The sequence below is a fragment of the Paraburkholderia sp. RL17-380-BIE-A genome (assembly GCF_046028085.1).
Lineage (GTDB): Bacteria > Pseudomonadota > Gammaproteobacteria > Burkholderiales > Burkholderiaceae > Paraburkholderia.
The window spans coordinates 227,539-284,123 of sequence record NZ_JARESQ010000006.1 but is presented as its reverse complement, the minus strand read 5'-3'; the positions used below and the strand labels follow the sequence as shown (position 1 = coordinate 284,123).

The window sequence follows — 56,585 nt, the reverse complement described above, 5'->3', positions numbered from 1 at the left end:
TGCCGAAGAAAAAACTCGTTTATATCTGGTCGTTACGAAACGCGGCCGCCGACAAGGCGGGCCAGGACATCGCGTACAAAAGCGGCGCGCGCTACATGAAGTCGGTACTGGAGTCGCTTGTCGAAGCGCTCAATGAAACCGCACTCGGCGATCAATACTCGTTAGAAAAAGTTATCTACGACGACGATGCCGGATCCGGCACGGACCGCGAAAAACTGAAGGAATATGGATTTGCTTACGAGCCGGGCAAGCGCTGGTTCTATCCGCCGAACTTGCGCGTGCAGGGCAAGCGGGTCAACGATCTGCTACTCGCGATTCCATCGACGTACCGGCGTGAGCCGCTCGATGCACCAGGCCGCGCGGCAGGCAAGAGCCGCTTTGAAAAGCATCTGCTCGATACGCTGGTGGCATTGAAAGCCGATATTGTCGTACTCGACGGTCTGCTGATCATTCTCGACGAACTGGTTCGGCCCGGCGCGCCGTTCTATCGCAAGATCGTGAATATTCACCCGGGCGTGACGCGTGCCGATTCGCCCTACGAGCGGCGCGGCGCCTACGCGACGCTCGACGCGCTCTACGGTGCGCGCGGCAAGAAAGTGGTCAACTGGAAGACGATGGAAACCGTGGCGGTCGAACCGTTGTATCTGACAGGCGCATCGTTTCACTATGTCGACAACGGGATCGACTCCGGCGAGGTGATTCACGACGTGCTGAATACCGAAATCGATAAGGACGATACGATCCTCGAACTACGCTGGAACAATTTCAACCGAAGCCTTTTCCCGGCTTTGAACGAAGGGCTCGCGATCATGGCCGGACAGCCGGTGCAAGTCGAGGCGTGATGCGGTGAGGAGCGGCGCGCACGCGCCGCTCGAAGTGGCTATTGGGCGAGAACGAGGGGGTAAGCCATTTGATGACGCGCTATTCAGCACGCGTCGCATCGGCTCGCCTGTCGGGGCGCAGGCGCGCGTTCCCGGTGGCCCAGCCTTCGCGACGCGCTGCCTGAAATCACGAAACTGAGCGCGGCGAGCACCCACACGCCAACGCCGCCGTAGAGCATTACCCACCCGAAACCTTGCATCAACGCAGCATGCACGATGCTGCCCGACGGATCGATACGCGCTAACGCGGGAATCCCCGCTCTCACCGCTTCGACATCTCCTGCGGCAATTTTCTCGGCCAGTGCGCCGAGGGGCGCGGTGTCGAGCGTCTGCGGCAGCCGCGTCTTCAGATTGAAGAGAACGCCGCCTACCAGGATCGCCCCCATCAACGCGATGTTGATCGCGAGCGTAATCATCCGCGCGCTCATATCGATGCCGGACGCCATGCCCGCGCGTTCGACGGGAACCGCGGCGGTCGTCGTATTGGTGACGGGCGTATTGGTGAGGCCGAGGCCCGCGCCCGCGATCACGCAACCGGGCAGCATGGTCCACGCGTTCGCATGCGCAACGCCGCTGCCGTATCGCATCAGCATGAAGCCGAGACCGATCGCGAACAGGCCCACAGGTATGGCGATTCCCGAGCCGTAACGCAGCGCGAGACGTTCGCCGAGCGGCGGGAAGAGCAGGGTCGGCAGCGTGTAGGCGAGCAAGGCGAGTCCGGCGCTCACGCTGTCGTAGCCGAGCCCGATCTGGAAATAGATCGGCAAATAGATCATGAATGGCCAGAAGCTGAAGTTCATGCCCGCCGAGCCCATCAGTGCGCCTGAAAACTGCGGAATCCTGAAGACCGAGAAATCGAACATGGGGCTGGCACTGAGTTTCTCGGCAACCACAAAGCCCACGAAGGCGAGCAGTGTCGCCGCGATGATGAAAAGCGCGCGAGGATTGCCGAAGCCGAGCGCCGGAACCTGCGTGATGAAATACACGAGGCCGAACACCGCGAGCGACAGCGTGACGATGCCCGCCACGTCGAGCGTATGCGCATGCGGGTCGCGCGATTCCTGCACGCCGCCGAACACGAGCGTCAAGGTTGCGACGGCGAGCAGCGCGTGCACCCAGAAGACCCACTGCCAGTTGGAGAGCGCGACGATCGTCCCGCCGATGATCGGCCCAAACCCGAGCCCGATGCCGAAGATGATGCCCCACGCGCTGAATGCGCGAGCGCGTTCCGGGCCCTCGTGGAACTGATGCGAGAGCACGGCCACCTGGCAGATCAGCATGGCGCCGCCGCTTGCGCCTTGCAGCAAACGCGCGGCGATCAGCGTTGGCACGCTTTGCGCGAGTCCGCAGACCAGCGAGGTGATGCCGAACAGCGCGATGCCGATCACGAAGACGCGTCGGCGGCCGAAGCGGTCCGCCAGCGTGCCGGTGGCCATCAGCACCGTGGTCACGGCGAGCGTGTAGGCGTTCATGATCCACTGCATGCCTTTGAAATCGCCGTGCAGCACGCGCTCGAGCGTCGGCAGGATCACCGGCACGCTGGAGATTTCGAGGCCGAACATCAGCGACGCAAGACACACCGCGCCCAACGCCAGGGTGTTTTTTCGGAGCGAGAGGAACGCGCGCGGTGTTTTGTCATCGGCGGTCTGCTCGGGACGCACCTCGCGCGAGCCCGGTCGACTGTCTGCCGCAGCCGTACGTGGCCGTTCTTCGCGCCGTGGCGGCGCGATCGGATCATTGTTCATGGATATTCCCCTCGATAGTCGATGAGCTCGGCCCACACATGGACTGTGTAATATAGGGGGAATCTGTGTCCCTATTGACGCGCAGAAATCCCAGAAATGTGTCCATTGAGGAATCAACCGGGTATAGATATGAGCGACATCCTCGACGGTGTGACGACATTCGTTCGCGTGGTCGAAACGGGCAGTTTCGCGCTGGCCGCGGGGCGCATGAACCTGACGCGCTCCGCGGTCGGCAAAGTGATCGTGCGGCTCGAAAAGCGGCTCGGCGTGCGCCTGCTCAATCGCACGACCCGCAGTCAGAGCCTCACTGAAGACGGGCAGGCCTACTACGACCGCTGCGTGCGCGCGCTGGCCGAACTCGAAGCGGCCGAGGCCGACCTCGATTCAGGAAGGCGCGAGCCGAAAGGGCGTTTGCGCGTGAGCGTGCCGCAGGCTTTCGGTCACTACTGCGTCGCGCCGGTGCTGCTTGAACTGGCGCGCAAGCATCCGCAATTGAAGATCGACATTTCGATTACGGATCGCTTCGTCGACGTGATCGAGGAGGGTTTCGATCTGGTGGTGCGCGTGGGTCCGCTGGCCGACAGCGTGAGTCTCGCCGCGCGCAAGCTCGGCGTGCAGCACGCGAGCATCGGCGCCGCACCTGCCTATCTGGAGCGGCATGGCACGCCGCGCAGTGTGGACGAATTACGCGGGCACGCCGTGATCGCCTATTTGCGGGGAGGCTCGCCGCAGCCGTGGGATGTGGTCGACGTCGACGGGCAGATTCGCCGCGCGCAGGTTCAGCCGCAGCTCGGTTTCGACGACATGACGGGGATTGTGGATGCCGCGCTCGCCGGGTTCGGCCTCGCGTGGCTGCCAGCTTGGCTACTGGCCCGCTATGCGCGAACCGGCGAGCTGGTGACGGTGATGGAGCATTGTTTCCGGCCGACTCAGGAGATCCATCTGGTGTGGCCGAAGAGCCGCTATCTGCCGCTGAAAACGCGCTGTGCGATCGACGCGCTGGTGGCGCAGATTCCGCCGATGATCGGGGCGCCCGCAGCGGGCGCCCCTGGTTCACAAGACGCCTAGAACTGCAGCGTGGCGCTGGCGACGGCGGTACGCGTCGGCGACGGCGCCACGTAGTAGCCCCACGCCGTCGTCCAGTAACGGCGATTGAAGAGGTTGTTGATCCCCGCGCGGAACGTCACGTCCTTGCCGGCGATCTTCGTCTCGTACCGGCCGCTTAGATCGAAGGTGGTGTAAGCCGGCACGAACTGCGTGTTCTGCGCGTCCACGGCCTGGTTGCCGACATACTTGCCGCCGAATGCGAGCGTCAGCGGGCGCAGATACGACGGGTTGTATTCGATCCGGCCCGTCACGGTGAAGCGCGGTGCGCCGTAAATGCGCTTGCCTTCCACGCTCGCATCGTCCACGTCCATGGCCTTCGTGTCGAGCCACATCACGCCGCCCAGCACGCGCCATTCGCTCGTCAGCGCAAGCCAGCCGCTGGCGTCGACGCCCTGATAGCGCTTCGTGCCGTCCTGCACGAAGACGTTGGCCGAGTTCGTGTAGTTGTAGCCCTGGTCTACACGGAACAGCGCGAGGTTGGCGCCCCACTTGCTGTGGTCGGATTTGAAGCCGATCTCATACTGCTTGCTCTTCAGCGGACCGAATGTCGCCGGGTAGTTGACGTTGGTGTTCGACGCCGCGCCGCCTTGTTCGAGTGACTCCACGTAGCTCGCATACACCGTGGAATAGGGATCGGTCTTGAACATCAGCGCGAAGGTCGGCGTGACCGGATCCGCTTCGTATTGCGACGCCACCGCGCCGCTCGGGTCGTACACGTGCTGGCGATATTGCGTATAGCGCAGACCGACCAGTGCCGACAGGCGTGAGGTGAGTTGCACGGTGTCGCTCGCGTACACGGCAGCCTGCGTGGTGCGCTGCTGGCGGTACAGGTCGGAGCCGATGCTGACTTCGTCGTTGGTCAGCAACGTGCTGTTGTACAGGTTGCCGTAGCCGAGGAAGTAGCCTTCGTTCCAACCCGTGCTGTTGCTGTACTCGCTGGTTTGCGTCTGGAAACCAGCGCCCACCACCACGTCATGCTTGATGCTGCCCGTGTTGAAATGCCCTTGCACCATCGCGTCGACGTTCTGGTAGAAGTAGCGCGTCATTGCCGCATACAGCGTGTTGCTGTAGTTGCCTGCTGCGTCCGTGACATACAGCAGACTGTCCGAATTGGTGCGATTCTCCTTGGCGAAGCGGTATTTCACGCTCGCGTGCCAGTTTTCGGAGATGCGGTAATCGAGGCCCGTGCCGAACGAGGCCATTTCGGTCTCGTAGTAGTTCTGCGGTTGCGTGAGCGCGTGGGTGACTTTGCTCGCGTCCGGAATGCCGCCGGCGTCGCCGCTGAACATCAGGCCGAACAGCGTGCCGTTGGTTCTGCGCTTCTGATAGAAGGCGTCGGCGCTCCACGTCAGGTCCGGCGTAATGCGAAAGTCGAACGCGAGCGACGCCACCTGGCGACGAATGTGGCCGTGGTCCTCGGCGGTGTTGCCGTTTTCGTTGACGAGGTTCAGACGGTAGCCGAAACGATCGTCATTGCCGAAGCGGCCGCCCAGATCGACCGCTTCGCTGAACACGCCGGCCGACTTGTAGCCGATCGAGACGCTGCGGTAGGGGGTGTCGGTTGGACGCTTCAACACGTAATTGACGATCCCGCCCGGCGAGCCGAAGCCGTACATGAAGCCGGACAGGCCCTTGAGCAGTTCCACCTGCTCGAACGGTTCGAGCGAGAGATCCGTATCCCACGAGGGGAAGGTCTGGCCGTCCACCTTGATGCTGTTCAACGTGTCGATCGGCATGCCGCGCACGGTGAACATCGAATTTTCGCTGATCGCGTTTTCGCTGGTGACCGACACGGCCGGGTCGTATTTATACAGATCGTTGGCGGTGGTCGCGAAAAGGTCCTGCGCTTCGTCGCTCGTCACCACGTGGGTCGAGAACGGTGTGTCCACCTGCTTGCGCGAACCCAGCGCGCCTGCGCTGACCGTGTCGGCTTGCGCCACGGTGCTGTCTTTCGACGCCGTGACGCTCACCGCCGGCAAGGTGGCCGCCGTGTCGCTTGCCGCGACCTGCGCCCATCCCGACGACGACAGGGTGGAAAGCGTCAAACCGACGCTGGCGAAAAGCCCCGCGCTGAGCAGCGATGGGGTCCGACGTTGGCCGCGCGCAAAAGTTGGGCGGCCGGCGACAAATAAATTCTGCATGTTGTTTGAATTAGGCAGGTGGCGGCGCGCACCAAGTCTGTGCAAAAACGACGCCGTGCTAGCGAGTGGTTGTTAGACGACTGGGTGAAACTGAAAGATACGATCGAATGGTAATGCATCTGATTCGCATTCACAAATTATTTTGTGTCTTAGGTCATCTATAAGACATCTGTTTCAACCCACGGGTCATGGGGCTGTAAGCCTTATGTGGCGGGGCTGGACCCCATTGAGCGCACGTTCTGGATATGTTTGTTTCGCAGCGAATAGAGGAAAACACGCATATACTCACGCTCTGGCCGTAAAAAGTAGTGCCGAGCCTGCGCGCTGCGTTTTGCTGCTTCGTCGCAACCTCGCCGGCTCAGCGCTACCAAACGCTCTGTCTATCACTTCACCTAGCAAAGCATCGAACATGTCCACACCGCCGAAGATCATCTACACCCTGACTGACGAAGCGCCTGCTCTGGCGACCTACTCGCTGCTGCCGATCGTCAAGGCGTTCACGCGCTCGTCCGACGTGATCGTTGAAACGCGCGACATTTCGCTGGCCGGCCGGATCATCGCTGCATTTCCCGACTACCTGAGCGCGGAACAGAAGGGTTCCGACGATCTGGCGGAGCTGGGTGCACTCACCACGCGTCCGGAAGCGAACATCATCAAGCTGCCGAACATCAGCGCGTCGGTGCCGCAACTGAAGGCCGCGATCACGGAACTGCGCGATCAGGGCTACAAGCTGCCGGCATACCCGGACGTCGCAACGACCGACGCAGAAAAAGACGTCAAGGCTCGCTACGACAAGATCAAGGGCAGCGCGGTCAACCCGGTGCTGCGCGAAGGCAATTCGGACCGTCGCGCGCCGCTGTCGGTCAAGAACTACGCACGCAAGCATCCGCACAAGATGGGCGCGTGGAGCGCGGACTCGAAGTCGCACGTCTCGCACATGAGCGGCGGTGATTTCTACGGCAGCGAAAAATCGGCGCTGATCGCAGCGGCCGGCGCTGTGAAGATCGAACTGACGGCCGCGGACGGCTCGAAGACGGTTCTGAAGGAAAAGACGCCGGTGCAAGCGGGCGAGATCATCGACGCTTCGGTGCTGTCGAAGAACGCGCTGCGCAGCTTCATCGAAGCGGAAATCGCCGACGCGAAGGCGAAGGGCGTGCTGTTCTCGGTGCACCTGAAGGCCACCATGATGAAGGTGTCGGATCCGATCATCTTCGGTCATGTGGTGTCGGTGTTCTACAAAGACGTGCTCGCCAAGCACGCGGACGTGCTGGCGAAGGCCGGCTTCAACCCGAACAACGGTATCGGCGATCTGTACGCGCGCCTGAAAGACCTGCCGGCTGAAACGGTTGCCGCGATCGAAGCCGACATCAAGGCGCAATACGCAGAGCGCCCGCCGCTGGCCATGGTCAATTCGGACAAGGGCATTACCAGCCTGCACGTGCCGAGCGACGTGATCGTCGACGCGTCCATGCCGGCCATGATTCGCGAGTCGGGCAAGATGTGGGGTGCGGATGGCGCGCTGCACGACGCCAAGGCCGTGATTCCGGACCGTTGCTACGCGGACGTTTATCAGGCGGTGATTGAAGACTGCAAGAAGCACGGCGCGTTCGACCCGGTCACGATGGGCACGGTGCCCAACGTCGGCCTGATGGCGCAAGCCGCCGAGGAATACGGTTCACACGACAAGACGTTCCAGATTCCGGCGAACGGCGTGGTTCGCGTGACGGACGCAGCCGGCACGGTATTGCTCGAGCAGCCGGTGGAAGCGGGCGACATCTGGCGCATGTGCCAGACCAAAGACGCGCCGGTGCAGGACTGGGTCAAGCTCGCGGTGAACCGCGCTCGCGCCTCCAACACGCCTGCCGTGTTCTGGCTGGATGCAGCGCGCGCGCACGACGCCCAGATCATCAAGAAGGTCGAGCACTACCTGAAGGACCACGACACCAGCGGTCTGGACATTCGCATCATGACGCCGGTCGAAGCGACGAAGTTCTCGGTCGAGCGCATCCGCGCCGGCAAGGATACGATTTCGGTCACCGGCAACGTGCTGCGCGACTACCTGACCGACCTGTTCCCGATCATGGAACTGGGCACCAGCGCGAAGATGCTGTCGATCGTTCCGCTGATGGCAGGTGGCGGCATGTTCGAAACCGGCGCGGGCGGTTCGGCGCCGAAGCACGTGCAGCAACTGGTCGAAGAAGGTTTCCTGCGTTGGGATTCGCTGGGTGAATTCCTGGCGTTGGCCGCCTCGCTCGAACATCTGAGCGGCGCCTATCACAACCCGAAGGCGCAGGTTCTGGCCAAGACGCTGGATCAGGCAACCGGCAAGTTCCTCGACAACGACAAGTCGCCGGCGCGCAAGGTTGGCGGTATCGACAACCGCGGCAGCCACTTCTACCTCGCGCTGTACTGGGCGGAAGCTCTGGCCGCGCAAACCGAAGATGCGGCGCTGCAGGCACAGTTCGCTGGCGTGGCGAAGGCACTGGCCGAGAACGAAGCGAAGATCGTCGAGGAGTTGGGTGCTGCGCAGGGCAAGCCGGTGGACATCGGCGGTTACTATCGCCCGAACGTCGAACTGACGAGCAAGGCTATGCGCCCGAGCGCCACGCTGAACAAGATCGTGGACGCGGTTGCTTGATGCACTGAAGAAACGTGCTGTACTGAAGTAGGCGGTAAGCATGACGATGGCGCTCTCGAGCGCCATCGTCATTTTTGTTTCCACGTGAGTCGCCGCCATAACTGCCATCACACGTGAACGATTTCCCAATCGCTGAGCTTCTCGGGAATTTCGAGCGTCGCCGTGTCGTCGCCTTCCGAGAGATGCGGGCAGATCAAGCCGCGTGCGAGGTCGTCTGCGGCCTGCTGCGGGCTGGCAAACTCGCCGAGCGTTTCATTGCCGTAGGTTGCTTCCCAACCGTCCTGTCCCGGCAAAATGTAGAACGCGCCTTGATTCGAACCAAAACGAAAGCCTTTCATTTTTAGTCTCCCAATTGCCAATTAAAAACCGCGGTGCCGTGGCGGCTTCGTGCGAGAGGTTGGGGACCGTCAGACAGTGTTTCCGTCTCGTCCAACTCACTCGGCTACTGAAGCGCCGGCTCTTGTAAAAGAGTCTACGTCAGCAGGCAGTGGCGCAAGGGGTTGTTAGATGCTTCGTTCGAGTAAAAAATTGTGTTTAAAAATAAAAGCTTATCGTCTTTGTTTCACGATGTGCAACGTGGGGCGACATTGCGAAATGCCGGATTTGTGCCACGCACCACGATTTTTTACGAAGCAATCGATCGTTCCACATCGTGAAATTTTCGAGAGTTTAAGTGCGGTCGTTCTATTCAAGGCAGGATCGCAAGCGGCCGACGCGTCGGCACGATCCGCTTAGCCGGCAATCCGGCGCAGGAAATCGAGCATCACACGATTGAATTGCGCCGGCCGTTGCAGCGGGGCGAAGTGACTCACGCCGGGCAATAGAATCAGCTCCGCGCCGGGAATGGTGCGGGCGAGGTATGCGGCGTGTTCCGGCTTGATGAACTCGTCGTGTTCGCTTTGCACGATGGCGACCGGCACACGGACTCGGGCCAGATCGTCGGCGCGGTAGTTGGGCTCGGTTTTCATCATCGTGCTGACGGCGGAGACGAATGCTTCGAAGTCGTCCGGTGTCGCCGATAGCTGCGCGTAGTCTTTTGCGTGGCGGCTGAAGCAGCGCTCGATCGTCGGCGTCGGCACAAATGGCATCGTGCCGCTCGGGTCCATGTTGCAGCCGAAGAAAAACACGCCCGCCACGCGCTCCGGGGCGGTGATGCCCAATACCATCGCGACGCAGGCGCCGTCGCTCCAGCCCACCAGCGCCGCGCGATCGAGCTGCAAGGCGTCCATGACGGCGAGCACGTCCGAGGCCATCAGTTCGTAGCGGTAGGGCCGTGCGTCGCGGGTGCTGCGACCGTGGCCGCGACTGTCGACGACCACCACGCGATGCCCTGCGCCGAGCAGCGCCGGAAGCTGGTAGCCCCAATTGCCGCTATGCCCGAGACCGCCGTGCAGCAGAATCACCGGTGCGCCGGTGCCATGCGACGCGTACCAGATGCGCGCGCCTTCGTGCTCGACGTAGGCTTCTTCGTTCGGGACCGGCAGCGGCGCGGCGCCAGCGGCTTCGAAGTGTTCGAGGTCGTCGTCGTGCGATTTGCTGGTGGGTTCCATCGCCGTCGTCTCCGGTGTCGACCAGAGTTGGCGCTTTAGCGCCTTACTCTGGTCCCATGCACCTGCTGCGGTCGACCAGAGTTGGCGCTTTAGCGCCTTACTCTGGTCCCATGCACCTGCTGCGGTCCCATGCACCCATTGCGGTACCACGCAACAAGGTTGCCTGGAGGATTCGCTAGGTTGCCAGCGTTCCGGACAGCGATCAACGCATCTACGAGTTTTTGTGTCCAGTGGGTTTGCGCAACGTCGGTGCACTAAAAAGCAAAACCCGGCGCAAAGGCCGGGTTCCGTTCTATCGCCGCACTGGCGTCAACACATCTATCACTGCATCCCGGACGACTCGTAATTCACATCCGACACCACGCCATTCGGATCGATCGTCACGATCAGATCGCGCTTGGAGAACTTGAGGTTGAACGCCGAGCCGCTCGTCGTGTGGTACGCATAAACGAGGGCTTGGCCCTTCTTGTCCTTGATGATCGGATATACCGCATAGCCGGCGGGTCTGCCCAGCAACGCGATAACCTCGTCGCGGGTGGTCTTGCCTTTGACGATGGCCGAGCGTTTCGACGCGTCGAAGGAACTGGCGTCGTCCTTGAACGTGGAGACGAATACGTTCGACACCATCACGTCCTTCCAGAAGCCCAATTCCAGCGAACGCGCCGGTATCACGCCGGTTTCCAGCGGCGTGCCGCCAGTCGACGCATACGCATAGGAAAGCAGCGTCACGTCTTCTTCGTTTTTGGTGACGGTGCTCTGGCGAAACGGGCTACCGTATTTTGCTCGCGCCTCGGCAACGGTCGTTTTGCCGTTTTGCAAAGCCGAGTCATCAGGACGGACGAAGTTCGTCCCGGCGCAGCCACTCAGCACGCCGACCAGAGCAGCACTCAGGCAAATCATTGAAATCTTGTTCATCAGGTCCCCGAAGACATCGTAATAAGGCGTGCACGTGGCACTGTTTTGATTGCTCCTCTATCGAGCGAAGTTCGCATGTCACACGAACAGTGGATATCGACGGCCTTCACGATACCCACCGCTCGTAGTCACCGACACTCAACTCGAAACGTACGCGACATACGGCCCCGTCCCGCCGCCGCTCGAGGCGCGGCCCGAGATGCCGTAGTAGACATGGCGGCCATAGAAGAACGGCAGGCCAAAGTCGAACTGCCGGGTCATGTAGATACCGAGGTTGTTGAACGCGTTATTCCCCGATGCGTTCAGCGTCGCGCCGTTTGCGATATTGACGCCGAGCGTCACGCTCGCCGGATTGGTCCCCACGAGGGTCGAGGTGCGGCCCACCGTCGCGGCCGGAATGTAGTAGCCGGACGACGTGTCGCGCGCAATCGTGGTGTCCGGAAAGAACAGCACGGTCGAGCCCGAATCGAAGAAGGTCTGCGTGAATACAGTGCCGTTAAAGCTGGACGTGAAGTCGCCGTTCAGGTTCGTCCGGAAGATCGGCGCACCTGTGCCGTTCAGCACGTTATTCGCCTGAGTGTCGATGCCGAACACGAGCGTGCCTTGAGCCGTCGCGCTGCCGCTATCCGACACTTGCGCCATCTCCAGAATCACGCCGTTGTTGTCTTGCGCGAAGAGCGACACCGGGTTGGTGATCTGGCCGCTGACCGGCACCGAGGTGACGTTGCCGGCGTTGGTGTAATAGAACTGCGGACGCGCCGTCAATTCACACGCCGAGCCGCAATCCGTCGGACTCACTCCAATGCCGAGAATGCCGTTTGCACCAATATCGGCAACGCTCGCCAACTGCCTTCCCACCTAGCATTCGCTCGGCGCGGCCACGGTCAGCGCCGGATCGCCGATCACGTGGATCGGCACCGACGGCGCAATCTCGTTCGATAAACCCACGTCCGCGAGATGCACCGAACCCCATGCATAGCCGCTGCCGAACAGCGCGCATTCGGCGAGCGGCAGGCCGCTCGTATGAGCCGTTTCGGCAGTGAGCGCGCTGAAAGTGGCGTCAGGAATCGCCGAGCGAATCAGACGCAGCCCGAACGACGCCGTGTCGACGATCACGTTGGGAATCGTCGCGCAACTTGTTGCCGCGTTGGAGCCGGGCGCGCAGATCTTGACGCTGACCATCGGCTGGTTATGAATGCCCGTTCCGCTTACCGTTACCAGCATCGTGTTGCCCGCGCCCACGGGTGTGGGCACGGCCGACGCGTCGACGGCGAGCACATTGGGTGTCGAGTCACTGGTAAGGGGCGTGTTCGCCGAGCCGCCCGATGCCGCGGGCGCGCTCGCTGCGGTGGGCGCGTTGGCCGTCGTGGTGCTGTTGCCGCCGCCACCACCGCCGCCGCAGCCGGCAAGACCGAATGCCAGTCCGAGCCCAAGCGCGAGCCCAAGCGCCGCGGCAATAATTCTTGCGATTTTGCGCACTGTTATTCTCTCTAATGATTTTAATGAGTTATTTGATATCGTCAGCGCTGACCCCTTGCGGCAGCGCTTGCGGTAAATAGGCGCGGCCCACGAAGGCGCCCATATGGCCGCCGGTCTCGACGACCAGCCCCGACTGATGCACGACGGCGGGTCCATAGCCGCCGCCTTGCGTGGCGTGGGCGTCGGTGAGTGCCTGGACATAGGAAGGGAAGTAAGTGGCGAGCAGCGTTTTGAGCGGCGGCATGGTCGGGCCTTGCCAGCTCAACGCGAAGACGCTGTTGCCCGGGCCGATGTATTCGCTCACCACCGTCCCCGATGAAAGCGTTGTCTGGCTCACGGTGTAGCTCGCCGCTGCCGCGCTGCCACTGGCGGCGAAGCGCGCCACCGCCGCGCTATTCTGGCTCGCCGCCCCCGCGCTCGTGCTGCTCGCCGTGACCGGATAGGTCGGTGCGCCGCCCAATGCCGCATACGCTGGTGAAATCAGAGCGAACGACGCCGCGGCCACCGCGAGCATTCGAAATTGGCTCATTATCATTTTTTCGTTTTCGAAGTTTTTGAGTTTTTGGAAACACGCGCGAGCGGTTTTCTTATCCCTCGAACTCGCGCGAAGCCGATACTAGCGCGAGCACGTGGAAGTAAATCAGACGATTAATGGCGATAATCGGGCGCTGTTTGAAAATGAAAGGTAAAGCGCATATTGCGCGCGGTTCAATCCTCGCCGAGTTTTACGATCAGCATTGAAACGAAGGTCTCCGTCACCGGCGGCAAAGTGCGGCCGCGCTTCTTGATGAGTGCGATAGGCCGGGTGAACGCGGGATCGTCGACCGCGCGCACGATCAGCTCGGGCTCCGCTCTGACTTCGCGGGCCGACGCCGGCAGGATCGTCACGCCGAGCCCGGCGCGCGCCATCGCGACAGCGGTCATCATGTAGGTGGGCTCGCACGCAATCTCCGGCGTGCAGCGGGCGTTCGCGAAAGCGCTGTCGACAACGGCCCGCACGCTTGTGCCCTGTGCGGTCAGCACGAGCGGCACGGCGGCGAGATCGGCGAGTGTGATGCGCCGCCGCCGGGCCAGTGCATGGCGCTTCGGAAACACGGCAACCAGCCGGTCGATGCCCGCATGCAGCACCTCGAACGCGGCATCGTCGAGCTGGCCGCCGGTCAGCCCGATATCGGCCTCTTCATTGCGAACGAGCGTATTGACCATGCTGGCGACCACGTCGCGCACATGAAAGCTCACGCGCGGCACGGCCTTCTTGAGGTCCTGTACGAGTTCAGGCAGCACGCTGGCCGCGAACGTTGGCAGGCACGCGATCCGCACCGTGCCGCTCGCGCCTTCGCCGAGCGAGCGTGCGTCGATCAGCACGTGCTCCATGTCATGCAGCGACTTCTGCAGGAGCGGCAGCAATTCGCGGCCGGTCGGCGTCAGCGCGACGTTGCGGCTGTTGCGGTCGAAGAGGCGCATGCCGACCGTTTCTTCAAGCCGGCGAATTTGCACCGTCAGCGCCGGTTGCGACAGATGCAGCCGCGTCGCCGCTCGCGTGAAGCTGCCCGTTTGCGCTACGGCGATAAACGCGCGAATGTCCCGAAGATTCAGATCCATGATGGTTTGTAATTGCTGCGATCAAATCATTTCAATTGATTTATAAGCGCTTCGAACTTACGCTGGATCGCAGTAAAAAACAATCTCGGAGACAAGCACATGCTGCCATTACTGGGGCTCGCCACCATCGTCGTATTGCTCGGCGCGATTCTGTCCAAACGCATGTCGCCGCTGGTCGCGCTCATCATCGTGCCGATTGCGGCGTCGCTCATTGGCGGCTTCGGCTTTCAGACCAGCAAGTTCGTGATCGAGGGGCTGAAGAATCTCGCGCCGGTCGTCGGCATGTTCGTATTCGCGATTCTTTACTTCGGCACGATCACCGACGCCGGCACGCTCGATCCGATCATCGACCGCATTCTGCGCGCGGTCGGCACGCGGCCCACGCGGATCGTAATGGGCACCACGCTGCTCGCGCTGCTGATCCATCTGGACGGCTCCGGCGCCGTCTGCTTTCTGGTCACGATTCCCGCCATGCTGCCGCTCTACGATCGCCTGAAGATGGATCGGCGCGTGCTGGCCGCGGCGGTTTCGATGGCGGCCGGCATCAACTTCCTGCCGTGGACGGGCCCGATGATTCGCGCGTCCGCGTCGCTGCATCTGCCGATCTCGGCGCTCTTCAATCCGCTGATTCCTGTGCAGGCGATCGGCCTCGTGTTCGTGTTCGGCATGGCGTTCTGGCTCGGTCGGCGCGAGGAAAAACGCCTCGGCCTCACGGCCGCGGACGGTTCAGTGCCCATGCCGAAACGCGAACTCACGCCCGACGAACAGGCGCTGCGCCGGCCAAAGAACTTCTGGTTCAACATCGTGCTGACGCTGGTGGTGCTCGGCACCATGGTCGTGATGGGCGAGAAGATCCCGCCGGCGATCATGTTCATGGTCGGCCTGTGCATCGCGCTGATGGTGAACTATCCGAACGTCGACATGCAGCGCAAACGGATCGACGCGCACGCGCGAGCCGCATTGATGATGGCCGGCATTCTGCTCGCAGCCGGCGTGTTCACCGGCGTGATGCAAGGCAGCGGCATGCTGAAGGCGATGGCGCAGGCGGCGGTCGGTTTCGTACCGCCGGCGATGGCCAGTCATATTCCCGTGGCGCTCGGCTTGCTCTCGATGCCGCTCAGCATGTTGTTCGATCCCGACTCGTTCTATTTCGGCGTGCTGCCGGTGATCGCCGAAGTAGCCGGCCAGCTCGGCGTGCCCGCGGTGCACGTCGGCCAGGCCGCGTTGCTCGGGCAGATGACCACGGGCTTTCCGGTGAGCCCGCTGACACCCGCCACCTTCCTCGTGGTCGGCCTGTGCGGCATCGAACTCGCCGACCATCAGAAATTCACGTTCCCCTTGCTGTTCGGCGCGTCGGTCGTCATGACGATTGCCTGCGTCGCGCTGGGGATATTCTCACTGTGAGCTTCACTGAACGAACGGATGTGACCAGCATGACAGCTACTCAATCTCAACGCAGCGTGCGCGTCGGCGCGGGCGCGGGTTATTCGGGCGACCGGATCGAACCCGCCGTCGAACTGGCGGAGCACGGCGCGCTCGATTACCTCGTGTTCGAGTGCCTCGCGGAACGCACGATTGCGATCGCGCAGCAGGCACGCAGCAAGAACCCGGAGCTCGGCTACGACCCGTTGCTCGAAACGCGCATGCGGGCCGTGCTGCCGGCCGCGCTGCGCAACGGCGTGCGCATCATTTCGAACATGGGGGCGGCGAATCCCCTCGCGGCGGCGCGCAAAACCGTTGAGATCGCGCGCGAGCTCGGTCTCGGCGAGGTGAAGATCGCGGCGGTCACCGGCGACGATGTGCTCGACGTCGTGCGCCACGGCGATTTCTGCTTCGTCGAATCCGGAGAACGTGTGTCGGACTATCAGGACCGGCTGGTGTCCGCGAACGCCTATCTCGGCGCGAGCGCGATCGTCGATGCGCTCGCGGCCGGTGCACAGATCGTGCTGACCGGACGCGTGGCCGATCCGTCGCTGTTCGTCGCACCGCTGATTCACGAATTCGGCTGGCGCATGGACGACTGGCAGACGCTTGGCCAGGCGACTGTGATCGGCCATCTTCTCGAATGCGCGGGGCAGATCACCGGTGGCTATTTCGCGGATCCGGGCTTCAAGGATGTGCCTGAACTGGCGAGGCTAGGCTTCCCGATTGCCGAAGTCGCCCGGGACGGCGCGGTGGTCATCACCAAGCTCGCGCAAGCCGGCGGGCGAGTCACGGAAGCGACCTGCAAGGAACAGTTGCTGTACGAGATTCACGACCCGCAGCGCTATCTGCAACCGGACGTGGTCGCGGATTTCTCACAGGTGCGCGTCGCGCAGGAAGCGCCGGATCGCGTTCGCGTGAGCGGCGGGCGAGGCACGGCGCGTACGGATACGTTGAAGGTGTCCGTAGCTTATTTCGATGGTTATATCGGCGAAGGGCAGATTTCGTACGGCGGTCCCGGTGCGTTGGCGCGCGCGCGGCTCGCACTCGATATCGTGCGGGAGCGGCTCGTGTTGACCGGCGTGGAGACGCGTGAATTGCGCTTCGATCTGATCGGCGTGAACTCGTTGCATGGCGAGACGGCGGCAGCCGGTTATGCCGAACCGTACGAGGTGCGTGCAAGAGTGGCGGGGCGCACGGCCTCGCTTGCGCAAGCCGTACGGATCGGCAACGAGGTGGAGACGCTTTACACCAATGGTCCCGCAGGCGGAGGCGGTGTCACGAAGTCGGCCCGCGAAGTCGTCGCGGTGCAATCGGTTTTGCTGCCGCGCGAGCATGTGACGCCGGCGTTTTCGATGGTGGAGGCGTGAGATGAAATTACGTGAGCTGGCTCATTCGCGTACTGGCGACAAAGGCAATACGCTGAACATCTCGGTGATCTGCTACGACGCGAAGAACTACGAACATCTGCGCGCGGCGCTGACGCCGGAACGGGTCAAAGCGCATCTGCGCGATGTCGTGCAAGGCGACGTGGTGCGCCATGAATTGCCCGGCCTCGGCGCGTTCAACTTCGTGCTCGGCCATGCGCTCGGCGGCGGCGTGACGCGTTCGCTCGCACTCGACGCGCACGGCAAGTCGCTGAGCTCGGCGTTGATGGATCTCGATGTCGAGGCGCCTGCTTCGTAGCGCGCTGATACGTTTGCGGCCGCCTTCAGGCGTGCGCGTCTTGCCGAGGCGGCACGCGCTGCCACGCTTCGATCATCTCCTCGATACCATGCCGCACTTTGGGCATCGGATGCCGGCGCGCTCCTGAAACACAGTTGCTGTGCCATAGCAACAATCGGTGAAGGCTGCGCCGTCCAGCAGACGCAGGGCTTTGGGCGCATTGCGGACTGCAGGCTCCCAAGTCTTCGGAGCCTTGCCCCGTTTTTCTCGACGACCCGCGCCTATAGATTGTCAATCAACGCCAGACAGCGCAAGCGACGCCCGGCGGCAATCATTCACTGGATCGCATCGAGAGAGAAACCATCATGAGCAAGCTCTTCACCTCAGTTAAAGTCGGACCTTATGTACTCGCCCACCGCATCGTGCTCGCGCCGCTCACCCGCATGCGCGCGGAAGACGGCGCGCGCCCCGGCCGCCTGATGGCCGACTATTACGCGCAGCGCACGACAGCTGGCGCATTGCTGATCGGCGAGGCGACCATTGCCGCGGTCGAAGGCAACGGCTACCTCGGCGCGCCCGGACTTTACGACGACGGCCAGATCGCCGGCTGGCGCGAAGTCACCGACGCGGTCCACGCGAAGGGCGGCAAGATCTTCCTGCAGCTCTATCACGCTGGCCGTCAGTCGAACGCTGAGCTGCAGCCGGAAGGACGCCGGCCGGTAGGCCCGTCGGAAGTGCTGCACGGCGGTGTCGCTTACACGAACGCCGGCTGGATTCCGAACACGCCGAACCGCGCATTGGAGATCGACGAGATTGCCGGGATTGTGGAGAGTTTCCGCACGGCGGCGGAACGTGGCGTGAAGGCGGGCTTTGACGGCGTCGAATTGCACGCGGCAAATGGCTATCTGTTCGACCAGTTCCTGCAGGACGGCAGCAACAGGCGCACGGACGCCTACGGCAGCTCGTTCGAAAATCGCGCGCGCCTGTTGATGGAAGCGACCCGCGCGGTGATTTCCGTGTGGGGCAGCGACAAGGTCGCCGTGCGTCTCGGACCGAGCGGTTCGTGGGGCGATATGTCGGATCGCGATCCGGTCGGCCTCTTTAGCTACGTCGCCGCCGAACTGGCCAAACTCGATCTTGCGTATCTGCATCTGATCGAGCCGCGCATTGCCGGCAATGTAGAAGATGGAAGCCGCGATCCGGATCCGGTCGCCGCGCAGACGATTCGCCAGCACTACGCAGGGACGATCATCGCCGCGGGCGGATTCAAGCGCGATTCGGCGGAGGCGATCCTCGTGGATGGCGACGCCGACCTCGTCGCATTCGGCCGCGACTTTATCGCCAATCCGGACCTGCCGGAACGGTTGCGCCGCGATCTGCCGCTCAATGCATACGACCGGCCGACGTTCTTCGGTGGCACGGAAGTGGGCTATACGGACTATCCGTTTTATGAGGACGAGGCGGTCAGCGCATAAGGCTCGCTAAAACCAGGAAGCGCAATGTCGTAGAAGCCGGCGTGTTCAGTGCATTGCTGAATACGCCGGCTTTTTCGCGCAGGGCGAGACGCGCTGAAAAGTCCCGACGCCGACAGGCGTCACACTCAATCGCGGCCGGCAGCCCGTGCCGCCGCCGCGGATACCGGAAACAGATGCTCGCTCAGATAATCGACGAAGACCCGCGCTTTAGGCGAGATCTGACGCCCCGACGGCCACAACGCGCGAAACACGGTCGGCGTCTCCGTGTAGGTCTGCAGCACGGCAACCAGCGCGCCTCGCGCGAGCTGCGCGCGTATCGTGAAGTCGGGCACGCAGGCGAGGCCCAGGTCCTGTTCGGCAAGCATGGTCAAAGGCTCGACGGCAGTGGCGATGGCGGTGGTCGGAAGATCGATGTTCAGCAGCTCGCCGTCGCGCATCAGCGGCCAGCGCCGCAGCTTGTTGGTGGTGGGAAAACGATGTTGCAGGCACGCGTGATCGCGCAGCTGCTCGGGCTCTGCGGGCACGCCGCGTTGCGCGAAATAGCCCGGCGATCCGACGATCACATGCCGGTACGTGCCCATGGTGCGCGTGACGAGCGTGGAGTCGATCGCATCGCCGGTGCGGGTCACGACATCGAAACCTTCCTCGATTACATCGACCATGCGGTCGGAGAAGTCGATATCGAGCACGATGTCGGGGTAGGTCTTCATGAAAGCGGCGATCACCGGCATCATCAGCGTGCTCACCATCGGCATGCTGACGCGCAGCAGTCCGCGTGGCGCGGCATTGGCGAGCGCCAGTTCGTTCTCGGCCGCCTCGATTTCGCCGATGATGCGCTGGCAGCGCGTCAGAAACGTCGCGCCCTCGGGCGTCAGCGCAATGCTGCGCGTGCTACGGTGAAAGAGCCGCACGCCGAGCCGTCCTTCGAGCCGCGAGATCGCCTTGCCCACCGCCGACGACGAAATGCCCAACTGCCGGCCCGCTTCCGTAAAGCTGCGGGTTTCGGCGGCGCGCACGAACACGTTGAGCGAGCCGAACCGGTCCATCGCACCCGGCGAGGCGCCGCTCTCGCCGTTGACGGTCTGCGCGGGAACGCGCGGCGTGGGCGCGGCGGGACGGTCTGCAGGGGGCGCCGCATGAGTCGGCTGCGTCATCGGAAGCTCCTTGTCGGGCCCGCTACAAAACGCTGGAAAACAGCACTTCCCGCAGATAAACGGTCGACTCATTCACCCGCTTTGCTCAGTTCGTGAGCGCGACGCAGCCGTTCGCGGCTATTGCTCAAATGCATGCGCATGGCGGCGCGCGCGTCGTCCGGGTCTTGCCGTTCGATTGCGCGATAGATCATCTGATGCTCGTTCAACACGTTGCGCAGATGCTCGATATGGTCGAGTTCCGCGATCTCCGCCGTGCCGAGCCGCGTACGCGGGCTCACCGCGCGGCCGAGTTGGCTCAGCACGTCGAAAAAATAGCGGTTGCCGCTCGCGCGGGCGATCTGCAAATGAAACTCGATGTCGTGCGCGACCGTATCGCTGCTGCCGCGCTCGAGTTCGGACTCGAAGCGGTCCAGTGCGCCGCGGATCTGCTTGAGGTTCTGGTCGGTGCGCCGCGCCGCGGCGAGCGCGGCGGAGGCAGCCTCGACATCGATGCGGAATTCGATGATCGCCATGACGTCCAGCATGCTGGAGAGGTCGGCGGTCGGCAGCTTCATGGCTTGTTCCGACGGCGGCGCCAGCACGAAGGTGCCGATGCCGTGACGCGTCTCGACCACCTGGGCCGCTTGCAGGCGCGAAATCGCCTCACGCACCACGGAGCGGCTGACCGAGAGCTGCTTCATCATCGCGACTTCGGTGGGAATGCGATCGCCCGGCCTCAGGGCGCCGCGGCGAATTTCATCGGAAAGGGTGGCCACCACCTTCTCAGTTAGGCTGCTCATTTCTGGGGCTGGTCGGTTGTTCGGCTGGAAATGCACACATGGCGCGTGCGAATGGTGTCGTGTGTCGCCTCGGTATAGCCATCATAGCGGTTGTCCGGCCGGGAACGATTTCAATCGCGTGCTTGGGATGGTCGGCGGAAAAGAGGTTTCAGGGTTGGTTTGATCGAAAGTATATGTCCGCCATTTTACAGTCATCAGACATCCTAGTTCGATTGTAGAAATGGTTGCCGGCGCGCGCCATGTGCAATGATATGCAGATGGGCCGCAGTTTTGCAGGGTAAACACGGCATTGGAATAGCGCATGAAACAACGGTAGACTGTCATCAGACGACGTATCACAGGGTTAGGTGCGAAAAATCGGCGTGCCTAAATGCGCTGCGTTGCATTTGATTTGCCTGCATGACAGCCGAAACTGGAGTCAACCTTGACATCTGCCCTCACTACCGCCGCCGACCCGCTCGGATCAGCGGTCTCCAAGGTCAAGCGGCACGTGCTGCCGCTGTTTCTGATCATGTTCATCGCGAACTACATCGACCGCGTGAACATCGGCTTCGTCAATTCCCACATGCAGACGGACCTCGGCATTGGCGCCGCGGCCTACGGTCTCGGGAGCGGTTTGTTCTTTATCGGCTACGCGCTGTTCGAGGTGCCCTCGAACGTGTTGATGCAGAAGTACGGTGCGCGCGCGTGGCTCACCCGCATCATGGGTACGTGGGGACTCGTCGCGGCAGCGATGGCGTTCGTCTGGAACGACACTTCGTTCTACGTGCTGCGGTTTCTGCTGGGCATCGCCGAGGCCGGCTTCTTTCCCGGCGTGGTCTTTTACTTCACGCAATGGCTGCCGCAGAAGGAACGCGGCAAGGCGGTGGCGGTTTTTCTCGGCGGCTCGGCGCTCGCGTCTGTGTTGTCCGGTCCGATCACCGGCAGCCTGCTGTCCATTCGTGGCTTCGGCTTGCACGGCTGGCAATGGATGTTTCTCGTCGAAGGCGGCTTTTCGATAGTGCTGTGCGCGGTGAGCTGGATGCTGCTGAAGTCGCGTATCAGCGATGCCTCGTGGCTCTCCGCCGAAGAACAGAGCGTGCTCGCCACGTCGATCGCGGCGGAGCAGGCCGAGCGCGAGGCGCACGGCGGCGCGCATCTGCCGGCCATGAAGCTGTTGAAGGACCCGCAGATTCTGCTGTTCTGCTTCCTGTACTTCGCGATTCAACTGACCATCTACGCGGCCACCTTCTGGCTGCCCACCATCATTCGCAAAATGGGCGGCCTGTCCGACTTCGAAGTCGGCATGCTCAACGCGATTCCCTGGCTCATTGCCATGGTCGCGATGTACTGCTTCGCGCTGTTGTCGGCGAAATGGCGCTTTCAGCAGGCGTGGCTGGCCGTGGCGCTCGTCATCGCGGCGTGCGGGCTGTTCGCTTCGACTTCTGGCAATCCGGTGCTGTCGTTCGTGGCGATCTGTTTCTCGGCGATCGGCTTCAAGGCAGCGGCTTCGCTGTTCTGGCCGATCCCGCAGGGTTATCTGGATGCACGCGTGGCCGCCGCGGTCATTGCGCTGATCAACTCGGTGGGCAACCTCGGCGGATTTTTCGCGCCGGCCGCGTTCGGTTATCTGCAGCAGCACACCGGTTCGATCACGGGTGGGCTGTACGGTCTGGCCGTGGCTTCGCTGATTGCGGCAGCGGCTGGCTTTCTGACCCGCAATCGCCGTGTGAATCACGACCCGTTGCCGGAATCGCTGCGGCATCGAGCCCACTGACTACACTGACTAACAGCGTCGCCGATCATGCGTCACGTACTTTCCAGTTTCCGTCCGGTGCCCGTGCCGAGTGCGATCGCACTGCGCCTCGCCTTGCGGCACCCGGCTCATTAACTCATCTGGTCCAACCTCATGTCCACGAAACCTTCCCAATCGAACGCCACGCCTGTCGTCACCGAACTGCGCGTCGTGCCCGTCGCCGGCCGTGACAGCATGTTGCTCAATCTGAGCGGCGCGCATGGCCCGTTCTTCACGCGCAACATCGTCATTCTGCGCGATAGCGCCGGGCATACCGGCGTGGGCGAAGTACCGGGCGGCGAAAGTATTCGCAAGACCATCGACGACGCGCGCGCGCTCGTCGTCGGTCAGTCGATCGGCAATTTGCAAGCAGTCTTGAACAAGGTGCGCACGCAATTCGCCGACCGCGACGCCGGCGGCCGCGGTTTGCAGACGTTCGATCTGCGTACCACGATTCATGCGGTGACCGCGCTCGAAGCCGCGTTGCTCGACCTGCTCGGCCAGCATCTGGGCGTACCCGTTGCCGCGTTGCTAGGCGAAGGCCAGCAACGCGACGAAGTCGAAATGCTCGGCTATCTGTTCTATATCGGCGACCGCAAGAAGACCGACCTGGAATACGCGAGCGGCGCGGAGGGCCGCGACGACTGGGAGCGCGTGCGCACCGAAGAGGCGATGACGCCCGAGGCCGTCGTGCGTCTGGCCGAAGCCGCGCAGGCGCGCTACGGCTTCAACGACTTCAAGCTGAAGGGCGGCGTGTTGTCCGGGGACGCCGAAATCGAAGCCGTCACCGCGCTCGCCGAACGGTTTCCCAAGGCCCGCGTGACGCTCGACCCGAACGGCGCTTGGTCCTTGGCGGAAGCGGTGCGCCTGTGCCGTGACCAGCACGACGTGCTCGCCTATGCGGAAGATCCGTGCGGCGCGGAAAACGGTTATTCGGGCCGCGAGGTGATGGCCGAGTTCCGCCGCGCGACCGGCTTGCCGACGGCGACCAACATGATCGCCACCGACTGGCGTCAGATGGGCCACGCGATCCAGTTGCAATCCGTGGACATTCCGCTGGCCGATCCGCACTTCTGGACCATGCAGGGCTCGGTGCGCGTCGCGCAGATGTGCAATGACTGGGGCCTCACGTGGGGCTCGCACTCGAACAACCACTTCGACATTTCGCTCGCCATGTTCACGCATGTGGCGGCGGCCGCGCCCGGCAAGATCACGGCGATCGACACGCACTGGATCTGGCAGGACGGTCAGCGTTTGACGCGTGAGCCGCTGCAGATCGTCGGCGGCAAGGTCAGGGTGCCGCAGGCCGCGGGGCTCGGTATCGAACTGGACATGGACGAGATCGAGAAGGCGCACGCGCTGTATCAGCAGCACGGCCTGGGCGCGCGCGACGATGGCGTGGCGATGCAATACCTGATCCCGAACTGGAAGTTCGATGACAAGCGCCCGTGTCTGGTGCGCTAACCAGCGGCAATATGGGCGTCGCCTTTAACTCTTGCGAAACACCACATGCGAGATGCGCTGCACCAGCAGCGCGGCCGCCAGCGCCGCCACCGCCGTCAGCCACACGCCGATATGAATCGACTGCACGAGCGCATCGCGTGCGGTGTCGATCAACGCGAGCGTATTGAGCCCTGACGGTTTCATATCCGCGATCAGCTTCAGACGCGAGGCTTCGTCGATCAGAATGCGCAGGTCGACAAAGCGAGGCCGCCATTGCGACGCGGCCGGTTCGCCGAGCACGCTCATCGTGCGCGTGACTACGTCGCGGTAATGATGTTGCACCACGGTTGCGACAATGCTGGTGCCGAGCATGCCGCCCACCATGCGGGTGGATTGCAGCAGCGCCGTCGTAATGCCGAAGCGCTCGCGCCCGGCAATCTCCTGGCCGAACACGTTCAGATTGTTGAGGATGAAGCCGAGGCCGATGCCGACCGCGGCCATCGGCAATTCGATCCACACATGCGGCGTGTCCGGATTCGCAAACGCCAGCGCAATCGAGGCGAACAACAGCAGCGCGAAGCCGATCGACAGGATCTGCGTGGGCTTCTTCATGTGAATGACGATGCGCGTATTCAGCAGACTGCCGAGCGCGATGCAGGCGGCGATCGGCGTGGCGAGCAGGCCGGCCTGCTGCGGCGACAATCCGAAGCCGCCTTGCAGCAGCAGCGGCGCGAAAAAGATCAGCGAGAACATCACGAAGCCCGACAGCATGCCGAGCGTGAATAGCGTGACGAGTTGCGGGTCCTTGAACAGGTCGAGCGGAATGATCGGATGCGTGGCGCGCTTTTCGCATATCAGCAAGGCAATCGCACCGACGATCACGCAGGCCGCCAGCGTGAGCGTGCCTGCGGTGAGGCCGTCTTTCGGCACGGCTTCGATGAAAGCCTGCAGACCGCCGAGCACGGCGGCGACCAGCCCCGCGCCGAGCCAGTCGATCTTCACTTCGCCTTCATGCGGACGCCGGAAGGCGGGCAGATGCGCCCAGATGAAATAGAGCGCCGCCGCGCCGACCGGCAAGTTGATCAGGAAGGTGGAGCGCCAGCCCCAGTGTTCGCTCATCCAGCCGCCGAGCGACGGTCCCGCCGCGGTGCCGATGCCGTAAGCGGCGGCCATCACCACTTGCCAGCGCACGCGCGCCCGAGGATCGGGAAAGAGATCGGGTATCGAAGCGAATGCCGTGCCGACCATCATCCCGCCACCCACGCCTTGCAGGCCGCGCGCGATCACGAGAAACAGCATGTCGTTCGCGACGCCGCAGAGCACCGACGCCACCGTAAACGTGATGACCGCGGCAATCACGAAACGCTTGCGGCCGAAGTAGTCGCCGAGCCGCCCGAACACCGGCACGGTCACGACCGAGGCCAGCAGGTAGGCGCTCGCGATCCACGCGTAGTACTCGAAGCCGTGCAACTCGGCGACGATGGAAGGCAGTGCGGTGCTGACGACGGTCTGGTCGAGTGCGACCAGCATGTTGACGAGGCCGATGCCGAGCATGGCGAACAGGGCGTTGCGGAACGGCAGGGCGGTGGCGGTCGGATTCACGGGCTTGAGGAAGAAAGCTTTGCAAGGTGGGCGCTGCGCGAATGGCGCAGGTCAGGGTCTTGACGAACCATGTCCTCTAGTTGTCTGACCTCTTGGTGGGGATTATACGGGTTTTCCCTGGGCGAAACTAATCGCTGGAATTTTGGGCAAAAAAAAGCCGCGCACAGTGGCGCGGCCTGATTGGTGAAATTCGGGGCGGAAAAGAAAGGCGCGCTTGCGTTTCGCGCGCCCATCCGCGCGGGCTGTCTTAGCCGAAACTGGGGTTCTTGCCGAGCGCCATCGCCATCGCTTGCAGCGCGACCAGATAGCCGTTCGCGCCGAGTCCGCAGATCACGCCGGTCGCCGCGCGCGAGATCAGCGAGTGGCGATAGGTTTCATCGCGTTTATGAATGTTGGTGATGTGCAGCTCGATCAACGGTCGCTCGGTCAGCTTGACCGCGTCGAAGACCGGCACCGACGCGAACGAAAAGCCCGCCGGATTGATGATCACCGCGGCGTCGCGCTCGAACGCTTCCTGCAACCAGTCGACCATGGTGGCTTCGCTGTTGGTCTGGCGGAACTCGCATTTGAGTTCCAGCCGCGCCGCGAGCGTCTCCACCTGCTGCTGGATTTGCGCCAGCGTGGTCGTCCCATACAGGTGCGGCTCGCGCTTGCCGAGCATGTTGAGGTTCGAGCCGTTCAATACATATACGAGGTCAGTCATTGTTCTGTCGCCTGTTTGCAAAAATTCGATATTCACCGTGACGCCTCGGCGCCGTGCGTATCACGAGCGATGGCTGTTGCCCACGGCCGCCGGCGCAAAGTCCGCCGCGCCCGTCACGGCCGCCGTCGAGTCGGCGCGGTTCATGTCGATGCCGAGCGTTTCGCGCGCGGTCAGGATCATCACGAGCGAAATCACGTTGAAGACCACACAGACGGCGACGACCCCCCACGGCGAGCCATTGCACACGGAGAAAAGCCACACGGCCAGCACCGGCATCGGTCCGCCCGCCACCAGATTCGCGCCGGTATAGGCGAGCGCGGAGCCGGAATAACGCACGTTGGTCGGAAACGCTTCGGCGAAAGCGACCGGCTGAATGCCGCTTTGAAACTGCGTGAAGCCGAGGAAGAAACCCATCGCCGCGAGCATCGGCACGAAGCTTTTGGTGTCCAGAATCTGGAAGTACACGAAGAGCATCAGCAGGGTCGCGGTGGAACCGATCGCGAGCGCCTTCTTGCGGCCGATTTTGTCGCTGAGCATGCCGCCGGCGAGCGCGCCGACGATCGCACAGACATTGGCGCCCATCAGCAGAAGAAAGCCGGTTTGCTTCGGGATCGCGAGTGTCTTCGTGATGTAGCTGAGCGAGAACACCACGATCAGATAGAAGATCGCCGCAGGCCCACAGAAGAACAGCATCCAGCGCAGAACGGTTCTCCAGTGCAAACGCAGCGCATCGCGCAACGGGCTGCCCACATGCACGACCTCCGTTTTACGCAGCGCGACGAAGGCGGGCGTCTCGCTGACGCGCAAGCGGATATACACGCCGACCACCACGAGGACAAAACTCAGCACGAACGGGATGCGCCAGCCATACGAATCGAATGCCTGCGCCGACATCGTGGACGACAGTAGCAGCAGCACGCCGTTGGCCATGATCTGACTGAGCGGCGAACACAGGCCCAGCAGCCCGGAGTACTTGCCGCGCCGGTCGGGGCTGGCGTGTTCGATCGCCATCAATTGCGCGCCGGTCGACTCGCCACCCAGCGCGAAGCCTTGCAGAATGCGCAGCAGCACCAGCAGAACCGGTGCCCATACGCCGATGCTCGCGTAGGTCGGCAGCAGACCCATCAGCATCGAGGCGAGACCCATCACCGTGACGGTGCCCAGCATGAGGTTGCGCCGCCCGAGCTTATCGCCCAAATGGCCGCAGATGATCGCACCGAGCGGCCGCGCGGCGAGCCCTACGCCAAAGGTCGCGAGCGACGCGAGCAGGGCGGACGTCGAATCCATCGACGGGAAAAACAGTTTGGGCAAAACCGTGGCGGCCAATGCGCCATAAAGCGTGAAGTCGAACCACTCGAGCGCGGTGCCGACGGCCGCCGCCGTGACTGCTCGCGTGCGCATCGCGGCATGCGTGCCTTGCTGCGTTTCCTGAATCATGTTGTCTCCTTAACCGTCGCCGCACGGGATGCAGGTCGCGAGCGATGAGCGCCGCCTACCGTTTCCCGCTCTCTTGTCTGATCGATGAACTCGGGGCGTTTTCGTCGCGCTGTGCACGTCGCGCCGCCTTGGAAACAAGATTAGCACCCCTAGGTGGGATGCCGTTCCAGGGTGGAATTTCATCTCATAATGTGCAAGACTGCTGCGCGAAGCAGTTGAAAGAACATGGAGACCGATATGCCCGGCGTCACGGAGCGTACCCTCGCGGTACTCGAATTTCTCGCCACGCAAATGGAGGGAACGCCACTCGCGATGATCGCGGATGAACTCGATATTCCGCGTAGCGCATGTCATCGACTGCTCGTCGATCTGAAGCAATGCGGTTATGTGCGGCAGTTGCGCGAGCATGGCGACTACGTGCTCACCACCAAGCTCGTCGGCCTCGGGCTCGGCTTTCTCGCGACCTCCGGCATTGTCGACATCGCGCAGACCATGCTCGACAGGCTCGCGGAAACATCCGGCGAACTGGTGCGGCTCGCGATCGTGGACGGCGACCGGCTGACGTGGGTCGCTAAGGCGCAGGGCGCGCTGAAGGGCTTGCGCTACGACCCGGACATGGGCATGGACACGATTCTCTCCTGCAGTGCCACCGGCCACGCGTGGATGATGACCATGACCGACGAGCGCGCGCTCGAACTCGTCTCGCGGCAGGGGTTCGGACAGCCGAAGCAATACGGTCCCAACGCGCCGACCACAATCAACGGACTGCTGAAGTTCGTGCACGCCGCGCGTGAACGAGGTTACGCGACGATCAACGAAGTCTTCGCCCCCGGCATGACGGCGATGGCCGCGCCCGTGCAGCGGCGCGGCTATCCGGCGATGGGGGTGATCAGTATTGCGGGACCGCTCGTGAGGCTCGACGAAAAACGCATGGCCAGCCTCGGCCCGACGTTGCTTGCGGCGGCCTCGGAACTCGCCGCCGCGAGCCACGCGTCGCCCCTGTTCGATCGAAGGCGCTAGACCGCCCGCGCGTGTTACTGCATTGTTACTGCCGTGTCACTGCGGAATGATCCGCTCAGCCTTCAACCGGTCGAACAGCGCGAAGAAGGAATCGGGCGTGCTCTGATAATCGACGAAGCCGGCCTTGCGGCTCTTGGTCATATCCGTGAGCACTTCCATCGGACGGCCGAGGTCCGCGTCGGTGTGCCACCACGAGGCGAGTTTGCCGATGTCGGCTTCTTTCAGGCCGAAGCGCGTGGCGATCTCGGCCCATGCCTGGCCGGCGTCCTGCATGCGGCCTTCGAGTGGACGCACCTCGCCATCGAACGGTACGGCTTCGATGCCGAAGTAACCGGCGATTTGCGACCACATCCATTTCCAGCGGAACACGTCGCCATTGACCACGTTGAAGTCTTCGTTGCGCGCGTTCGCGGACGTGGCGGCCCATTCGAGGTGGCGCGCGAGCAGCCGCGCGTCGGTCATGTCGGTGAGACTGTTCCATTGCGCCGCCGAGCCGGGGAAGATGAACGGCTGGCCGGTCTGCTTGCACAGCGTCGCGTAGACGGCGAGCGTCACGCCCATGTTCATTGCATTGCCGAGCGCAAAGCCGATGATCGTATGCGGACGATGCACGCTCCAACTGAAACCGTAGCGTTGCGCGGCGTCGAATAAACGGTCTTCCTGCTCGTAGTAGAAGTTATCCACGGGCTGGCGGCCTTGTTCCTCGCGAAACGGCGTGATCGGCACGGCGCCGGTCGCATAGGCTTCGAACGGGCCGAGGTAATGCTTCAGTCCTGTCACGAGTGCGGCGTGTTCGAGCGTGCCTGCCGGACCCACCGCGTCCATCACGTGACGCACCATGGCGCCGTTCACGCGAATGTTGTCTTTCTCCGTGGCCTGGCGCGACCACGCGGTCAGGAACACATGACTGAACTGCTTGCCGGCGAGCGCCTCGCCAACGGACTCGGCCGATTGCAGATCGGCCGTAATCGATTCGATGGCCGGCGACACCGGCGTGCGGCCGCGCGAGAGTCCGGCGACGTGCCAGCCGCTCGAAAGCAGCCGGTCGGCGAGATTGCCGCCGACAATGCCGCTCGCGCCAATGATGAGTGCTCGTTTTTCCATGAGAGTCGTGCTCGGTAATTGAATGCCTGTTGACGCGGAGCGGTTCTGCGACCGATGTGCCCCGCGAGCTGAACGCGTCTCCTGTCGACCAGAGTTGGCGCTTCAGCGCCTACTCTGGTCCCATGCACTTGCTGCGGTCGACCAGAGTTGGCGCTTCAGCGCCTACTCTGGTCCCATGCACCTGCTGCGGTCGACCAGAGTTGGCGCTTCAGCGCCTCCCTCTGATCACTGCGTCTGCATGTCCCACGCAAGATTCTTGCTGTACCACGAAAGTGACCCGCGTCAAACGGATCGGTTCAACACGAAATCGAATTCAAGCGTGCTGAACGGCGTGTCCATACACGTCCCGTCCGGCGCCGTGCCTGCCTCATGGCGGTTCCACTGCGCGACCAGGGACGAGCGCACGCCGAACACCGCATCCGAATCGAGATATTGATCGCCTTCGCGAAACACGTGGGTCACGAGGCGCTCGTAGCCTGGCGCCGTGATCATGAAATGCAGATGCGCCGGGCGCCACGGATGCCGCCCCAGCGCTTCGAGCATGCGCCCGACCGGTCCGTCGTGAGGAATCGGATAAGGCTCGGCGACGATGGAGCGAAAGTGATAGCGCCCGTCCGCGAGACTATGGAGCACGCCTCTCGCCCGATGCGTATCGTCGCCGCCGTGCTGGACGTCGTAGAAGCCGTCCGCGTCGGCCTGCCAGACGTCGATGCGAGCGTTGGCCACCGCTTCGCCGTCCGCGCCCCTGATGGTCCCCGCGACGAAGCAGGGCTCACCGTGCGCGCCGTTGGACACGTCGTCGCCATTTCGATAGACGGGCGCGCCTTCGACGAAAAACGGCCCGAATACCGTTGCTTCCGTGCAGCCCGGCGGCTTGCGGTTCGCCATGGCCGTGACGAGCATCGACAAACCCAGCGTGTCCGAGAGCAGGATGAATTCCTGGCGCTTGTCGTCGGTGATATGGCCCACGTCGGTCAGGAAACGGATGCCCTGTTCCCATTCGCTCTCGGTCAGGTTCACTTCGCGCGCAAAGGCATGCAGATGCCGCACGAGGCTCGTGACGATGGTCTTCAGACGCTCATCATCCGCGTGGGCGTGGCGTGCCAGAACCGCTTCCGTGATCGTGTTCTCGTCGAGATTGCGCATGACCGTGGCGTCTCCTTCCTGTCGGTCATGCGATTATCGGCTCGTTTGCAGGCGAGCGTAGGCAAGCGACGCGCGCGCTAGCGCTTACCCCTTCGCCCAGGCCGCCGCCGTCTCCACCGCGAAGTCCCGATACGATCGCGGTTGGCGGCCCAGCAACGCCGCGAGATGATCGATTTCCGCTTTCGATGCGACCGCGCCGTCCTGCTGATAGCGGTTCATCATCAGGCGCATGTCGTACGCGAGCCAGCCCGGCGCAACCGCCTTCATACGTTGTTCCAGCAGGTCGAGATCGTCGCCGCCATAGCGCACCGCGCGCCCGAGCACGTCGGCCCAGATCGACGCCACGCTTTCCGAGGTGATCGCCTCAGGGCCGACCAGCTCATACGTTTCGCGCGGCAAACGGTCCGCGGCACGCTCGCGGCGCAGCAGTTCGCGCGCCGCGGCCTCGCCGATATCGCGCACATCGACCATCGAAATACCTTTGGCACCGATCGGCATGCCGTACACGCCGTGCGTCAGTAAAGGCTCTTTCTGGCGCACGTCGTTCTGGATGAAATACGCGGGACGCAATACCGTGGCCGGCAGATCGCAGTGTTCGATCATCCGCTCGACTGTGTGCTTGCTGGTGAAATGCGGCACGTCGACATAGTCGGCGCCTTTGAACACCGACAGATACACCACGCCTTTCACGCCGGCCTCACGCGCCACGCTCAGTGCTTGCAGCGCTTGCGTGAGTTCGTCGGCGGCGTTGGGCGCGAGCAGGAACAGTGTGCTGACGCCGCTCATCGCGCGCCGCAATCCGTCCACGTCGGACAGGTCACCCTGAACCGCCGTGACGCCCTCCGGAAATTGCGCTTTCTCCGGCGTGCGGGTCAGCGCGCGGACCTGCGCGCCGCTGCCGGCCAGATGGTCGAGAACCTGAGTGCCAACTACGCCGGTGCTGCCAGTTACGAGGATTGCCATGATCTTTCTCCTAAGGTTGGATGGACTGTGAGTCAGCCCGTAGACACACAATAGGTGTTCCATTTAAGTGGCGATAGTGCAAAAATTCAGACACCTCGTCTCATATTTGGAACGATCATGGATTTGACGTCGCTTGCCGATTTCAACGCTGTTGCGCTGCATGGCGGATTCGGGCCAGCCAGCCGGGCGCTCGACCGTCCCAAGGCCACGCTGTCGCGACGCGTGGCCGAGCTCGAGGAAGCGCTCGGCGTGCGGCTGATCGAGCGGGGCTCGCGCAGGTTGCGGCTGACGGAAGAAGGTCTCGTGCTGCACGAGCGCACGCGCGGGCCGATGGCGGAGATCCAGGAGGCGGGCGAAGCGGTGGCGTCGCGCGCGCCGGTGCCGCGCGGGCGCTTGCGGATCAGCGCGCCAATCGTGTTCTCGCATGTGGTGTTAGGCCGGATCGCGGCGCGTTTCGCGTTGGCCTATCCGCAGGTCGAACTCGAAGTCATAGCGGAAGACCGGATCGTCGATCCGGTGGAGGACGGCTATGACCTCGTGATCCGCATCAATCCACCGCATGACGAGCAACTCATGGGGCGGCGCATTTACGGCGACGACCGGCTCCTGGTCGCCGCACCCACTTTGTCGATGCCTGCCCAGGCGGCCGGCGATGCCGCCGCCGTGCCGGTGCCCGCAATCGTGCTGGCTGCGGCGTCGCCGGGCGCGATCTGGACAGTCCGCACCGAAACCGGCTTGTGGACGCTCGCGCCGATGCCGGTGCTGCGCCTCTCGTCGCTGCTGATGGTGCGTGACGCGGTGGTGGACGGCGTGGGCGCGGCGCTTTTGCCCAAGCTGCTGGTCGAGCAGGATGTGGCGGCAGGACGGCTCGTCTGCTGGGGCGTGGCGGACGGGCCGCAGGTTGAAATCTGGGCGCTTTACAACTCGCGGCGTCTGTTGAGCGCCAAGGTGCGCGCGTTCATGAACCTGTTGCAGGACTTGCCGGGACGCGAGCCGAATCCGCGCTGATCCATAGGGCGATCATGGCTCGCGAGTGGAATCGGCACGCATCGGCGGCTCATTTGGGCCGTCGCACGGCGCGCACTTTGCCGCTGCTTCCGCCGCCGCAAAAGAAGCGGTCGCCGCCATCGGATTCAAGTCCCGACACGCTGACGCCGGACGGCATCTCGACCCGCTCCTGAACTTCGCCGTTGCGCGGATCGATGCGCCGCAATTCGCTTTCATCACCTTCCCACGTGCCGTGCCAGAGTTCGCCGTCCACCCATGTAACGCCGGTCACGAAGCGGTTGGATTCGATGGTGCGCAAAATCGCGCCCGTCTGCGGATCGACCTGATGGATTTTGCGCTCCCGATACTGCCCGACCCACAGCGACCCTTCGGCCCATGCGAGCCCCGAGTCGCCTCCGCCGCCTGGCGCGGGGATCGTGGCGAGCACGCGGCCGGTCTCGGGATCGATCTTCTGAATGCGGTCTTCGGCGATCTGGAATAGATGCTTGCCGTCGAAGGCGGTGCCTGCGTGCGCGGCGACATCGATCGAACGGAGCGTCTTGCCGCTCGCCGGGTCGAACGCGTTCAACGTGTCGCCCGCTGCGAACCAGACATGCTGGCCGTCGTACGTGACGCCATGCACTTTTTCGACGCCCGGAAAGGGACCGTACTCATTGATGATTTCGGCGGCTGATCGTTTCATGACTGTTCCCTCGTGGTTTTCGTGTTGCCATCCTAATCAATCGGCAACGGCGCAGGGAGTAACAAGGTCGTCGTGAATCCAGGCATAGGCGGGGTCATCCAGCGGCGCGCGCGGCCTTTGCCGACAGATTGCACCTTGCCTTGCACCGCGAGCGTATCGAGGCTCCGCTGCACGGTGCGCTGGCTCGCGCCGAGCGCGAGCGCGAGGGCCGAACTCGACCACGACTCGCCGTCGGCAAGCAAGGCGAGCACGGGCGCGTGTTTATCCTCGACAGGCCGCGCCAGCACCACGACCTCTTGCGCGTGTCGTGGCATCAGCATGAAGCCGCGCCGCGTCGCGCTCACGCCGGCCATCGCGCGGAGCACGGAACGCAACCGACCGAGTTCGACCCGCAGACGTGCGCGGTGCGATTCGTCGGCAACCTTGGCCCGGAAGGCTCGCGCGACGAGTATGTCTCTCGGCACATCCTCCGGCCATGCTTCGGCGAGTGCGCGTGCGAGCACGAACAACACCGGACGGCCGGCGAGCGAGATCACCGCGCCTGTCTCGCGTATGACGTGACGGCACGCGTCCACGATCAAAGCTTTCGATGCAAGTAACGCTTCTACCTCGTCGAGCAGCAGCGGGCGTTCTTCGCCACGCGCAAGGAGTCGCGCCGCAGGGGCGTTTAGCACGAGTGCGGCGTTGTCGACCTCCGCGATCAGTGCGGGGATACCCGCAAGACCCGCGGCGCGCCTCGCGCGCTCTAGCGCGGCGCGTGCCGCGCGAGTCTGCAGGCGGCGCAGCGCGACACCGGCCACGACCAGTTCATGCGCGGCTCTCAAGGCCGGCGGGAATGGCGTGGGGTCAAGACCGGCAAGCGCGCGCTCGGCCTCGTCGAGGCGAGCTATCAACAGCAGGCGGCGGACTTCGAGATAGCGCGCATGCGCGGCGTTGAGCCGGTCGCCGTGCGCTTCGAGCGTGGCGCGTGCCGCTTCCAGCGCTTTCGTGGGCCAGTTCAGATCGCGCGAGACGAGGGCGATCTCGGCTTCGGCGACGACACATCGCGCGCGGGCCACCGGCTCTCTTGAACCGAAGGCGCGCGCCGCGCTACGCACGAGCGCCTTTGCGCGAACCAGATCGCCGAGTTGCGCCATGGCGATGCCGCGCAGCGCGAGCGCGGGCGCGTCGTCGCGCAACGCCACGCGATTGAGCGCGCCGAGCGGATCGCCCGCTGCGAGCGCGCGCGCTGCTGCCGTCATTAGCGAGTCCATGGCCTACGCGAATCCCGTCACACTTGTCACTCCCTTGGTCTGAAGCACGCGGCTAATCTAGCACGACACCCCGCAGCATTTCGCGCGGGACTTCGTACAGCGAACCAAGGAGAGAGGCATGGCGACGACACACACCACCGGTACACGGGAAGCATGGCTAGCAGCGCGGCTCGAATTGCTCGAAGCCGAAAAAGCGCTCACGCGGCAGAGCGACGAACTGGCCCGGCAGCGCCAGGCGCTGCCCTGGGTCCGCATCGACAAGGCATACCGGTTCGAGACCGATGAAGGAAGCGTCTCGCTGGCCGGGCTCTTTGCAGGACGCTCGCAGTTGCTCGTCTATCACTTCATGTTCGGTCCCGACTACACGGCGGGATGCCCGTCGTGTTCGGCGGTCGCGGACGGCTTCGCCGGGTCTGTCGTCCACCTCGCGAATCACGATGTCACGCTGACGGCGGTATCGCGGGCGCCGCTCGCGAAGCTGCAGGCATACAAGCGGCGCATGGGATGGACGTTTCCGTGGGCGTCCTCGGCCGGCAGCGACTTCAACTTCGACGTGAATGTCTCGTTCACCGAGCAGCAACAACGCGAAGGCAGCGTCGACTATAACTTCCAGCGCGGCGGCCATGCCATGGACGTGGTGCCGGCCCCGGCGCCCGTCGTCGAGTTTGCGACTGCCTGCGGAACCGATGCGCCGACGTATTCGCTCGATAGGCCCGGCATGAGCGCGTTCGTGCTCGAAGACGGTGTCGTGTACCACACGTATTCCGCATACGGGCGCGGTGTGGATGCGCTATGGGGCATGTACCAGTGGCTCGACCGCGCACCCAAGGGCCGCAACGAAACGGGTGTCTGGTGGCGCCGCCATGACGAGTACGGGAAGCACTGAGCCAGGGGGATCAGCAACGTGCGCGCAACGCGGAGAACGGCTCGGACCATCGAGCCGAAAATTGCAAACTGGCTCAGGTCTGTTATGTTCGCAACTGGTCCGGCGAGCGGCCTGTCTGAACATGCCAGGTTATCGTTTCGCGAGCGCACGTTGGACATCCCTACGGAGGACTTCATCTGGTCGGCGCCGCGAGATATTCACTGAATGAGCCACCACGAAAGTGGGCGCCTTTGGCACAGCTTGCCACCTGGCGCCGCCGCTCGAGTTGGCGTGCAGGCGTCGGCGGTTTGGCGCTGCTATTTTGCGCGCAGAGCCTGGCCGCGCCGGGCGCGAGCGCGGGCTCCGTCACGCTGTACGGCGTGCTCGACACCAGCCTCGAAATAACCGATCCCGGATCCGGGTGGACGCCGCGTCTGGACTCGGGCGCCTATCGCGGCTCGCGGGTTGGCTTGCGCGGCAGCGAGCCGCTCGGCGCGGGCACCGATCTGGTCTTCACGCTGGAAAACGGCTTCAGCTCGGTCGACGGCTCGCTTCAGAGTCCCGGTCTTCTGTTCAACCGCCAGGCGTGGATCGGCACGCGCAGCGGCTGGGGCGAGATGCGGTTCGGCCGGCAATACTCGCCGATCTATATCCCGTTCAAGGGCGATCTCGACGCGTTCGGCGCCGGCACGATTGCGTCCGGACTCAACAACCTGTCGAAGATCACGCCCTACGCGAGCAACGCGATCACGTATCTGTCACCGCTCGTCGGCGGATTCAGCGGCACTGTCATGATGGCCACGCGTGACCCGGCGGAAAACGACGGCAACGGCATCGACGGCTACTACGTCACCGCCGCCTATCAGCTCGACGAGTTCAGGCTGCTCTACGCGCGTCAGCAGACACACGGCGCGGGCGCACTGCGCGCGAATCTCGGCGGTGCGACCTACGCGGTCGACAAAGTGCGGGTGTGGCTCGCCTTCTTCAATGGCGATGGCGGCACGCCGCTCTATCACGGCGTGGGTGGGGCACTCTCGGCGCAATACAGCTTTTCCTCGAATGCGCGCGCCTCGGTGGGCTACGCCCATGTGCGCGACTTCACCGGTGCGGGCGCGAGCGCTGATCAGTTCAGCCTGGCGTTCGAATATAACTTTTCTTCCGCCTTACTGTTCTATTTCAGTGCGGCGTATCTGTCGAATCACGACGGCGCCAGCTTCACCCTGCGCGGCGTCAACGTGACCGGGCTGCCGGTCGCCTATCCGGGCGCGCCGGTCGCGGGTGTGCAGTTCGGCGTGCTCGAGCGATTCTAGCGGGCAAGCCGACCGTGGCGGCCCGCTGCCGCGGTTCGAACCGCACGCCGCGGGCCGATCGCCGGTGTGATCGGCCGTCGCCTGACCGTCCCCGTTGCCGCGCAGTCCGTCGAACAGGCGGCAGACCACTTCGGCTGGTTCGCGCTGTTCGCCGGGATGGACGTCCGACCTCGTGCCGGCAGACGCGGGCGCTGCTGAACCGGGAGCCGACACAGCCGGGGCCGATCGCCGACCTCGGCCGGCCGCGCTATTTCCAGACCTGACGCGCGGCATGTCGCGGCGAGCGAGCTTATTTCGTCTTGAGTACTATCGCTCAACGTCTCTCATGCGCGTATCGCCCGATCTTCACGGAGGATTCCATCATGGATCGCAACGACGTCACGAAGAAAATCATCGCCGCGAAAGTCAACAGCAAGCTAACGTGGGGAGAGATCGCCGCGAAGATCGGCCGAAGCAAGGAGTGGACGACCGCGGCCATGCTCGGCCAGATGACGCTCGATGCGAAACAGGCCGCCGTCGCTCGGGAACTGTTCGACCTGACCGACGAGGAGACCGCCTGGCTGCAAATCGTCCCGTACAAGGGCTCGCTGCCGACGGCGGTTCCGGCCGATCCGCTGATCTATCGCTGGTATGAGATCGTCAGCGTGTACGGCACGACGATCAAGGAGCTGATCCACGAGGAATTCGGCGACGGCATTATGAGCGCGATCGACTTTTCGATGGATATCCAGCGTGAACCGAACCCGAACGGCGACCGGGTCAAGGTGGTGCTCAGCGGTAAATTCCTTCCCTACAAATCCTACTGATCGCTGCGGCCAGGCCGACCTGGCGCCGAGTCTGCAGAACCGCCCGCACTGGAGCTATGCTAGCGGCTTCGTCTACTTCGAGGAGCAACTGATGGCACAGACAGCGGGTTCGATGATCACGTTCAGCCGTCCCGACGGCAAGCAGATCCAGGGTTATCTGGCCAAGCCGGAAAAGCTGGAGGGCGCGCCCGGCATCGTCGTGATTCAGGAGTGGTGGGGCGTGAACGACCAGATTCGCGGCGTGGCGGACCGGCTCGCGCAGGCCGGTTACGTGGCGCTGGTGCCCGATCTTTTTCGCGGCAAAACCACGGTGGAAGAGGCGGAGGCCCACCACTTGCTCGACGGGCTCGATTTCGGCGACGCGGCGACGCAAGATGTGCGCGGCGCGGCTCAGTATCTGAAGCAGCATGCGGCGAAAGTCGGCGTGACGGGCTTTTGCATGGGCGGCGCGCTGACCTTGCTGGCGCTGTGCAATGTTCCCGAAGTGTCGGCCGGGGTGGTCTGGTATGGCTTCCCTCCGTTGGAGTACGTCGACGCATCGAAAATCACGGTGCCGATGATCGGTCATTGGGCCACGCAAGACGAGTTCTTCACGGCAGAAACGGTCGATGCGCTGGAGGCCAAGCTGAAGGGCGCGAATGTCGACGTGGAGTTTTACCGCTATCTCGCGCACCACGGCTTTGCCAACGAACAAGCCGTCGGCCCGGGCCGCATCGCGCGGACGCAGTTCGATCCGGTCTGGTCGCAATTGGCGTGGGACCGCACGCTGACGTTTTTCGGCCGCACCTTGTGGAAGTAAGCGGCGAGATCGGCAACCGACCCGGCCTCGCCGGGTTCAGTGCTTAAGCTCACCGCTGGCGATCACTTTGCGAGCTTGCGCGAGGCCGTCGGTCACGGCCGGGCGCAGTGGTCCATCGTGCCTCTGAAGTGGCTGATGAACACGAGCGGCACGCCTCCCGTCTTGCCGAAGCGGACGGCCTGACCTTGGCGGCGTGCCGCTCCGTTTACCTATACTCATCTCACTCTGGAAAGCCGCCCACTCGACGTGACACCAACAAGCCGGAGTTTCCACATGTCTGTAGCGATGCGAAACGCGGCCCTCGGACTGCTGGCCTGGTTCACGTTGGGCACGAGTGTCACGGCGCATGCCGACTCCAGTTGCAACGAAGCAGGCACTGCGCGCGGCGAGCTTCTCGACCATCACGTCACGTTGACGCTGACCGCTCAGGAGTTGTCGACATTGCTGGCTTCGAGCGCGGGTGGCCGGCACCTCGCGCGGATTGCTGGCGAGCCCGCATGCGGCATCGAGATCGTGAGCTTTCGCTACCGCACCATCGGCGGCGCGGGCGAACCCACTCATGCAAGCGGCGCGTTGATGATCCCTTCGGGACGTGCGGCGGCATGCAGCGGAGCGCTTCCACTGATGCTCTACGCGCACGGCACCACCGCGTACCGCAACTACAACCTCGCCGATCTCACGCAAACAGATCCGGGCAATGGCGACGGCGCAGGGGAAGGCATTAGCGTGGCGGCCATGTATGCGGCGCACGGCTATCTCGTCGTGGCGAGCAACTACGCGGGCTACGCCGGCTCCGATCTCCCGTACCACCCCTATCTGAACGCCGATCAGCAATCCGCCGATATGATCGATTCGCTGCGGGCGGCGCGGCTCGCGCTAGCCGACGTGAAGCCCGACCGAAGCGCACGCGAGAACGGCAAGCTATTCGTCACCGGCTATTCGCAAGGCGGCTTCGTTGCATTGGCGACGCATCGCGCGTTGCAGGCGGCCGGCATCAACGTGACCGCATCCGCGCCGGGCTCTGGTCCATATGCACTCGCTGCTATCGCCGACGCGTTGATTGAAGGCGCGGTCAACCTGGGCTCGACGCTCTTCGCGACGTTGATCGTGACCGGTTACCAGCGCGCCTACGAGAATATCTACCGCCGGCCCGGCGACTTTTACGACGCCGCCTACGCGTCCGGTATCGAGACGTTGCTGCCGAACGCACAGCCGCTCAATCAGCTGATCGCCGCGGGCAAGCTGCCGTCGACGCAACTCTTCAGCAGCGTGCCGCCCGCGCCGCAGTTTGCCTCGATCACGCCGCCCGCCGTGCCGCCATTGACGCCGCCTGTACTGATGCCGCTATTCGCGGCAGGCTTCGGCAAGGCCAACCTCGTGCGCAACGCTTATCGACTGACGCTGCTCGAAGATGCGGCCGCCAATCCCGACGGCGCATTTCCCAACTCGACCGCGGCGATGGAGCCGGCAACGGCTCCGCGGCATCCGTTGCGTCAGGCGTTCAAGCGCAACGACTTACGCAACTGGTTGCCGCGCGCCCCTGTCCTTTTGTGCGGCGGCCAGTCCGATCCCACTGTGTTCTTTTTCAACGCGCGTATCGAGCAGGCATACTGGCAGAACGCCAAGGTGCCTGCGGGACTCACGTCCGTGCTGGATGTGGATTCCGCCGTCGCCGGGCCCGGCGATCCGTACGCGCCGATCAGACAGGGTTTCGCGAGCGCGAAGGCGGAAGTCGCGAGTCAGGCTGTCGCCGGCGGCGCGACCGACGGCGGAGCAGCGGCGGTATTGCGTGCCTATCACGGCAGACTGGTGGCGTCGTTCTGCATGTTGGCGGCGCGGGCTTTCTTCGCCCGCTTCTGAGCGCCACGAGTGAGGCGGCGATGTGCCAGGAACAGTGGGCTAAACGATCATGACGAAGCTGAACGGGCACGAGGATTTCGTCGTGCGCAGTATGTCGGCCGACGACCTCGCTTTGGCGGTGGAATGGGCCGCGCAGGAAGGCTGGAACCCCGGTCTGCACGACGCAGCCTGTTTTCGCGCGGCCGACCCGGATGGGTTCTTCATCGGCGAATGGCGCGGCGAGCCAGTGGCCTGTCTATCCGCTGTCGCGTACGGAGAGACCTTTGGCTTCATCGGGCTTTATATCGTGAAGGAGGCGTTTCGCGGTCGAGGTTTCGGTATGTGTGTCTGGCAACACGGCATGGCGTATCTGCGAAACCGTAACGTCGGTCTGGATGGCGTGGTCGCTCAGCAGGCGAATTACAAAAAGTCCGGATTTCAGCTTGCGTATCGCAACATCCGCTTTCAGGGCATTGCGCAAGGCGTCGTTCAGGGCGACGCACATGCCGGATTGCTGAACGCCTCGGCGCTGCCTTTCGAAGTGTTGAACCACTACGATCGGCAATGCTTCCCCGCTGCGCGTGAGCGTTTTCTCGCCGCATGGCTTGCGCAACCTGATGCGATTGCACGAGTCGCGGTGCGCGACGGGCAGCTTGTCGGTTACGGCGTATTGCGGCGTTGCAGGAGCGGCAGCAAGATCGGCCCGCTGTTCGCGGACAACGTGGAGATTGCCAGCGAGCTGTTCTCCGGGTTGATGTCGAGCATTCCGGGCGAAACGTTTTTCTTCGACGTGCCGGAGATCAACGCAGATGCGGTCGCATTGGCCGAACGGCATGGCATGACGAGCGTATTCGAAACCGCGCGGATGTACACGCAGGAACCGCCCACTCTTCCCATTGAACGCATATTCGGCGTGACTTCGTTCGAACTCGGCTGACCGCGGCGTGATAAAGCATGTGCAGTTGCGTAGCCGTCGGCGGTGCAAATCGGGAACCGCCAACGGCATGGGCTATTTCCACTTCGAGCCGAGATTCTCCAGTCCGGCTTTCATCAGGTCTTCCGGCAACATTGCAATACGCAATTCACAGTCGGCGTTGAATTTCAGAAACCATGGCTCCGCGAGTGCGGGAATCGATGATGCGGCGTCGATATCCACCACCATCACCGCCCCGCGTGCCCCGTTCTGCTCGGTAAAGTAGACGGTCTCCGGTTTTGCCTCTTCCAGTATTTGTCGGATCACGTTCCCGACGCTGCCTTCGCGCACCATGGTGTTGAACGGCTCGTGCGGGATTCGTATGTTGAGAAGCATGCGCATGTCATCCTCCTGTTGACGCCCCAAGGGCCTCTTAAGGATAGGTGCTTCTATGCGCATGGCAACGTGCCCTGTTACGACGCGTTCAACGCGGCACGACGAATGCGGCGTGCTCGTCGCGAGGCATGCGCCCGCTCAGTTTCCGAACAGTGAACTTTGCTTGCCGCGGCTCGGCGCATGGCGTGCGGGTTTCGTCTGGGCTTCGGATTTGGCCCGAGCCTCGACCGCGGGCTTCTCTTCGAGCGCGAACATATCGGTTTGCCTGTCGGCTTCCGCTTCCAGCGAAGTCTGGCCGGCTTCGAGCGACAGCAGAAACATCTTGTTCGCCAGGCCCCCCGCGAAGCCGGTCAATTCACCGGACGCGCCGATCACCCGGTGGCACGGCGTCACGATGGAGATCGGATTTCTGCCGTTCGCCGCACCGACCGCCCGCACCGCGTTGACGTTGCCGATCTGCATGGCAATTTCCGCGTAGCTGCGCGTCTGGCCGAACGGGATGGTCAACAGCGCGGCCCAGACCTGTTTCTGGAAGTCCGTTCCCTGGAACGTAAGCGGCAGGTCGAATTCGCGCCGCGTGCCGGCGAAATACTCGTTCAATTGCCGTTCGGTATCGATCAGAACTGGACGATCATTCGCTTCGATCCATTCCCCAAGACGCACCCGGTTCGGCTTGTCGTTCTCCCACAGAATGGCGGCGAGGCGCTCGCCGTTCGCAACGAGTTTCAACTGGCCGACGGGAGAGTCCATCAACTTGTAGGCGTAGGTCACTTTGCTTGCTCCTGACGGTTTGGAGGCACAGATGCTGCACGGCGAGTCTGCGAATGCGCGCGGCGAACGGGCCGCAACGGGCCACAACGGGCCGCAAACGCGCCGACATCCGACAGTGTCAGCCTCGTGCTCTCTGAAGACGCTCCGAATCTTGCTGTCCGGTCCCTTGCGAGCGTTCGCCCATCGCGGGGCTGCTGTGCTGAAGAGAACGCGAACGAAGCGTCACTGTACAACCGTTTTCGCGTCAGGCCTGGCGACTCAGTAGAATTGATACCTTCGATACGAAGCGCGCCGGCAACCGGACATCTCCACTACCACCGTGACGAAAACACTTGAACAACTTCGGACCGGACAACTCGCGGGTACTCGCCGGCTCAAACTGACATGCGGGCTGACGGAATTTCCCCGGGAGATTTTCGATCTGGCCGACACGCTGGAAGTTCTCGACCTGTCGGGCAACGCGCTCACGTCGCTTCCCGACGATTTGCCACGACTGGGCAAGCTGCGCATTCTCTTCGCCTCCGACAACCCGTTCACCGAGTTGCCGGCAGTGCTGGGTCAGTGTGCGCAATTGAGCATGGTCGGCTTCAAGGCAAACCGCATCCGGCGCGTTTCCGGCAACGCGCTTCCACCGCAACTACGTTGGCTGATCCTCACCGACAACGAGATCGAAGCGCTGCCGGCCGAAATCGGCGGCTGTACGCAATTGCAAAAGCTGATGCTGGCGGGCAACCGCCTGCGCACGCTTCCCGAGGCATTGGCCGACTGCTCGCGGCTCGAATTGCTGCGTCTCGCGGCGAATCAGCTCGGCGAACTGCCCGCGTGGTTGTTGCGTCTGCCGCGGCTTTCGTGGCTGGCGTACGCCGGCAATCCGTTCAGCGAAGCGCTCGAGGCGGCGGCGCTGATCGACACGCCGATCGCCGCAATTCCATGGCACGAGTTGAAACTCGAAGCGCCGTTGGGCGAGGGCGCCTCCGGTGTCATCTATCGCGCGGAGCTTGCGGGCCGTCGCGATGCGTCCCGCGCTGTCGCCGTGAAGCTGTTCAAGGGAGCAGTCACGAGCGACGGCTTGCCGGACTGCGAGATGGCGGCCTGCATTCGTGCGGGCGATCATGCGAATCTGATCCCGGTAGCGGGAAAGGTGAAGGACCATCCGGCAGGCACGCATGGCCTCGTGATGGAACTGATCGATCCGCAGTTCAGCAACCTCGCCGGTCCTCCGAGCCTCGAATCCTGCACGCGCGATGTGTACGGCGCCGACACGCGTTTCGATGCGGCGTCGGCATTGGGCATTGCATACGGTATGGCGTCGGTGGCGCGTCATCTGCATGAGCAAGGCATCATGCATGGCGATCTGTACGCCCACAATATTCTGTATGGCGGACACGGGCGCGCGTTGCTGGGAGATTTCGGCGCGGCGTCTTTCTATGCGCCCGGCAATCGGAACACCGGCCTCGCGCTTCAGCGTCTCGAAGTCAGGGCATATGGCTGTCTGCTCGAAGAGCTGCTCGAACGATGCGACTGGCTGGATTCGCACTCGGACACCGCAGCGGCGTTGGTGGAGTTGAAGGACAATTGTTTGAGCGAGGCGATCGAGAACCGTCCGTTGTTCGACGACATCGCCGCCCGTTTGCTGGCGCTGAAGGGCGATTGATGATCGGCAAACAGCAGCGCGGCGAGCGTATCGAGCGGCTTTCATCCGAATGCGGCACGGCCATTCGTCGGCCCGCCCCAGAAGGAGAGATTCAATGATGCAGAACACGCCTCGAGGAAAGCCCTATCGGGAGACGCGCCGTCGCGTGTTGCTTGCCGCCGCGTTGGCCGCCACCGGCATCACCGGCACGGTGGGCACCGTGGGCGCCGTGGCTGCACAGGGCGGCAAGCTCAAGATAGCGCTCGTGCTGAAGTCGCAGACCGATCCGTTCACGGTGGCGATGGCGAGCGCCGCGCAGGACTACCAGCGGCATTTCGCGTCGCAATTCGGTTTGACGGTGCGCGCCACGGCCACCGAAAGCGATACTGCCGGGCAGATCCGCATGGTCGAGGAGATGATCAAGGCAAAGATGAACGCGATCGTCATCGCGCCGACGGATTCGAAAGCGCTGACCGCGGTTGTCGCTCGCGCGATCAAGGCGGGCATCATCATGATCGCGATCGACAACCCGCTCGATGACGCGTCGCAGGACGCGGCCGGAATTTCCGTGCCGTTCGTCGGGCCGAACAATCGCAAGGGCGCGCAGCAGGTCGGCAATTATCTGGCGGGGCGGCTCAATGCGGGCGATCAGGTGGGCATCATTGAAGGCAGTCCCGCCGATTGCAATGCGCAGCAACGCACGGAAGGTTGCCGGGACGCGATGAATGCGGCGGGCATCGGCATCGTCGCCGTTCAGTCCGGCGAATGGGAGTACGGGAAGGGCCGCGACGTCGCCTCGAAGATGCTCAACGAGCATCCGCAGATTCGCGGCTTGCTGTGCGGCAACGACAATATGGCAATGGGCGCGGTCGACGCGGTTCGCGACGCCGGCAGAACGGGCGGCGTCTACATCACCGGTTACAACGATATCGACGCGATCAAGCCGCTGCTCGCCGATGGCCGCGTGCTTGCCACGATCAATCAGTTCGCCGCTCGCCAGGCGATCTACGGCGTCGACGTGGCGTTGAAGGCGGTGACCGAGCAGAAAAAGCAGAGCGAATTGTCGAGGGTGATCGAAACGCCGCTGCAACTGGTCACGGCCGCCAATCGCTGAATCGAGGCTGTTGTAAGGCCTTTGCGGGAGCGAGCCGTCTCACTCCCGCATCACGGCCTGCCACGTCCCGTTATTCCACCTTGACCTTACGCGGCTTGGTCGCTTTTTCGAGCTTGTTGTACTCGAACTCGGGCACCGACTTCAGCGCATCCTTGGTCGCGCCGGCGAGGAACAGATTGCCGTCGCGGATCTCGAAGTGATCGACCGGAATCGCCACGAAGTGCTTGCCCATGCCGAGGAAGCCACCCACCGACACGACGGCATACGTCGCCTTGCGGTCCGGTGAAATGATCACGTCATAGATGCTGCCGATCTTGTCGTTCAGATCGTTGTAGACAGGCTCGTCGACCAGGGCGCGCCGCACGCTCCAGCCTTTTAGCAGCGCATTGGTTTGCTCGACCGTGCCGCCGAGCGGCTGCAGTCCGGCAATTTGCGCGTAGGCGCCTTGCGACGCACAGATTGCGGCGAGAGCGGTCGCGCAGATGAGTGTTTTTGCTTTCATTTTGGCTCCTTGTTATCTATCGAACAGTCAGCTTCGTACCAAGGCAAGAGGAAGCACGCCATGTGCCCGGGGCGGCGCGAACCGGCATTCGTGCTTCTCCGTCAATACTTAATTGCCGCCCGAAGGGTGTTTGTCAGGTGCCCACTGCCCGACAATCCGTCGATTGCGATATTTGCACGGAGAATAGGTATGAAACCAACCTGGGCACTGTTGGCGCTGGCTGTCGGCGCATTCGGCATCGGCACGACCGAATTCGCCCCAATGGGCTTGTTGCCCGTGATCGCGAACGGCGTGGGCGTCTCCATTCCCGCCGCCGGCCTGCTGATCAGCGCCTATGCGCTCGGCGTCATGCTGGGCGCGCCGTTGATGACGCTCGCCTTCGGCAGACTGCGCGCAAAGAAAGCGCTGATCGCGCTCATGTCGATCTTCGTGATCGGCAATCTGCTGTCGGCCATGGCGCCCGGCTACTGGACGCTGCTCGCCGCACGCCTTGTCACGAGCCTGAACCACGGCGCGTTTTTCGGCATCGGCTCCGTGGTCGCGGCGAATCTCGTGCCGCGCGAGAAGCGCGCGAGCGCGGTCGCCACCATGTTCATGGGACTCACGATCGCCAATATTGGCGGCGTGCCGGCCGCGACCTGGATCGGTCAGCAGATCGGCTGGCGCATGGCGTTCGCCGGCACCGCGGGGCTCGGCGTGCTGGCGATTGCCGCACTGGCCGTTGCGCTGCCGCGAGGCGATGCGGGCAAGATGCCGGACGTCCGCCGCGAGTTGCGGGTGCTGGCGCGGCCTGAAGTGCTGATGGCGCTGGCCACCACCGTGATGGGCGCCGGCGCGATGTTCACGCTTTACACCTATGTGGCGCCGGTGCTCGACAATTTGACGGGCGCCTCCGCGGGCTTCGTCACGATCGCGCTGGTGCTGATCGGCATCGGCTTCACGATCGGCAACGGCCTGGGCGGACGGCTCGCCGACTGGTCGCTCGACGGCAGCACGAAGCTGTTTCTCGGCGCGCTGGCGGTCATCATGGTGGCGTTGCCGTTCGTTCTCACCAGCCACGTGGGCGCGTTGATCGGCATGCTCGTGTGGGGCGCGGCCACGTTTGCGATCGTGCCGCCGGTGCAGATTCGCGTGATGCACGCGGCGGCCGAGGCGCCGGGGCTCGCGTCGTCGGTGAACGTGGGGGCGTTCAATCTCGGCAACGCGCTGGGCGCCGCCGCCGGCGGCGCGGTGATTTCAGCGGGGCTGGGTTATTCGGCGGTGCCGATTGCCGGCGCGGTGCTGGCAGCGGCCGGGCTGCTGCTGGTGTTCGCCGGCCGTGCCAGGCGCCAGGCGATCGAGAGCTGCTGACGGTGAGGCTTCGATCGACTGTGCCAGCCTCGTCTCGTCCGCGAGAAGAGAGCCGCTAGCAGACGGACCTCACGCAGTCCACGGCTCTGTACGCCCGGCCACAGAGCGCACTGCGGCAACCATGCACAATCGGAGCGAGATCCGGGCGGCGCCTGCGGCGCACCGGCGCCATGCGCGCCCGGGCCGCCTGCCGCCGCGCGTCGATGCACGGCGACGGCGATAACCCTCTGCCGATTGGAGACGCAATGGGTTGGAAAAGCCTGCTGATTGAATCGCCGGTCTGGTTGATGGGCCGGTTTCACCGTCCACGGTTCGACCCGCATCGCGACACGCCGCGCGAGATTCTCGTGCTGCGTCCGAACGATTTCGGCGAGCTGCTCACCACCACGCCGCTCTTCGAAGCGCTGCGCACGCGCTTTCCGACCACACGCCTGATCGCGGGCGTCGGCAGTTGGGGGCGTCCGATTCTCGAGAACAATCCTTTCGTCGACGAGATCGTGGAGATCGACGCGCCCTGGAATAACAAGCTGGTCGAGGACCGCTCGCACCGCAACGTGTTGCGTTTTCTGTGGAAGTCGCCGCAAGTCGCCGCGCTGCGCGCGCGCGGCGGCTTCGATGTCGGTATCGATGTGCTCGGCAGCTACATGGGCGCGCTGCTGCTGATGCGCGCCGGTGTGCGTTATCGCATCGGCGTGCGCGGTTATCGCGGCGGCTGGAGCGGGTGTCAGGCGCATATCGAATTCGCTGCCCGGCAATGCGGACGCGCGGCACTCGCGCAGGGAGAGCTGCTGGGCGCAACGGCGCTGCCGGAAGCACGCCCCCAACTGTTTCTGACCGACGACGAGCGCGCAACCGCCGCGCGGATCTGGAATACGGCTAGCGTGCCGGGCCGTCGCACCGTGCGATTGATCGTCGGTGTCGGGGCGGGTGTTCCGACCAAGGCGTGGGACGCTCGCCAGGTCGGCGCCGCACTCGCGCAGATCACGCAGACGCTCGAACAAGCGGGTGATGCGTGCGATATCGTGATCGTCGGCAGCAAAGCCGATCAAGCGCGCGCCGCCGAGGCGATCGCCGCGGCGGGGCCGCGCGTGCCGGTCCGCTCGGTGGCAGGCGAGGTGCCGATGCGCATCATGTTCGCCCTCACGGAACAGGCCGGCGTCGTGCTGACGAACTCCACGATGCTGATGCACGTCGCGGCCGCGTTTCGCCGTCCGACTGTCGCCGTGATCGGCGGCAGCGTGACCAAACCCGAACGGCACGATGCCATCTGGGGCTACCCGCCGCCGTACCGCAGCGTGTCACCCGAGCAGTATGTCGCGGGCGAGCACGCGCGGAACTGGCCGAGCGTCGAGCGGGTCGTGCAAGCGGTTCTGGAGGCGGTCGGCACGCAGCGGGCGCAAGTCAGCGCGGCGGCCTGATGTCGTACCGGCTCGTTCGCCATTGACGTTGATACGCCAGAACTCTCGAACCTCCATCGCGGCGGCATCGCTCGGCTGACCAAACGGGGCTCGCTGAATCGCGGAGCATTGCCGTGCGCGATTTTAGAGCGATTGCGATTTGATCGTATGCGATATATAATCGCGTCTACGAGGCACTTGCCTACGCCCAACGAGGACGCAGATGAAATCGACCGACCCGTCAGCCGCCGCGAATGTGAAGCTGTCCGACTTCCTGTGCTTTGCGGTTTATTCCGCGAATTTGGCGTTCGGCAAGGCATACAAGCCCATTCTCGAAGAGCTCGGTCTGACCTATACGCAATACATCACGATCATTGCGCTGTGGGAGGAAGACAACCAGACCGTCAGCAGTCTGGGCGAGAAGCTCTTTCTCGAATCCAACACGCTCACGCCGATCCTGAAGAAGCTGGAAGCGGCGGGTTATGTGGAAAGGCAGCGCGACCCCAACGACGAACGCCAGGTGCTGGTCGGCCTGACGAAAAGCGGCCGGCGGCTGCGTGAGAAAGGCCTGAGCATGGACCTCGTCGAAGCGACCGGTCTCGCGCCGGACGAGTTCGCGAAAGTGCAGAAGGCGATCGTGACGCTGCGCAACAATCTCGTCAAAGCGGTTCACGACGGGGAATGAGCGGGGCGGTCGCTCGCGGTTGCTATGACCGCGCGATCCAAGGACTCTTCAAGCGCTTTGCCCATGAAAGAAGCCCATAGACGTCGCCGTCTATGGGCTTCCGCTTTTGCGCCGCGGTGTTGCTCGACCGTGGGCGCCCGGGTTCACCATCAGCCGCGCTTGGGCAGCTTCCAGTCCGGCCGGACGAAGTGGCACGTGTATCCGTTGGGAATACGCTCCAGATAATCCTGATGTTCCGGTTCGGCTTCCCAGAACGGGCCTGCGGGAGCGATCTCGGTCACAACCTTGCCTGGCCACAGATCGGATGCTTCGACGTCGGCAATGGTGTTTTCGGCGACTCGCTTCTGCTCGTCGTCGAGATAGAAAATCGCCGAGCGGTAGCTCATTCCGACGTCGTTGCCCTGGCGGTTCCTGGTCGTCGGATCGTGAATCTGGAAGAAAAACTCCAGGATCTGACGGTAGCTGATCTGGGCAGGGTCGAACACCACCTCGAGCGCTTCTGCATGCGTGCCGTGGTTGCGATACGTGGCGTTGGGCACGTCGCCGCCGGTGTAGCCCACCCGCGTGGACAGCACGCCGGGGTAGCGCCGCAGCAGGTCTTGCATGCCCCAGAAGCAGCCGCCGGCCAGAATGGCGGTTTCGGTTTGCGTCGTCATTTCAATCCTTTTTGTCAGTGGCGCCGCGCCACTCGCAGGTGGGTTGGTTTGCCGTTGTCGGATGCGATCCCACAAGCATGCCAGAGATCGGCCTGGCCGGTCGGCCGGCGGCTAAAGCCCATCATGCCGGCATTGTCATGCCGAGCCGGCTGGGACCGTGCCGCGGCCGGCGACGCGGCCTAATGACGTGCGTAGAGACCGCCGCGCGGCGCAACGGCGGCACCACCCGCTGATTCGGAATGACCGGCGACCACGCCGCCGTATGCTTGCGAGCCGGGCGCTTCATCGACGCTTGCCGCGACGGTTTGCGCGCTTTGCCCACGTTGCGACGCCGGTGCGCCGGCCGAGGGCCGATAGAAGGGCGCCGGACCATAGCCGCTCGCGAACGCGGGCGCGGCGGCGGAAGCAGACAGGGCGACGAGCAGTGCGGCAATGAGTTTGGATTTCATGATGAAGCTCCGTGAAAAGTGGGGAGTGAGAGGCGCAGTCCATGCCGGATCGCGCCCCGGATTCGTTGAGTGGCCGATCAGGATCAGGCTACGTTGACGACGACGTCGATGTTTCCCCGCACGGCTTTCGAATACGGGCAGACTTCGTGCGCTTCGTGCGCGATGGCCTCGGCGAGCTCGCGCGCCACGCCCGGCACGCTGACGTTAAAGCGCGCCTGAAGGAAATAGGCGTTGCCGGTCATGCCCAGATCGACCTCGACCTCGACCGACAGATCGGCCGGCAGCTTCACCTTCTTCTCCTGAGCCACGAGGCCGATCGCCAGGATGTAGCAGGACGACCATGCGCCCGCGAACAGTTTTTCCGCGGTCGGATGGGCCTGCACGGCCGTGAACTCGAGGTTGTCGGCAGGGCCTTCGGACGAGGAGAGTTGCAGGTCGACGCGACCGCCGCGGCCGTTGACTTTCGTACGGGTTTTGCCGGTGGAGAGGACAGTTTCGATCTTGGTCATGATGAATTCCTTGAAGAGTGCAGGGTGTCAAATCGCTTTAAATCGCATGCGATGTAATCGCATGCGTCGAATAATGGTCGAGAAGTTTGACTTTGTCAAGCGTATGCGATTAAATCGCATACGAGTTTCGATAGTAGAAAGCCGCGATTCGCGGATGGCGCTCAGCAAGTGGCGCTCGCGCCAAGGCAAGGCAGGGCAGGGCAGGCCGGCGCGGCAAGCCGCTGAGGACGATTTTCGACCGGAGCCGCTGCGTTCCTTTCGACTAGACTACGAGCTACCCCGATTCGACAGCGCACAACGCCGTGAAGCCAGAAGTGATCCTCGAGGACGACGACAAGGGTGTCGGCGCCGACGCGCAAGATCGCGAGGCGAGCGGCGGCATGGGGGGCGGACGGACAGACAAGGGTCGGTGCGGCACCTGCCGGTTGCTATGGGCATGGCTGGAACGGATCGACCCCGGCACGCATCGCCGGATCAAGGGGCTGCGACTCGTCACCGCCTACGGCATCGCCGCCGCGCTCGGAGCCTTGCAGGACGTCACGCATGGTCTGCCCGGCGCCACGGTGGTCGGTTCGCTGGCCAGCAGCTTCGCCCTCTGGGCCAGCGTCTCGGAAGCGCGCGTCTCGCGAGCGGAATCCAGCCGCGATCTGGTGCTCCTGTGCGTGGCCGCGGCGCTCGGTGCGGCCATGTTTATCGGATTCGCCCCGCTTCTGCAGACGATCGGCAACGCAGGTCCCGAACTGACGCTCGTGACGGGCGCGTTTCTCGTCGGCTACCTCAAGCGCTTCGGCATTCTGGGTGCGGGAACCGGCTCGCAGGTCTACATCGGCCAGTTGCTGGCCTACAGTGCGCATCTGACGGCCGTCGATCTACCGGCGGTCGCGGTCGCCGGATTGATCGCCATGCTCGCGTCAGTCGTGCCGCGTCTGCTCAGCGGGCCGGCGGAACGTCCGGCCACCATGGTGCTTGCGCCCGCCGACGTGCCGGATCGCTGGAAACTACCGGCTGAACTGATCATGGGCCTGCAGGCGGCAAGCGGCGCGCTGGCCGTCGTTGCGTTGAACGGCGCGATGGGACTCGAGGAGTCGGCCTGGGCCATCACGGCATGCACGTACGTCGTGGCCGGCTCGGCAAGCGGGACGGTGGAGCGGGTGCGTCGACGGATTGTCGGCACCTTGATCGGCGTGCCGCTGGGGCTCGCTTGCCTGCCGCTCGTCGAGCATGCTCCGCTGCTCGCCTGGGCCGCCGCGGCGGTCGCGATGATCGTCTACGCGATGGCATTGCCCAATCGTTACGATATCGCCTGCGCGGCGTTTGCCTTCACTTTGATCGTGACGCTGGCGATCGGCGGCGTGCACTCTGTTTCGTTTCTTGGCGCGCGCGCCTGGGAGACGCTTCTCGGCGGGGCGCTCGGACTGCTCGCCGCGAAGTTCATTTTTCCGCTGCGATCCTGACACCGTGACCATCGCGCGAACACCTGCACGCCTACGATCCGAGCCTTTCCATCAGGAAGTCGACGAAACTGCGCACGCGTGACGACAGGTGTCGCGCATGCGGATAGAGCAGGACAAACGGCCGCGAACAACCGCCGTAAGGAATGAGCAACTCCTTCAGCGTGCCCTCGGCGATATCCTTCTCGACGATGAAACGATAGGTTTGAAAAAGGCCCGCTCCGTGACGCGCGAGCGTAGCCCCGGCAAGCACATCGCCCGAGGACGTGTAAGCGCCGCGTGTCATCGTCTCGACCACCGCGTCTTCGTGTTTGAACAGCCACGGAATGTTGCGGCCGGTGCTCGGTAACGCGAACTGGATGCAGTCGTGATGGACCAGATCGTCGGGCGTTTTGAGTTTGGCGGTGCCCCGCAGATAGGCCGGCGAAGCAACGACCACCAGTTCCGCGTCTTCGATCTTGCGCGCGATCAGACCGGAGTCGCCTGGCGCGCTGCCGCGAATGGCCAGGTCGAAGCCTTCTTCACCAAAGTCGATGTTGCGGTTGCTGAGATGCGTTTCGACCGTGACGCCCGGATAGCGGCTGCGAAACTCGGCCAGCAAGGGAAGCACGCGATAGTGGCCATATGGCGTCGGCATGCTGATTCGCAGCGCGCCGGTGGGCGCCGTCTGTTGTCCGGTCGCTTCGCGTTCGGCTTCGGCGAGCTGGGCGAGCGCCTGCCGGCATTGTTCGAAGTACCGTCTTCCCGCATCCGTCAGCCGGATCTGCCGTGTGGTCCGCACAAACAGGCGCACGCCAAGGCGTTCCTCCAGACGTGCGACCGTGCGACTGACGGCGGCCGGCGTGACGCTCGCGGCGTTCGCGGCCTCGGTGAAACTCTCGAGTTCGGCCGCGAGACAGAACAGTTCGATACTGCCCAGAAGGACGTCTTCAAATTGACGCTGCATGGTCTCTCGGCGACTTGTCTGATCGTGCTGTCTTATCCGGGCAGAATGTCGCCCGGAACGACCGCAACGCGAACACAACGACCGTGCGGCCGCGTCCGGTGCGGAATAGAGCTTCGTATGGAATATCAGGACTATATTGTAGTGAGACTCGATGGGGAAGCGACATGACCGACCAGACAGACAATCGTGCCTTGCTGCACCTGCTGGGTATCGACAAGCCAATCATTCAGGCGCCCATGGCCGGCGTCAGTACTCCCGCCATGGCTGCGGCGGTCTCCAATGCAGGCGGCCTTGGCTCGCTAGGTGTGGGAGCGATGAACGCTGGAGGCGCTCGCAAGGTGATCCGGGAGACCCGCGCGCTGACAGGCAAGCCGTTCAATATCAACGTCTTCTGCCATCAACCGGCGCAAGCGGACGCGGCACGCGAGCAGCAATGGTTGAACTGGCTCGCGCCGCATTTCGAAAAGTATGGGGTGATGCCGCCGGCAAAGCTCTCGGAGATCTACACGAGCTTCGCGGCGGATCCGGCCATGCTGGCGGTTTTTCTCGAAGAGAAACCGGCGATCGTCAGTTTCCACTTCGGCTTGCCTTCCGCCAATGTCATCGCCGAACTGAAGACGGCGGGTATCAAGCTGCTTGCCAGCGCGACAAACCTGGAGGAGGCGGCGCAGGTTGAAGAGGCGGGCGTCGATGCGATTGTGGCGCAAGGCATCGAGGCCGGCGGGCATCGCGGTGTCTTCGATCCCGAAGCGTATGACGATGGGCTGGGCACCTTCGCACTCACCCGTTTGCTGGTCAGCCGATGCCGGCTGCCGGTGATCGCTTCCGGCGGCATCATGGACGGTGCCGGTATTGCTGCGGCGCTCGCACTCGGCGCCCAGGCCGCACAGCTTGGCACGGCATTCGTGACCTGCCCCGAAAGCTCGATCGACGACGGTTACCGCCGCGCGATGCTGGGCGAGGCGGCGCGCCGCACGACCTTCACGGCGGCAATCTCCGGGCGGACCGCGAGAAGCATGGCGAACCGCTTCACGGCCCTCGGCGCCAACGCGCGCTCACCCGAGCCGCCCCCGTATCCGATCGCCTACGATGCGGGAAAAGCCCTTCACGCCGCCGCGAAAGCCAAAGGGGAGTTCGGCTACGGCGCGCAGTGGGCCGGTCAGGCGGCCGCTCTGGCGAGGTCGTTGCCCGCTGCCGAACTGGTGGCCCAGTTGGAGCGCGAACTGAAGGAGAGCGTTCAGCGCTTGCGGCAGTTCGCGGAGTAATGGATCCGCGAACTGCGGGCCGACGGACTATACGGATTGAGCGATCGAGGTGCTGTCGCTCAACCCGGCTTCTGGCTCAGCTGTTTGCGATACGCTAGAACGGGCAATCCGCCCCAACCCCAGTTCTCGGTGTTCACCTCCTCGATGACCACGAAGGTCGATTCGAGCGGTTTGTGCAACACGTCCAGCAGCAACTGACTGACGCCCGCGATGAGTTGGGCTTTTTCGTCGGCCGTGACGGCATCGTTGCCGGGTTTGGAACCCTCGCGGGTCACCTGAATCGTGACGATAGGCATGTCGTTCTCCGTTGTCCTCGGTTGACGTGAAGGGCGCCGGCCAGCGGCGCCCTGGGCGCGATCAGTGGCCTGCGCTCTGGCCGCCGTCGACGTGCAGGATTTCACCTGTCACGAACGGCGCCGAATCCAGATACAGGACCGCACCCACGATATCGCTCATTTCGCCCATATGCCCGACCGGATGCAGTGCGCCGAGCGCTGCATGGGTCTCTTGCGGGTGCATCGGCGACTTGATGATGCCCGGCGAAACGGCGTTTGCGCGAATGCCCTTCTTCGCATATTCGATGGCGAGCGACTTCGTGGCCGAGTTCAGGCCGCCCTTGGTCAGCGAGGCCAGCACCGACGGCACGCCGTCGATTGCGTGGTCGGTCAGGCTCGTCGTGACGCTCACCACGTGACCGCTACCCTGCTTTTCCATCTGGGCAATAGCGAGTTGCGTGATGTAGAAAAAGCCGGAGAGGTTCACGGCGGTGACGGTTGCGTAGTCTTCGGCCGTGTATTGGGTGAAAGGCTTGGCGACGAAAATGCCGGCGTTGTTGACCAGTGTGTCGATGCGGCCAAAACGGGCGAGGGCTTCGGAAACCACGCGCTGCGCGGTGGCCGGGTCGGCGATATCGCCTGCCACGGTCAGGACGTTGGGATCTTCCGACGGTTTGACCGAACGTGCGGTTGCAACGACGCGATAGTCGAGCTTGCGAAATGCGTTGACGATTTCGGCGCCAATGCCTTGCGATGCGCCCGTAACGACAACGACTTTTTGTGAGGTGCTCATGGCTAAATCTCCAGATAAGTGATTTGATCAGATGCTGATCGGGCCAGCGGCTCCGATGGGTATGAAATCTAGGCGCATTGGAGCCGATTTCGAACACCCGCCATGGACAAACAGTCTTGCGTGCAAGGTACAAATGGATTGGGCGGTGAGCGGCCGCGCAAGGCGTGCGCCGCGGCCGGCGTCGCGCCGGCGTTGCCGCTTGCGGTGCTGAGTCGATTTATTTCTGGCTGTCCGCCGAGTTCATGCGAAAGACCGAGATGCCTTCCATCGGGTCCAGCGTTTCCCGCCAGGGTGCGCGCTTCAGCAGGCGGGCCGTGTCCTCGTAGCCCGCGAGCCAGCGCCGCTTGATCCCCGCGGACGAAAAATCGATGTCCCGGTTCAGGTCATCGTTATCGAATGCCGGTGCGTCGAGTTCCAGCACTTGCATCGTCGTGCCGCAGCCCCAATCGAGCAGTTCCCGCACTTCCGGCGCGTTGCGTTGCTCTTCGGGCAGGTGCTGGCCGAGTTCACGAATCACATGACGAAGCCGGTGAATCTGCTTCTGCCGATCGAGATGGCTTTCCGCGCGACTCGAATACTGAATGTCGCGTTGCCGGCTCATTACCTGCAAGATCGATTCGGGTTCCGGACCGCTGGAGGGCCACAACTGCACCGAAAAAATCACCGAGTCGCGGCGCGGCCGGTCGTCGAGCACGGCTTCGAGCGGCGTATTCGAATAGATGCCGCCATCCCAGTACGATTCGCCTTCCAGCCGCACCGCCGGAAAGCCAGGTGGAAAAGCGGCGGAGGCCATGACGTGTTCGACGTCGAGCAGATCGTCGCGATTGGTGAAGTACCGCATGCGGCCACTGCGGACATTGACGGTGCCCACGGTCAACCGCGTTGTCTTCTGATTCAGGTAGTCGAAATCGATCAGCGACGACAAGGTGTCGCGCAGCGGTCCGGTCGAATAGAACGCGGCCTGATCGGAGCGAACACGTGCCTGAATTCCCGCCCAGCTCTGCCACTGTGGCGTGAAAAACGACGGCACGCCTTGAGTGACCGTGGCGACGTCGCGCAACCAGGTGGCAAGTCCGGGCAACCAGTTTGCCACCTCGACGCCATGACAGGCCACGCCGTTCCAGAACTGCGTCAAGCGCGCCATGCGGTTTTCCGGAAGATTGCCGGCAATGA

General features: G+C 63.4%; 51 protein-coding genes and 1 pseudogene (2 of these 52 only partly in view). 24 read left to right on the top strand and 28 right to left on the bottom strand.

The genetic code is table 11. From position 1 onward, the window contains the following. Positions 1 to 842 carry the 3' portion of a N(5)-hydroxyornithine transformylase PvdF gene (locus P0D68_RS12915; protein WP_408294135.1) on the top strand. 1 nt of this gene lie to the left of the window's left edge, so the window shows 842 of its 843 coding nt (coding positions 2-843); its start codon straddles the left edge of the window (only 2 of its three bases are visible, at positions 1 to 2); its stop codon occupies positions 840 to 842. Between the two features lie 83 nt (positions 843 to 925). On the opposite strand, the gene P0D68_RS12910 is transcribed toward P0D68_RS12915, so the two are convergent. Then, the gene (locus tag P0D68_RS12910; protein WP_408294132.1) at positions 926 to 2,626 is read right to left on the bottom strand and encodes an MFS transporter; all 1,701 of its coding nucleotides are present in this window, start codon (positions 2,624 to 2,626) and stop codon (positions 926 to 928) included. Between the two features lie 129 nt (positions 2,627 to 2,755). Between P0D68_RS12910 and P0D68_RS12905 the strand changes: the two genes are divergently transcribed. Further along, positions 2,756 to 3,694 carry a LysR family transcriptional regulator gene (locus P0D68_RS12905; protein ID WP_408294129.1) on the top strand — a complete coding sequence of 313 codons (939 nt, stop codon included), beginning with the start codon at positions 2,756 to 2,758 and terminating at the stop codon, positions 3,692 to 3,694. Here P0D68_RS12905 and P0D68_RS12900 read toward each other — a convergent pair. After that, entirely contained in the window at positions 3,691 to 5,874 is a 2,184-nt protein-coding gene (locus tag P0D68_RS12900) for a TonB-dependent siderophore receptor (protein WP_408294126.1), read from the bottom strand. The genes P0D68_RS12905 and P0D68_RS12900 overlap by 4 nt on opposite strands. Before the next feature lie 409 nt (positions 5,875 to 6,283). Between P0D68_RS12900 and P0D68_RS12895 the strand changes: the two genes are divergently transcribed. After that, positions 6,284 to 8,512, top strand: coding sequence for an NADP-dependent isocitrate dehydrogenase (locus P0D68_RS12895; RefSeq protein WP_091806360.1), 2,229 nt, complete (start codon positions 6,284 to 6,286; stop codon positions 8,510 to 8,512). 107 nt (positions 8,513 to 8,619) lie between these two features. Here P0D68_RS12895 and P0D68_RS12890 read toward each other — a convergent pair whose 3' ends face one another. The 6 genes and pseudogenes from P0D68_RS12890 to P0D68_RS12865 form a co-directional block, all read right to left on the bottom strand. Continuing rightward, positions 8,620 to 8,850: a hypothetical protein gene (locus P0D68_RS12890; RefSeq protein WP_091806363.1), complete on the bottom strand. Its 231-nt coding sequence runs from the start codon at positions 8,848 to 8,850 to the stop codon at positions 8,620 to 8,622. A 393-nt stretch (positions 8,851 to 9,243) separates the two neighbouring features. Continuing rightward, a complete protein-coding gene (locus P0D68_RS12885; protein ID WP_408294122.1) occupies positions 9,244 to 10,062 on the bottom strand; it encodes an alpha/beta fold hydrolase in 819 nt (272 codons plus the stop codon). Positions 10,063 to 10,383: 321 nt separating this feature from the next. Continuing rightward, the gene (locus P0D68_RS12880) at positions 10,384 to 10,977 is read right to left on the bottom strand and encodes a hypothetical protein (RefSeq protein WP_408294119.1); all 594 of its coding nucleotides are present in this window, start codon (positions 10,975 to 10,977) and stop codon (positions 10,384 to 10,386) included. A gap of 138 nt (positions 10,978 to 11,115) precedes the next feature. Then, positions 11,116 to 12,201: pseudogene (locus P0D68_RS12875) on the bottom strand (DUF3443 domain-containing protein). A 283-nt stretch (positions 12,202 to 12,484) separates the two neighbouring features. Then, a complete protein-coding gene (locus P0D68_RS12870; RefSeq protein WP_408294117.1) occupies positions 12,485 to 12,991 on the bottom strand; it encodes a DUF2844 domain-containing protein in 507 nt (168 codons plus the stop codon). Positions 12,992 to 13,164: 173 nt separating this feature from the next. Further along, complete coding sequence (locus tag P0D68_RS12865) at positions 13,165 to 14,058, bottom strand: LysR family transcriptional regulator (protein ID WP_408294114.1); 894 nt, start codon at positions 14,056 to 14,058, stop codon at positions 13,165 to 13,167. Between the two features lie 99 nt (positions 14,059 to 14,157). Between P0D68_RS12865 and P0D68_RS12860 the strand changes: the two genes are divergently transcribed. From P0D68_RS12860 to P0D68_RS12845, 4 genes are all read left to right on the top strand, one after another. Beyond that, complete coding sequence (locus tag P0D68_RS12860; RefSeq protein WP_408294112.1) at positions 14,158 to 15,462, top strand: CitMHS family transporter; 1,305 nt, start codon at positions 14,158 to 14,160, stop codon at positions 15,460 to 15,462. Positions 15,463 to 15,491: 29 nt separating this feature from the next. Further along, positions 15,492 to 16,850 (top strand): acyclic terpene utilization AtuA family protein, encoded by a 1,359-nt coding sequence (locus tag P0D68_RS12855; protein ID WP_408294109.1) that lies wholly within the window; start codon positions 15,492 to 15,494, stop codon positions 16,848 to 16,850. A 1-nt stretch (position 16,851) separates the two neighbouring features. Then, complete coding sequence (locus tag P0D68_RS12850; protein ID WP_408294107.1) at positions 16,852 to 17,166, top strand: AtuA-related protein; 315 nt, start codon at positions 16,852 to 16,854, stop codon at positions 17,164 to 17,166. Between the two features lie 344 nt (positions 17,167 to 17,510). Beyond that, positions 17,511 to 18,620 carry an alkene reductase gene (locus P0D68_RS12845; protein ID WP_408294104.1) on the top strand — a complete coding sequence of 370 codons (1,110 nt, stop codon included), beginning with the start codon at positions 17,511 to 17,513 and terminating at the stop codon, positions 18,618 to 18,620. 125 nt (positions 18,621 to 18,745) lie between these two features. On the opposite strand, the gene P0D68_RS12840 is transcribed toward P0D68_RS12845, so the two are convergent. Together P0D68_RS12840 and P0D68_RS12835 are read right to left on the bottom strand one after the other, a co-directional pair. Beyond that, entirely contained in the window at positions 18,746 to 19,666 is a 921-nt protein-coding gene (locus P0D68_RS12840; protein WP_408294431.1) for a LysR family transcriptional regulator, read from the bottom strand. A gap of 176 nt (positions 19,667 to 19,842) precedes the next feature. Further along, the gene (locus tag P0D68_RS12835; protein WP_408184374.1) at positions 19,843 to 20,553 is read right to left on the bottom strand and encodes a FadR/GntR family transcriptional regulator; all 711 of its coding nucleotides are present in this window, start codon (positions 20,551 to 20,553) and stop codon (positions 19,843 to 19,845) included. Between the two features lie 424 nt (positions 20,554 to 20,977). On the opposite strand from P0D68_RS12835, the gene P0D68_RS12830 reads away from it, so the two are divergent. Next, a complete protein-coding gene (locus P0D68_RS12830) occupies positions 20,978 to 22,309 on the top strand; it encodes an MFS transporter (RefSeq protein ID WP_408184375.1) in 1,332 nt (443 codons plus the stop codon). 132 nt (positions 22,310 to 22,441) lie between these two features. Then, a complete protein-coding gene (gene gudD / locus P0D68_RS12825; protein ID WP_408294100.1) occupies positions 22,442 to 23,791 on the top strand; it encodes a glucarate dehydratase in 1,350 nt (449 codons plus the stop codon). A gap of 24 nt (positions 23,792 to 23,815) precedes the next feature. On the opposite strand, the gene P0D68_RS12820 is transcribed toward gudD, so the two are convergent. The 3 genes from P0D68_RS12820 to P0D68_RS12810 form a co-directional block, all read right to left on the bottom strand. Continuing rightward, positions 23,816 to 25,324, bottom strand: coding sequence for an MFS transporter (locus P0D68_RS12820; RefSeq protein ID WP_408294428.1), 1,509 nt, complete (start codon positions 25,322 to 25,324; stop codon positions 23,816 to 23,818). Between the two features lie 295 nt (positions 25,325 to 25,619). Continuing rightward, positions 25,620 to 26,075 carry a type II 3-dehydroquinate dehydratase gene (locus P0D68_RS12815; RefSeq protein WP_408294098.1) on the bottom strand — a complete coding sequence of 152 codons (456 nt, stop codon included), beginning with the start codon at positions 26,073 to 26,075 and terminating at the stop codon, positions 25,620 to 25,622. Positions 26,076 to 26,135: 60 nt separating this feature from the next. Next, positions 26,136 to 27,512: an MFS transporter gene (locus P0D68_RS12810; RefSeq protein WP_408294095.1), complete on the bottom strand. Its 1,377-nt coding sequence runs from the start codon at positions 27,510 to 27,512 to the stop codon at positions 26,136 to 26,138. Positions 27,513 to 27,749: 237 nt separating this feature from the next. On the opposite strand from P0D68_RS12810, the gene P0D68_RS12805 reads away from it, so the two are divergent. Beyond that, the gene (locus tag P0D68_RS12805) at positions 27,750 to 28,532 is read left to right on the top strand and encodes an IclR family transcriptional regulator (RefSeq protein WP_091806405.1); all 783 of its coding nucleotides are present in this window, start codon (positions 27,750 to 27,752) and stop codon (positions 28,530 to 28,532) included. A 36-nt stretch (positions 28,533 to 28,568) separates the two neighbouring features. On the opposite strand, the gene P0D68_RS12800 is transcribed toward P0D68_RS12805, so the two are convergent. From P0D68_RS12800 to P0D68_RS12790, 3 genes are all read right to left on the bottom strand, one after another. Continuing rightward, positions 28,569 to 29,636: an SDR family oxidoreductase gene (locus P0D68_RS12800; RefSeq protein WP_408294092.1), complete on the bottom strand. Its 1,068-nt coding sequence runs from the start codon at positions 29,634 to 29,636 to the stop codon at positions 28,569 to 28,571. Positions 29,637 to 29,918: 282 nt separating this feature from the next. Further along, the gene (locus tag P0D68_RS12795; RefSeq protein ID WP_408294089.1) at positions 29,919 to 30,782 is read right to left on the bottom strand and encodes an intradiol ring-cleavage dioxygenase; all 864 of its coding nucleotides are present in this window, start codon (positions 30,780 to 30,782) and stop codon (positions 29,919 to 29,921) included. A gap of 84 nt (positions 30,783 to 30,866) precedes the next feature. Next, positions 30,867 to 31,745, bottom strand: coding sequence for an SDR family oxidoreductase (locus tag P0D68_RS12790; protein WP_408294086.1), 879 nt, complete (start codon positions 31,743 to 31,745; stop codon positions 30,867 to 30,869). Between the two features lie 117 nt (positions 31,746 to 31,862). On the opposite strand from P0D68_RS12790, the gene P0D68_RS12785 reads away from it, so the two are divergent. Then, positions 31,863 to 32,753, top strand: coding sequence for a LysR family transcriptional regulator (locus P0D68_RS12785; protein ID WP_408294083.1), 891 nt, complete (start codon positions 31,863 to 31,865; stop codon positions 32,751 to 32,753). A 49-nt stretch (positions 32,754 to 32,802) separates the two neighbouring features. Here the strand turns inward: P0D68_RS12785 and P0D68_RS12780 are convergent, their stop codons facing one another. Then, positions 32,803 to 33,435: a Vgb family protein gene (locus tag P0D68_RS12780; protein WP_408294081.1), complete on the bottom strand. Its 633-nt coding sequence runs from the start codon at positions 33,433 to 33,435 to the stop codon at positions 32,803 to 32,805. 32 nt (positions 33,436 to 33,467) lie between these two features. Further along, positions 33,468 to 34,688 (bottom strand): helix-turn-helix domain-containing protein, encoded by a 1,221-nt coding sequence (locus tag P0D68_RS12775; RefSeq protein ID WP_408294078.1) that lies wholly within the window; start codon positions 34,686 to 34,688, stop codon positions 33,468 to 33,470. Positions 34,689 to 34,806: 118 nt separating this feature from the next. On the opposite strand from P0D68_RS12775, the gene P0D68_RS12770 reads away from it, so the two are divergent. The 6 genes from P0D68_RS12770 to P0D68_RS12745 all read left to right on the top strand — a co-directional run bounded on the left by P0D68_RS12770 (position 34,807) and on the right by P0D68_RS12745 (position 41,244). Continuing rightward, positions 34,807 to 35,574, top strand: a complete 768-nt coding sequence (locus P0D68_RS12770; RefSeq protein WP_408294075.1) for a DUF899 domain-containing protein — start codon at positions 34,807 to 34,809, stop codon at positions 35,572 to 35,574. Positions 35,575 to 35,804: 230 nt separating this feature from the next. Further along, complete coding sequence (locus tag P0D68_RS12765) at positions 35,805 to 36,863, top strand: porin (protein ID WP_408294072.1); 1,059 nt, start codon at positions 35,805 to 35,807, stop codon at positions 36,861 to 36,863. 362 nt (positions 36,864 to 37,225) lie between these two features. After that, complete coding sequence (cynS, locus tag P0D68_RS12760) at positions 37,226 to 37,669, top strand: cyanase (RefSeq protein WP_091806434.1); 444 nt, start codon at positions 37,226 to 37,228, stop codon at positions 37,667 to 37,669. Positions 37,670 to 37,760: 91 nt separating this feature from the next. Then, positions 37,761 to 38,468, top strand: coding sequence for a dienelactone hydrolase family protein (locus P0D68_RS12755; RefSeq protein WP_408294068.1), 708 nt, complete (start codon positions 37,761 to 37,763; stop codon positions 38,466 to 38,468). Between the two features lie 273 nt (positions 38,469 to 38,741). Continuing rightward, on the top strand, positions 38,742 to 40,328 hold the full coding sequence (locus P0D68_RS12750) for an alpha/beta hydrolase family protein (RefSeq protein ID WP_408294065.1): 1,587 nt from the start codon (positions 38,742 to 38,744) through the stop codon (positions 40,326 to 40,328). A 49-nt stretch (positions 40,329 to 40,377) separates the two neighbouring features. Continuing rightward, on the top strand, positions 40,378 to 41,244 hold the full coding sequence (locus P0D68_RS12745) for a GNAT family N-acetyltransferase (RefSeq protein ID WP_408294062.1): 867 nt from the start codon (positions 40,378 to 40,380) through the stop codon (positions 41,242 to 41,244). Positions 41,245 to 41,316: 72 nt separating this feature from the next. Here the strand turns inward: P0D68_RS12745 and P0D68_RS12740 are convergent, their stop codons facing one another. Together P0D68_RS12740 and P0D68_RS12735 are read right to left on the bottom strand one after the other, a co-directional pair. Then, positions 41,317 to 41,622 (bottom strand): panthothenate synthetase, encoded by a 306-nt coding sequence (locus tag P0D68_RS12740; protein ID WP_091806445.1) that lies wholly within the window; start codon positions 41,620 to 41,622, stop codon positions 41,317 to 41,319. A gap of 132 nt (positions 41,623 to 41,754) precedes the next feature. Next, positions 41,755 to 42,387 (bottom strand): methylated-DNA--[protein]-cysteine S-methyltransferase, encoded by a 633-nt coding sequence (locus P0D68_RS12735; protein ID WP_408294059.1) that lies wholly within the window; start codon positions 42,385 to 42,387, stop codon positions 41,755 to 41,757. A 319-nt stretch (positions 42,388 to 42,706) separates the two neighbouring features. Here P0D68_RS12735 and P0D68_RS12730 point away from each other — a divergent pair, with 319 nt between their 5' ends. Both P0D68_RS12730 and P0D68_RS12725 read left to right on the top strand, forming a co-directional pair. After that, a complete protein-coding gene (locus P0D68_RS12730; RefSeq protein ID WP_408294056.1) occupies positions 42,707 to 44,041 on the top strand; it encodes a leucine-rich repeat-containing protein kinase family protein in 1,335 nt (444 codons plus the stop codon). A gap of 94 nt (positions 44,042 to 44,135) precedes the next feature. Then, positions 44,136 to 45,134: a substrate-binding domain-containing protein gene (locus P0D68_RS12725; protein ID WP_408294054.1), complete on the top strand. Its 999-nt coding sequence runs from the start codon at positions 44,136 to 44,138 to the stop codon at positions 45,132 to 45,134. Between the two features lie 70 nt (positions 45,135 to 45,204). On the opposite strand, the gene P0D68_RS12720 is transcribed toward P0D68_RS12725, so the two are convergent. Beyond that, entirely contained in the window at positions 45,205 to 45,636 is a 432-nt protein-coding gene (locus P0D68_RS12720) for a PRC-barrel domain-containing protein (RefSeq protein WP_408294051.1), read from the bottom strand. 189 nt (positions 45,637 to 45,825) lie between these two features. Here P0D68_RS12720 and P0D68_RS12715 point away from each other — a divergent pair, with 189 nt between their 5' ends. The 3 genes from P0D68_RS12715 to P0D68_RS12705 all read left to right on the top strand — a co-directional run bounded on the left by P0D68_RS12715 (position 45,826) and on the right by P0D68_RS12705 (position 49,068). Next, positions 45,826 to 46,986: an MFS transporter gene (locus P0D68_RS12715; RefSeq protein ID WP_091806461.1), complete on the top strand. Its 1,161-nt coding sequence runs from the start codon at positions 45,826 to 45,828 to the stop codon at positions 46,984 to 46,986. 245 nt (positions 46,987 to 47,231) lie between these two features. Further along, the gene (locus P0D68_RS12710) at positions 47,232 to 48,404 is read left to right on the top strand and encodes a glycosyltransferase family 9 protein (protein ID WP_408184392.1); all 1,173 of its coding nucleotides are present in this window, start codon (positions 47,232 to 47,234) and stop codon (positions 48,402 to 48,404) included. A 202-nt stretch (positions 48,405 to 48,606) separates the two neighbouring features. After that, on the top strand, positions 48,607 to 49,068 hold the full coding sequence (locus P0D68_RS12705; RefSeq protein ID WP_091806467.1) for a MarR family winged helix-turn-helix transcriptional regulator: 462 nt from the start codon (positions 48,607 to 48,609) through the stop codon (positions 49,066 to 49,068). Positions 49,069 to 49,217: 149 nt separating this feature from the next. Here the strand turns inward: P0D68_RS12705 and msrA are convergent, their stop codons facing one another. The 3 genes from msrA to P0D68_RS12690 all read right to left on the bottom strand — a co-directional run bounded on the left by msrA (position 49,218) and on the right by P0D68_RS12690 (position 50,682). Further along, a complete protein-coding gene (msrA, locus tag P0D68_RS12700) occupies positions 49,218 to 49,724 on the bottom strand; it encodes a peptide-methionine (S)-S-oxide reductase MsrA (RefSeq protein ID WP_091806470.1) in 507 nt (168 codons plus the stop codon). A 179-nt stretch (positions 49,725 to 49,903) separates the two neighbouring features. After that, entirely contained in the window at positions 49,904 to 50,173 is a 270-nt protein-coding gene (locus tag P0D68_RS12695; protein ID WP_408294046.1) for a hypothetical protein, read from the bottom strand. An 83-nt stretch (positions 50,174 to 50,256) separates the two neighbouring features. Next, positions 50,257 to 50,682, bottom strand: a complete 426-nt coding sequence (locus tag P0D68_RS12690; protein ID WP_408294043.1) for an Ohr family peroxiredoxin — start codon at positions 50,680 to 50,682, stop codon at positions 50,257 to 50,259. 380 nt (positions 50,683 to 51,062) lie between these two features. Between P0D68_RS12690 and P0D68_RS12685 the strand changes: the two genes are divergently transcribed. Continuing rightward, a complete protein-coding gene (locus P0D68_RS12685) occupies positions 51,063 to 52,136 on the top strand; it encodes an FUSC family protein (protein ID WP_408294424.1) in 1,074 nt (357 codons plus the stop codon). A gap of 31 nt (positions 52,137 to 52,167) precedes the next feature. On the opposite strand, the gene P0D68_RS12680 is transcribed toward P0D68_RS12685, so the two are convergent. After that, a complete protein-coding gene (locus P0D68_RS12680; protein ID WP_408294040.1) occupies positions 52,168 to 53,079 on the bottom strand; it encodes a LysR family transcriptional regulator in 912 nt (303 codons plus the stop codon). Positions 53,080 to 53,243: 164 nt separating this feature from the next. Between P0D68_RS12680 and P0D68_RS12675 the strand changes: the two genes are divergently transcribed. Beyond that, on the top strand, positions 53,244 to 54,344 hold the full coding sequence (locus P0D68_RS12675; RefSeq protein ID WP_408294037.1) for an NAD(P)H-dependent flavin oxidoreductase: 1,101 nt from the start codon (positions 53,244 to 53,246) through the stop codon (positions 54,342 to 54,344). Between the two features lie 59 nt (positions 54,345 to 54,403). Here P0D68_RS12675 and P0D68_RS12670 read toward each other — a convergent pair whose 3' ends face one another. The 3 genes from P0D68_RS12670 to P0D68_RS12660 all read right to left on the bottom strand — a co-directional run. Beyond that, positions 54,404 to 54,640: a tautomerase family protein gene (locus P0D68_RS12670; protein ID WP_091806485.1), complete on the bottom strand. Its 237-nt coding sequence runs from the start codon at positions 54,638 to 54,640 to the stop codon at positions 54,404 to 54,406. Between the two features lie 61 nt (positions 54,641 to 54,701). After that, positions 54,702 to 55,412, bottom strand: a complete 711-nt coding sequence (locus tag P0D68_RS12665) for an SDR family NAD(P)-dependent oxidoreductase (protein ID WP_408294034.1) — start codon at positions 55,410 to 55,412, stop codon at positions 54,702 to 54,704. 217 nt (positions 55,413 to 55,629) lie between these two features. Then, positions 55,630 to 56,585: the 3' portion of a patatin-like phospholipase family protein gene (locus tag P0D68_RS12660; RefSeq protein ID WP_408294031.1), read on the bottom strand. It continues 208 nt past the right edge of the window; 956 of the gene's 1,164 nt are visible here — the last part of the coding sequence; its start codon lies off the right edge, out of view — the gene reads right to left on this strand; its stop codon occupies positions 55,630 to 55,632.

Coding starts and splice junctions, on each gene's coding strand:
- P0D68_RS12910 (WP_408294132.1), bottom strand. CDS start 2,626: ATGAACAATGATCCGATCGCGCCGCCACGGCGCGAAGAACGGCCACGT.
- P0D68_RS12905 (WP_408294129.1), top strand. CDS start 2,756: ATGAGCGACATCCTCGACGGTGTGACGACATTCGTTCGCGTGGTCGAA.
- P0D68_RS12900 (WP_408294126.1), bottom strand. CDS start 5,874: ATGCAGAATTTATTTGTCGCCGGCCGCCCAACTTTTGCGCGCGGCCAA.
- P0D68_RS12895 (WP_091806360.1), top strand. CDS start 6,284: ATGTCCACACCGCCGAAGATCATCTACACCCTGACTGACGAAGCGCCT.
- P0D68_RS12890 (WP_091806363.1), bottom strand. CDS start 8,850: ATGAAAGGCTTTCGTTTTGGTTCGAATCAAGGCGCGTTCTACATTTTG.
- P0D68_RS12885 (WP_408294122.1), bottom strand. CDS start 10,062: ATGGAACCCACCAGCAAATCGCACGACGACGACCTCGAACACTTCGAA.
- P0D68_RS12880 (WP_408294119.1), bottom strand. CDS start 10,977: ATGAACAAGATTTCAATGATTTGCCTGAGTGCTGCTCTGGTCGGCGTG.
- P0D68_RS12870 (WP_408294117.1), bottom strand. CDS start 12,991: ATGATAATGAGCCAATTTCGAATGCTCGCGGTGGCCGCGGCGTCGTTC.
- P0D68_RS12865 (WP_408294114.1), bottom strand. CDS start 14,058: ATGGATCTGAATCTTCGGGACATTCGCGCGTTTATCGCCGTAGCGCAA.
- P0D68_RS12860 (WP_408294112.1), top strand. CDS start 14,158: ATGCTGCCATTACTGGGGCTCGCCACCATCGTCGTATTGCTCGGCGCG.
- P0D68_RS12855 (WP_408294109.1), top strand. CDS start 15,492: ATGACAGCTACTCAATCTCAACGCAGCGTGCGCGTCGGCGCGGGCGCG.
- P0D68_RS12850 (WP_408294107.1), top strand. CDS start 16,852: ATGAAATTACGTGAGCTGGCTCATTCGCGTACTGGCGACAAAGGCAAT.
- P0D68_RS12845 (WP_408294104.1), top strand. CDS start 17,511: ATGAGCAAGCTCTTCACCTCAGTTAAAGTCGGACCTTATGTACTCGCC.
- P0D68_RS12840 (WP_408294431.1), bottom strand. CDS start 19,666: ATGGACCGGTTCGGCTCGCTCAACGTGTTCGTGCGCGCCGCCGAAACC.
- P0D68_RS12835 (WP_408184374.1), bottom strand. CDS start 20,553: ATGAGCAGCCTAACTGAGAAGGTGGTGGCCACCCTTTCCGATGAAATT.
- gudD (WP_408294100.1), top strand. CDS start 22,442: ATGTCCACGAAACCTTCCCAATCGAACGCCACGCCTGTCGTCACCGAA.
- P0D68_RS12820 (WP_408294428.1), bottom strand. CDS start 25,324: ATGCTCGGCATCGGCCTCGTCAACATGCTGGTCGCACTCGACCAGACC.
- P0D68_RS12815 (WP_408294098.1), bottom strand. CDS start 26,075: ATGACTGACCTCGTATATGTATTGAACGGCTCGAACCTCAACATGCTC.
- P0D68_RS12810 (WP_408294095.1), bottom strand. CDS start 27,512: ATGATTCAGGAAACGCAGCAAGGCACGCATGCCGCGATGCGCACGCGA.
- P0D68_RS12805 (WP_091806405.1), top strand. CDS start 27,750: ATGCCCGGCGTCACGGAGCGTACCCTCGCGGTACTCGAATTTCTCGCC.
- P0D68_RS12800 (WP_408294092.1), bottom strand. CDS start 29,636: ATGGAAAAACGAGCACTCATCATTGGCGCGAGCGGCATTGTCGGCGGC.
- P0D68_RS12795 (WP_408294089.1), bottom strand. CDS start 30,782: ATGCGCAATCTCGACGAGAACACGATCACGGAAGCGGTTCTGGCACGC.
- P0D68_RS12790 (WP_408294086.1), bottom strand. CDS start 31,745: ATGGCAATCCTCGTAACTGGCAGCACCGGCGTAGTTGGCACTCAGGTT.
- P0D68_RS12785 (WP_408294083.1), top strand. CDS start 31,863: ATGGATTTGACGTCGCTTGCCGATTTCAACGCTGTTGCGCTGCATGGC.
- P0D68_RS12780 (WP_408294081.1), bottom strand. CDS start 33,435: ATGAAACGATCAGCCGCCGAAATCATCAATGAGTACGGTCCCTTTCCG.
- P0D68_RS12775 (WP_408294078.1), bottom strand. CDS start 34,688: ATGGACTCGCTAATGACGGCAGCAGCGCGCGCGCTCGCAGCGGGCGAT.
- P0D68_RS12770 (WP_408294075.1), top strand. CDS start 34,807: ATGGCGACGACACACACCACCGGTACACGGGAAGCATGGCTAGCAGCG.
- cynS (WP_091806434.1), top strand. CDS start 37,226: ATGGATCGCAACGACGTCACGAAGAAAATCATCGCCGCGAAAGTCAAC.
- P0D68_RS12755 (WP_408294068.1), top strand. CDS start 37,761: ATGGCACAGACAGCGGGTTCGATGATCACGTTCAGCCGTCCCGACGGC.
- P0D68_RS12750 (WP_408294065.1), top strand. CDS start 38,742: ATGTCTGTAGCGATGCGAAACGCGGCCCTCGGACTGCTGGCCTGGTTC.
- P0D68_RS12745 (WP_408294062.1), top strand. CDS start 40,378: ATGACGAAGCTGAACGGGCACGAGGATTTCGTCGTGCGCAGTATGTCG.
- P0D68_RS12740 (WP_091806445.1), bottom strand. CDS start 41,622: ATGCGCATGCTTCTCAACATACGAATCCCGCACGAGCCGTTCAACACC.
- P0D68_RS12725 (WP_408294054.1), top strand. CDS start 44,136: ATGATGCAGAACACGCCTCGAGGAAAGCCCTATCGGGAGACGCGCCGT.
- P0D68_RS12720 (WP_408294051.1), bottom strand. CDS start 45,636: ATGAAAGCAAAAACACTCATCTGCGCGACCGCTCTCGCCGCAATCTGT.
- P0D68_RS12715 (WP_091806461.1), top strand. CDS start 45,826: ATGAAACCAACCTGGGCACTGTTGGCGCTGGCTGTCGGCGCATTCGGC.
- P0D68_RS12710 (WP_408184392.1), top strand. CDS start 47,232: ATGGGTTGGAAAAGCCTGCTGATTGAATCGCCGGTCTGGTTGATGGGC.
- P0D68_RS12705 (WP_091806467.1), top strand. CDS start 48,607: ATGAAATCGACCGACCCGTCAGCCGCCGCGAATGTGAAGCTGTCCGAC.
- msrA (WP_091806470.1), bottom strand. CDS start 49,724: ATGACGACGCAAACCGAAACCGCCATTCTGGCCGGCGGCTGCTTCTGG.
- P0D68_RS12695 (WP_408294046.1), bottom strand. CDS start 50,173: ATGAAATCCAAACTCATTGCCGCACTGCTCGTCGCCCTGTCTGCTTCC.
- P0D68_RS12690 (WP_408294043.1), bottom strand. CDS start 50,682: ATGACCAAGATCGAAACTGTCCTCTCCACCGGCAAAACCCGTACGAAA.
- P0D68_RS12685 (WP_408294424.1), top strand. CDS start 51,063: ATGGGGGGCGGACGGACAGACAAGGGTCGGTGCGGCACCTGCCGGTTG.
- P0D68_RS12680 (WP_408294040.1), bottom strand. CDS start 53,079: ATGCAGCGTCAATTTGAAGACGTCCTTCTGGGCAGTATCGAACTGTTC.
- P0D68_RS12675 (WP_408294037.1), top strand. CDS start 53,244: ATGACCGACCAGACAGACAATCGTGCCTTGCTGCACCTGCTGGGTATC.
- P0D68_RS12670 (WP_091806485.1), bottom strand. CDS start 54,640: ATGCCTATCGTCACGATTCAGGTGACCCGCGAGGGTTCCAAACCCGGC.
- P0D68_RS12665 (WP_408294034.1), bottom strand. CDS start 55,412: ATGAGCACCTCACAAAAAGTCGTTGTCGTTACGGGCGCATCGCAAGGC.